The organism is Corallococcus sp. CA054B (assembly GCF_003611625.1).
GTDB lineage: Bacteria > Myxococcota > Myxococcia > Myxococcales > Myxococcaceae > Corallococcus > Corallococcus coralloides.
The window spans coordinates 1-44,575 of the sequence record NZ_RAVY01000061.1 but is presented as its reverse complement, the minus strand read 5'-3'; the positions used below and the strand labels follow the sequence as shown (position 1 = coordinate 44,575).

Annotated in this window: 43 protein-coding genes; 17 read left to right on the top strand and 26 right to left on the bottom strand. The window is 69.9% G+C overall.

Features of this window, described 5'->3' with window-relative positions; translation table 11 throughout:
• Positions 1–245 precede the first annotated feature (245 nt).
• The 3 genes from D7V80_RS17215 (at position 246) to dusA (ending at position 2,923) form a co-directional block, all read left to right on the top strand.
• Entirely contained in the window at positions 246–1,217 is a 972-nt protein-coding gene (locus D7V80_RS17215; RefSeq protein ID WP_158616655.1) for a squalene/phytoene synthase family protein, read from the top strand.
• Positions 1,218–1,301: 84 nt separating this feature from the next.
• Positions 1,302–1,832 carry a hypothetical protein gene (locus D7V80_RS17210; protein ID WP_120589194.1) on the top strand — a complete coding sequence of 177 codons (531 nt, stop codon included), beginning with the start codon at positions 1,302–1,304 and terminating at the stop codon, positions 1,830–1,832.
• Between the two features lie 89 nt (positions 1,833–1,921).
• Positions 1,922–2,923 carry a tRNA dihydrouridine(20/20a) synthase DusA gene (gene dusA / locus D7V80_RS17205; protein WP_043321925.1) on the top strand — a complete coding sequence of 334 codons (1,002 nt, stop codon included), beginning with the start codon at positions 1,922–1,924 and terminating at the stop codon, positions 2,921–2,923.
• 28 nt (positions 2,924–2,951) lie between these two features.
• Here dusA and D7V80_RS17200 read toward each other — a convergent pair whose 3' ends face one another.
• Positions 2,952–4,019: a hypothetical protein gene (locus D7V80_RS17200; RefSeq protein WP_120589193.1), complete on the bottom strand. Its 1,068-nt coding sequence runs from the start codon at positions 4,017–4,019 to the stop codon at positions 2,952–2,954.
• Between the two features lie 166 nt (positions 4,020–4,185).
• Here D7V80_RS17200 and D7V80_RS17195 point away from each other — a divergent pair, with 166 nt between their 5' ends.
• From D7V80_RS17195 to D7V80_RS17165, 7 genes are all read left to right on the top strand, one after another.
• On the top strand, positions 4,186–4,584 hold the full coding sequence (locus D7V80_RS17195; protein ID WP_120589192.1) for a cupin domain-containing protein: 399 nt from the start codon (positions 4,186–4,188) through the stop codon (positions 4,582–4,584).
• A 564-nt stretch (positions 4,585–5,148) separates the two neighbouring features.
• A complete protein-coding gene (locus tag D7V80_RS17190) occupies positions 5,149–6,867 on the top strand; it encodes a chemotaxis protein CheA (RefSeq protein ID WP_120589191.1) in 1,719 nt (572 codons plus the stop codon).
• Between the two features lie 27 nt (positions 6,868–6,894).
• Positions 6,895–8,583, top strand: coding sequence for a methyl-accepting chemotaxis protein (locus tag D7V80_RS17185; protein WP_120589190.1), 1,689 nt, complete (start codon positions 6,895–6,897; stop codon positions 8,581–8,583).
• Between the two features lie 15 nt (positions 8,584–8,598).
• Positions 8,599–9,165, top strand: a complete 567-nt coding sequence (locus tag D7V80_RS17180) for a chemotaxis protein CheW (RefSeq protein ID WP_120589189.1) — start codon at positions 8,599–8,601, stop codon at positions 9,163–9,165.
• A 4-nt stretch (positions 9,166–9,169) separates the two neighbouring features.
• Positions 9,170–10,066, top strand: a complete 897-nt coding sequence (locus D7V80_RS17175; RefSeq protein WP_120589188.1) for a protein-glutamate O-methyltransferase CheR — start codon at positions 9,170–9,172, stop codon at positions 10,064–10,066.
• 78 nt (positions 10,067–10,144) lie between these two features.
• Positions 10,145–10,933: an SDR family oxidoreductase gene (locus D7V80_RS17170; protein ID WP_120589187.1), complete on the top strand. Its 789-nt coding sequence runs from the start codon at positions 10,145–10,147 to the stop codon at positions 10,931–10,933.
• A gap of 14 nt (positions 10,934–10,947) precedes the next feature.
• Positions 10,948–11,889 carry a LysR family transcriptional regulator gene (locus D7V80_RS17165; protein WP_120589186.1) on the top strand — a complete coding sequence of 314 codons (942 nt, stop codon included), beginning with the start codon at positions 10,948–10,950 and terminating at the stop codon, positions 11,887–11,889.
• A gap of 127 nt (positions 11,890–12,016) precedes the next feature.
• Here D7V80_RS17165 and D7V80_RS17160 read toward each other — a convergent pair whose 3' ends face one another.
• On the bottom strand, positions 12,017–12,913 hold the full coding sequence (locus D7V80_RS17160) for a CPBP family intramembrane glutamic endopeptidase (RefSeq protein WP_120589185.1): 897 nt from the start codon (positions 12,911–12,913) through the stop codon (positions 12,017–12,019).
• Positions 12,914–13,015: 102 nt separating this feature from the next.
• Between D7V80_RS17160 and D7V80_RS17155 the strand changes: the two genes are divergently transcribed.
• Complete coding sequence (locus D7V80_RS17155) at positions 13,016–13,387, top strand: type II toxin-antitoxin system PemK/MazF family toxin (protein ID WP_120589184.1); 372 nt, start codon at positions 13,016–13,018, stop codon at positions 13,385–13,387.
• A gap of 317 nt (positions 13,388–13,704) precedes the next feature.
• Here D7V80_RS17155 and D7V80_RS17150 read toward each other — a convergent pair whose 3' ends face one another.
• On the bottom strand, positions 13,705–14,532 hold the full coding sequence (locus D7V80_RS17150; RefSeq protein ID WP_120589183.1) for a nuclear transport factor 2 family protein: 828 nt from the start codon (positions 14,530–14,532) through the stop codon (positions 13,705–13,707).
• Positions 14,533–14,604: 72 nt separating this feature from the next.
• On the opposite strand from D7V80_RS17150, the gene D7V80_RS17145 reads away from it, so the two are divergent.
• Positions 14,605–15,471 carry a LysR family transcriptional regulator gene (locus tag D7V80_RS17145; protein ID WP_120589182.1) on the top strand — a complete coding sequence of 289 codons (867 nt, stop codon included), beginning with the start codon at positions 14,605–14,607 and terminating at the stop codon, positions 15,469–15,471.
• Between the two features lie 3 nt (positions 15,472–15,474).
• Here D7V80_RS17145 and D7V80_RS17140 read toward each other — a convergent pair whose 3' ends face one another.
• Complete coding sequence (locus D7V80_RS17140) at positions 15,475–16,353, bottom strand: aldo/keto reductase family oxidoreductase (protein ID WP_120589181.1); 879 nt, start codon at positions 16,351–16,353, stop codon at positions 15,475–15,477.
• Positions 16,354–16,448: 95 nt separating this feature from the next.
• On the opposite strand from D7V80_RS17140, the gene D7V80_RS17135 reads away from it, so the two are divergent.
• Complete coding sequence (locus tag D7V80_RS17135) at positions 16,449–17,357, top strand: LysR family transcriptional regulator (protein WP_120589180.1); 909 nt, start codon at positions 16,449–16,451, stop codon at positions 17,355–17,357.
• A 12-nt stretch (positions 17,358–17,369) separates the two neighbouring features.
• On the opposite strand, the gene D7V80_RS17130 is transcribed toward D7V80_RS17135, so the two are convergent.
• From D7V80_RS17130 to D7V80_RS17115, 4 genes are all read right to left on the bottom strand, one after another.
• Positions 17,370–17,981, bottom strand: a complete 612-nt coding sequence (locus tag D7V80_RS17130) for a hypothetical protein (RefSeq protein ID WP_120589179.1) — start codon at positions 17,979–17,981, stop codon at positions 17,370–17,372.
• 152 nt (positions 17,982–18,133) lie between these two features.
• Complete coding sequence (locus D7V80_RS17125; protein ID WP_120589178.1) at positions 18,134–19,855, bottom strand: GMC oxidoreductase; 1,722 nt, start codon at positions 19,853–19,855, stop codon at positions 18,134–18,136.
• A gap of 133 nt (positions 19,856–19,988) precedes the next feature.
• Positions 19,989–20,600: a VOC family protein gene (locus tag D7V80_RS17120; RefSeq protein ID WP_120589177.1), complete on the bottom strand. Its 612-nt coding sequence runs from the start codon at positions 20,598–20,600 to the stop codon at positions 19,989–19,991.
• Positions 20,590–21,012 carry a MarR family winged helix-turn-helix transcriptional regulator gene (locus tag D7V80_RS17115; RefSeq protein WP_233585428.1) on the bottom strand — a complete coding sequence of 141 codons (423 nt, stop codon included), beginning with the start codon at positions 21,010–21,012 and terminating at the stop codon, positions 20,590–20,592. The genes D7V80_RS17120 and D7V80_RS17115 overlap by 11 nt, the downstream gene beginning before the upstream one ends.
• Before the next feature lie 157 nt (positions 21,013–21,169).
• Here D7V80_RS17115 and D7V80_RS17110 point away from each other — a divergent pair, with 157 nt between their 5' ends.
• Complete coding sequence (locus D7V80_RS17110; RefSeq protein WP_120589175.1) at positions 21,170–22,957, top strand: DUF885 domain-containing protein; 1,788 nt, start codon at positions 21,170–21,172, stop codon at positions 22,955–22,957.
• Between the two features lie 72 nt (positions 22,958–23,029).
• Here the strand turns inward: D7V80_RS17110 and D7V80_RS17105 are convergent, their stop codons facing one another.
• The 13 genes from D7V80_RS17105 to D7V80_RS17045 form a co-directional block, all read right to left on the bottom strand.
• A complete protein-coding gene (locus tag D7V80_RS17105) occupies positions 23,030–24,055 on the bottom strand; it encodes a hypothetical protein (RefSeq protein WP_147447126.1) in 1,026 nt (341 codons plus the stop codon).
• A gap of 104 nt (positions 24,056–24,159) precedes the next feature.
• Positions 24,160–24,894 carry a glycoside hydrolase family 16 protein gene (locus D7V80_RS17100; protein ID WP_120589173.1) on the bottom strand — a complete coding sequence of 245 codons (735 nt, stop codon included), beginning with the start codon at positions 24,892–24,894 and terminating at the stop codon, positions 24,160–24,162.
• Positions 24,895–25,048: 154 nt separating this feature from the next.
• The gene (locus D7V80_RS17095) at positions 25,049–26,242 is read right to left on the bottom strand and encodes a C39 family peptidase (protein WP_147447125.1); all 1,194 of its coding nucleotides are present in this window, start codon (positions 26,240–26,242) and stop codon (positions 25,049–25,051) included.
• Positions 26,243–26,402: 160 nt separating this feature from the next.
• The gene (locus D7V80_RS17090) at positions 26,403–26,765 is read right to left on the bottom strand and encodes a DUF3060 domain-containing protein (RefSeq protein WP_120589171.1); all 363 of its coding nucleotides are present in this window, start codon (positions 26,763–26,765) and stop codon (positions 26,403–26,405) included.
• Between the two features lie 81 nt (positions 26,766–26,846).
• A complete protein-coding gene (locus tag D7V80_RS43940; RefSeq protein ID WP_199738696.1) occupies positions 26,847–27,722 on the bottom strand; it encodes a hypothetical protein in 876 nt (291 codons plus the stop codon).
• A gap of 54 nt (positions 27,723–27,776) precedes the next feature.
• Complete coding sequence (locus D7V80_RS41820; protein WP_233585426.1) at positions 27,777–28,670, bottom strand: peptidoglycan-binding protein; 894 nt, start codon at positions 28,668–28,670, stop codon at positions 27,777–27,779.
• A gap of 81 nt (positions 28,671–28,751) precedes the next feature.
• On the bottom strand, positions 28,752–29,387 hold the full coding sequence (locus D7V80_RS17075) for a hypothetical protein (protein WP_014398272.1): 636 nt from the start codon (positions 29,385–29,387) through the stop codon (positions 28,752–28,754).
• The gene (locus D7V80_RS17070) at positions 29,384–30,262 is read right to left on the bottom strand and encodes a ribonuclease HII (RefSeq protein ID WP_014398271.1); all 879 of its coding nucleotides are present in this window, start codon (positions 30,260–30,262) and stop codon (positions 29,384–29,386) included. Before D7V80_RS17070 ends, D7V80_RS17075 begins: the two co-directional genes overlap by 4 nt.
• Before the next feature lie 279 nt (positions 30,263–30,541).
• Positions 30,542–30,931, bottom strand: coding sequence for a carboxypeptidase-like regulatory domain-containing protein (locus tag D7V80_RS17065; RefSeq protein WP_233585424.1), 390 nt, complete (start codon positions 30,929–30,931; stop codon positions 30,542–30,544).
• 67 nt (positions 30,932–30,998) lie between these two features.
• Positions 30,999–32,423, bottom strand: coding sequence for a tol-pal system YbgF family protein (locus D7V80_RS17060; RefSeq protein WP_147447124.1), 1,425 nt, complete (start codon positions 32,421–32,423; stop codon positions 30,999–31,001).
• Between the two features lie 13 nt (positions 32,424–32,436).
• Positions 32,437–34,209 (bottom strand): M61 family metallopeptidase, encoded by a 1,773-nt coding sequence (locus D7V80_RS17055; protein ID WP_120589168.1) that lies wholly within the window; start codon positions 34,207–34,209, stop codon positions 32,437–32,439.
• 36 nt (positions 34,210–34,245) lie between these two features.
• On the bottom strand, positions 34,246–35,610 hold the full coding sequence (locus D7V80_RS17050; protein ID WP_370452505.1) for an RsmB/NOP family class I SAM-dependent RNA methyltransferase: 1,365 nt from the start codon (positions 35,608–35,610) through the stop codon (positions 34,246–34,248).
• Between the two features lie 264 nt (positions 35,611–35,874).
• Positions 35,875–37,557 carry a metallophosphoesterase gene (locus tag D7V80_RS17045; protein ID WP_120589166.1) on the bottom strand — a complete coding sequence of 561 codons (1,683 nt, stop codon included), beginning with the start codon at positions 37,555–37,557 and terminating at the stop codon, positions 35,875–35,877.
• A gap of 207 nt (positions 37,558–37,764) precedes the next feature.
• Here D7V80_RS17045 and D7V80_RS17040 point away from each other — a divergent pair, with 207 nt between their 5' ends.
• From D7V80_RS17040 to D7V80_RS17030, 3 genes are all read left to right on the top strand, one after another.
• Entirely contained in the window at positions 37,765–37,962 is a 198-nt protein-coding gene (locus D7V80_RS17040) for a hypothetical protein (protein WP_120568406.1), read from the top strand.
• 29 nt (positions 37,963–37,991) lie between these two features.
• Positions 37,992–38,408 carry a toxin-antitoxin system YwqK family antitoxin gene (locus D7V80_RS17035; RefSeq protein WP_120589165.1) on the top strand — a complete coding sequence of 139 codons (417 nt, stop codon included), beginning with the start codon at positions 37,992–37,994 and terminating at the stop codon, positions 38,406–38,408.
• Between the two features lie 378 nt (positions 38,409–38,786).
• On the top strand, positions 38,787–39,215 hold the full coding sequence (locus D7V80_RS17030) for a hypothetical protein (protein ID WP_120589164.1): 429 nt from the start codon (positions 38,787–38,789) through the stop codon (positions 39,213–39,215).
• Positions 39,216–39,334: 119 nt separating this feature from the next.
• On the opposite strand, the gene D7V80_RS17025 is transcribed toward D7V80_RS17030, so the two are convergent.
• From D7V80_RS17025 to D7V80_RS17005, 5 genes are all read right to left on the bottom strand, one after another.
• Positions 39,335–40,144 (bottom strand): hypothetical protein, encoded by an 810-nt coding sequence (locus D7V80_RS17025; protein WP_120589163.1) that lies wholly within the window; start codon positions 40,142–40,144, stop codon positions 39,335–39,337.
• Positions 40,141–40,851, bottom strand: coding sequence for a DUF4956 domain-containing protein (locus D7V80_RS17020; protein ID WP_120589197.1), 711 nt, complete (start codon positions 40,849–40,851; stop codon positions 40,141–40,143). The genes D7V80_RS17025 and D7V80_RS17020 overlap by 4 nt, the downstream gene beginning before the upstream one ends.
• 5 nt (positions 40,852–40,856) lie before the next feature.
• Complete coding sequence (tmk, locus tag D7V80_RS17015) at positions 40,857–42,569, bottom strand: dTMP kinase (protein WP_120589162.1); 1,713 nt, start codon at positions 42,567–42,569, stop codon at positions 40,857–40,859.
• Between the two features lie 6 nt (positions 42,570–42,575).
• Complete coding sequence (locus D7V80_RS17010; protein WP_120589161.1) at positions 42,576–43,295, bottom strand: VTC domain-containing protein; 720 nt, start codon at positions 43,293–43,295, stop codon at positions 42,576–42,578.
• A 14-nt stretch (positions 43,296–43,309) separates the two neighbouring features.
• Positions 43,310–44,575: hypothetical protein (locus D7V80_RS17005; protein ID WP_233585430.1), on the bottom strand; the 1,266-nt coding region annotated here is incomplete at its 5' end.

Below are 44,575 nucleotides of genomic sequence, written 5' to 3'. Positions count from 1 at the left end.
GCCCCGAAGCCGACGGTCGCCCCGGCGCCCTGAGGCCTCCCGCCGTAAGCCCGTGCGCTGGCGTCCTCCAGCGCGCGGGCCTCCGGCGACGCCCGGGCTCGCGCCTCTAGCGCGGGAATCCGGGAACTCGGTGTCCGAGGGCGGGCCCCGCGCGCCGGGCCGCACGTTCTCGCGTGTGTCGGTGGATGGCTTGTGGCAGTGAGGGCGCGGGCGGCAGGCGCGCCCGTGCCCGGAGGACGGTTCCTTTGAGTGACGCCCCCACCGCGACGGCCCTTCCGTTCCGGGATGACGAGCTGGCGGACTTCCTCGTGCGGACCAGCCGCACGTTCGCGCTCGCCATCCCGCTGCTCGACGAGCCGCTTCGCCGCGAGGTGGGCCTGGGCTACCTGCTGTTGCGCGTCGCCGACACGCTGGAGGACGCCGCTCCCTGGTCGCGCGACGAGCGGCGGGAGGCACTGGCCGCCTTCGAGGCCCTGCTCCAGGAGAAGCCGGGCGTGGACGCCGGGGCGCTGTCGCGCGCGTGGCTTGCGCGCCGTCCCAGCGAGAACGCGGGCTACCTGGACCTGCTCGCGCGCACGCCCACGCTGCTGGCGAGCCTGGACGCGCTGCGCCCGGAGGCCGGCGCCATCCTGCGCCACTTCGTGCTGAAGACGGTGCAGGGCATGGGGCAGGTGCTGGCCGGCGCGTCCGAAGGCGGGCTGTTGAAGCTCGGGTCGCTCCAGTCCCTGCGTGACTATTGCTACATCGTGGCGGGACTGGTGGGCGAGCTGCTCACGGAGCTGTTCGTCCTGGAGCCGCGCCTCGCGCCGTACGCGCCGAACCTGCGCTCGCTGGCGCCGCTGTTCGGCGAGGGGCTCCAGCTGGTCAACATCCTCAAGGACGCGCGCCAGGACCGGAAGGAGGGCCGCGTGTGGCTGCCGGACGGCGTGCGGCTCCAGGACGTGGAGCAGCTCGCGGGGCAGGACCTGATCGCCGCGGCGCGCTACGTGCGCTCGCTGTTCCTGGCGGGAGCGCCCCGGGACATGCTCGCCTTCACCACGCTGCCGCTGCTGCTGGCCCAGGCCACCCTGGAGCTGCTGGTGCGCGACGGCGCGGGCGCCAAGGTGTCGCGCGCGGTGGTGACCGCCCAGCTGGACACCCTCCTGGCCGCGCTCGAACGGGGCACGCTCCCCGAGGCCGTGGAGGCCCTGGCCGGGCCCGTGCCGGGCGGCCCCTGAAAAGCGTTGACCGGGAAGCAACTCCTGGGCACCCGCGCGGGATAATTCCGGTGCAGGTGTTCCCCCTCTGGAGTCGTGTCTCCCATGAACTGCGCCCGCTCCGCACCGGCGGTCATCGTCTACTTCCCCGCGCGTTCGGAGAACTCGCCGCCGCGGGTGCACCGGCGGGCGGCCCAGGTGGAGCGGAAGGGTGGGGGGCTGCCGTTCGCCGCCGCGCGTCAACGCGGCCTGTGGACGTTCCAGACGCCGGCGGGGCCGGAGCGGTGGCTGCCCGGCCGGGTGCGGGGGAAGGACCGGATGCAGGCGTTCCTGGTGGACGTGCTGGGCTTCGGCGCGGTCATCCAGGCGTATGACGTGACGGCGGACACGCGCAGCGACTCGCTCCCCGGGCACCCGGACTTCGCGAAGAACTTCGACCTGTTCCTGCACCACTACGCGGGCGCGCTGCTCAAGCACGCGGCGCCGGAGGTGGCCTTCGCCCGCGCGCTGGGGCAGGTGGTGATGCTCAACGGCCAGCAGTGGGCCGGGCTGGGCTTCACGCTGACGGACGCCGGCCAGCGGCTGGTGGACGCGTGGCTCGCGGAGCAGGGCGTGGTGCTCAGCCCTCCCGCCTGAGCCTGCCTGGGCCCGGTCGTCCGTCTGCTTCCAGAGGGAGCCTCGGGAGACCCTGGGCGGACGGCGGGAGTCCGGATATGGGTAGGGCGATGACTGCCCTGGCCTACCCCATGCCGCTGTGTGTCGCGCCGATGATGGACTGGACGGACCGGCACTGCCGGTACTTCTTCCGGCTCATCTCCCGTCACACGCTGCTCTACACGGAGATGGTGACCACGGGCGCGGTGCTGCACGGCAAGCGCGACCGCCTGCTGGACTTCACGCCCGCCGAGCACCCCGTGGCCCTCCAGCTGGGCGGCTCGGAGCCCGCGGACCTGGCCGCCTCCGCGCGCATTGGCGAGGAGTGGGGCTACGACGAGATCAACCTCAACGTGGGCTGCCCCAGCGACCGCGTGCAGTCCGGCCGCTTCGGCGCGTGCCTGATGGCGGAGCCGGACCTCGTGGCGCGCGGGGTCGCCGCCATGCGCGAAGCGGTGCGCATCCCCGTGACGGTGAAGTCGCGCATCGCCATCGACGACATGGAGGAGTGGCCCACGCTGGAGGACTTCGTGCGGCGCGTCTCCGCGGCGGGCTGCACGCGCTTCATCGTGCACGCGCGCAAGGCGTGGCTGCAGGGCCTGTCCCCCAAGGAGAACCGGGACGTGCCGCCCCTGCGCTACGACCTGGTGCACCGGCTCAAGGCCGAGTACCCGCACCTGGACATCAGCCTCAACGGCGGCATCAAGACGCTGGACGCGGCGGCGGAGCACCTGGGCCGCGTGGACGGCGTGATGATGGGCCGCGCGCCCTACGAATCCCCGTACCTCCTGGCGGACGCGGACCGGCGCTTCTTCGGCGGCACGCAGGCGCCCCTCACGCGGCACGAGGTGGTGGACGCGATGCTGCCGTACATCGAAACGCAGATGAGCCAGGGGGCGCCGCTGGGTGCCATCACCCGGCACATGCTGGGCCTCTTCCAGGGCCTGCCCGGCGCGCGCGCCTGGCGCCGGCACCTGAGCGAGAACGCCCACAAGGACGGCGCGAGCCCGGAGGTGGTGCGCGCCGCCGCCGCGAAGGTGCCGCGCGACGCCGGCCTCCAGGCCGTGGCCTGATTCGCCGAGCCGCGCCCGGCCCGGGCCTTCAGCGCTTGGGCACGGTGGTGCAGCACCCGGAGCGCGCGCAGCGCACCCAGCCCTGGTTCTGGCAGAGCTGATCATTCGTGCACGCGGGGCCCTGGCCCGGCTGTCCGCAGGTGGAGGACGGGCCGCCTCCGCCCCCGCCGCTGTCGAAGGGCACCGCGGCCTGGATGTTCACCATGGGGCACCGGGGCTGCGAACCATTGCCCACGCAGCTGTTGGTGTTGCCGCTGGTGACGCTCTTCGGGCACGTCATGCGCCCGGCGGGGCGCCGCTGCTCGTCCACCGCGAAGCAGACGCCGACCTCCACCAGGTTGCATTTCGGGTCGCACGAGAAGGCGACGCTGTCGCTCTGGCCGAATGAAGCGCGCAGGTTGTCCAGCGCCACGCTCCCGCCGATGTTGTCGGTGATCGCGGCCGGCGTCCCCTCGTTGCCCGGCAAGGACAGCAGCGCGTCGATGTTGCTCTGGAAGTAGGTCCGGGCATCCATCCCCGTGCAGCTGCCGTGCTTGGGCCACTCGTGGTTCGCGAGGAAGAAGTTGTCCGTGACGAAGCCCGGCCCGTAGGTGCCCATGGCGGGTGGAATCGTGGCGGGGTCGGGGAAGCACCGCGAAGGGGCATCGCTGCCCTGGCATTCGCAGAGCCCGCCGCAGTACGCCGGATAGGTGCAGTTGAGCGCCTGCGCCTCCTCGTCGTTGAACTGGGGCCACAGCCCGTGGACCGTGAGGTGCGTGGCGCCGAAGTGGTCTTCCAGGTGCTCGCACTCCTCCTTGTCCGGATGCGTGCGGCAGAAGGTGGGGGCCCACGTGAGCGCGAGCAGGTACGAGCCAAAGCGTGGCGTGGCGCACGCCCCTCCCTCCTTCTCGCTGGCGTTCGCCTTGAAGCAATTGCAGGCGGTGGCCTGGGCGCGGCCGAACTCGAACTCGAGGGCCTCCGGCTTCGCCAGGTGGAGCGGCCGGGCGGTGGCCGTGGGCGGCGTGGGGGGAGGCGCGGCAGGCGGCTCGTGATGCGAGCGGCATCCCTGCGCGATGACCAGACATGCCCACAGGGCAAGGCGCGACGTGAGGCGCATGGCTTGATTCCCTCGGGACCGGTTTGCGGCACGAAGGTACGGAGGTGGGAACGGGCGCTACACCCCGTGCTCCGGTCCACCGCCCGAGTCCGCGCGCGAACCCTTTCCTCCAGCGCGCGGCGCCCCCAGCTTTCCCAAGGACCCATTCACCCGGAGGGATTGCACCATGGCACGCGCCATCATCAAGAAGGCCAGCGAGGCGGACGAGCGCCGGCCCTTCGTGTCGCACGGAGAGGCCACCGTCCTGAACATGGGAGCGCTCAGCCTTGGCAGGGGCTACTTCGAGCCCGGCTGGCAATGGTCGAAGCACGTGAAGCCCATCGCGGGCACGGAAACCTGCGAGGTGGTTCACACCGCCGTCGTCCTGTCCGGGCGGATGCACGTTCAGATGAAGGACGGCCAGGAGCTGGACCTGGAGCCGGGCGACGTCGCCTTCATCCCGTCAGGCCATGACGCCTGGGTCGTGGGCAACGAGCCCTGCCGCCTCGTCGACTTCACCGGCGCGGAGGACTACGCCGTGGCCAAGGCCGGCAAGGAGGAACCGGAGCAGCCCTCGCTCCAGTAGGCTGCCGCCGCTCAGTCGCTGCCTGGCCGCTCAAGCTGGATGAGAGGAATTGAGGTTTCTGGAGGCTGCTGCCGATCTGGTCGAGGTCCAGGTCGCGGCGGGAGGCGCGGGACCGCGGGCTCCTCCGCCTGGACCTCGAGTGCCCAAGGGAGCGTCGCGCGCGCCCCAGGGAGTCCCCATCGCCCCAGAGCACGAGTGCGGTGTCCTGTACGAACGGATGAGACGCACTGTGTTGGATGTGGATGGGATTGAAACATGTAACTCAAGACAGGTGGGAATCGGCTCGGGGGGGCGTGGTTGTCACACGACCTGGGACGTCTTGTCCCTCGGAAGAGCCTCGCTTCCCTGCTGATACAAACCCTGCGTGAAATCACCGCGGAGGTTGTTCATATTTGATTGTTTTGGTACTGTTGACTTCTCGAAAAATTCCTCATCGTGGAGGTCGGCCCACCTTCATGGCAATGCCTTGCATTTCGAGGAAGGGGGGCACCAGTCCGTGTTCTTGAGAATCCCTCCACCCATCCCTCTACGCGTGCCTGTCTCCCTTCGCCCCTGGGGCGCGAGGTGACGACAGACCTGGGGGACATCCCGTCGGAGACCGCCGCGGAGTGGCAGAAGGTGCTGGCCGTCTTCGCGGACGAGGCGGAGGGGTTGATCTCCTCCATGGAAGAGAACCTCATCGCGCTGGAGGTCTCTCCGGCGGACGGGTTGCTCCCGGGCATCCTGCGCGGAGCCCACACGCTCAAGGGCGCGGCGGCGTCGCTCGGCTTCCAGGCCGTGACGGACTACACGCACGGCGTCGAGGACCTCCTCCAGGCGCTGCTCGACGGACGCCTCGCGCCGGATGAGACGCGGGTGTCGCTGCTGCTCGGCGCGGTGGATCACCTTCGCGAGCTGTGCCAGGCGTCGCTCGCGGGCGTGGACTCGCTGGGCGCGGTGCACCAGGCCCACCTCTCCCGGCTGCGCGAGGGCATCGTCGCGGGCGCGCCCACGGAGGCGCTGCCCATTCCCGCCGCGCTGCCGCGCATGCCGGAGGCGCGGAGCACGGCGCGGAGCCGCGTGCGCATGGACATGGAGCGCCTGGACCGCATCGTCACGCTCACCGCGGAGCTGTCCGTGGCGCGCGGGCGGATGGCGCAGTTCCTGGCGCGCGCGGAGGACTCCGGCGCCAGCTGGGAGGACGCGCTCACCCAGCAGCGGGAGATGGATCCGCTCTTCGAGGCGCTCCAGGAAGAGGTGATGAAGGTGCGGATGGTCCCGGTGGGGCCGCTGTTCCGCCAGCACCTGCGCACCGTGCGCGACCTGGCCCGCTCCCAGCAGAAGCTGGCCCAGCTGGAGCTGGAGGGCGAGGACGCCACGCTGGACACCGCGGTGCTGGACGCGCTGCGCGACCCGCTGCTCCACCTGCTGCGCAACTCGCTGGACCACGGCATCGAGACGCCGGACGAGCGGCGCGCCGCGGGCAAGGACCCCCGGGGCCGCCTGCGGCTCAAGGCCTACCATGACGCCGGCAGCGTCGTGGTGGAGCTGTCCGACGACGGCCGGGGCATCCAGCGCGAACGGGTGCGCGAGCGCGCGCGGCAGAGGGGGCTGGTGGCGGCGCCCGAGCGGCTGCGCGACGACGAGCTGCTGCGCCTCATCTTCGAGCCCGGCTTCTCCACGGCCACGGAGGTGACGGAGCTGTCCGGCCGCGGCGTGGGCATGGACGTGGTGCGCCGGGACATCGAAGCCCTGCGCGGCTCCGTGTCCATCCAGAGCCAGGAGGGGCAGGGCACCACGCTGACGTTGCGGCTGCCGCTCACGCTCGCCGTCATCCAGGGCTTCGCCATGGGCGTGGGGGACCAGGTGTACGTGGTCCCCATCGAGGGTGTGCAGGAGTGCATGGAGGTCCCCCCCCAGGATCGCACGGCGGAGGCGTCCGGCGTGTTGTCGCTGCGTGGCCAGCCGCTGCCGTACCTGCGGCTGCGTCAGGTGTTCTCCCTGGGCGGGAGCACGCCGGCCCGGGAGAACGTGGTCGTCCTGAAGCATCCGGACGGCGTCATCGGCCTGGCGGTGGATGAGCTCCAGGGCGAGGGCCAGCGGGTCATCCGGCCCCTGGGGCGCCTCTTCCAGGGCATCCCCGGCATCTCCGGCTCCACCATCCTGGGCGACGGCCGGGTCGGGCTCCTGTTGGACACGCCCGCGCTGGTGCGCAGGGCCATCCTCCACGCCTCCGAGGCCGCGCTCAATCCTCCCTCCCCCCTTGCCACCCCTTCTCCCGCGAACGCCCCCCGGGCGCCGTAGCGGTCAGTCCCTGTTTCCGGAGTCATCATGTTCAACAACCTGAGCATCACGGCGAAGCTGACGCTCGCCTTCAGCGCGATGGTGGCCATCATCCTCGCGCTGGTCATGGTGGTGTACTCGACCATCGTCAAGGTCTCCGTCACCGCCGAGGGCGACACCGAAAGCCACAAGGTGCTGATCGCCGTGCGCACCCTGGAGGGTGACATGGCCGACCTGGAGACGGGGCAGCGCGGCTTCCTCATCACCGGCGACGACAAGTTCCTGGAGCCCTACAACCTGGCCCGGTTGAGCCTGTCGCAGAGCCTGGACAGCATCCGCCAGCACACCCAGAGCGACCGCCGCCAGCAGGAGCGCCAGCAGGAGATCCGCGACCTGTTGCAGCAGTGGATCTCCCAGCACCTGGAGCCGCTCATCGCCCAGCGCCGCGAGGTCACCGCGGGCCGCGGTGAACTGGCGCAGCTCATCGCGGTGGAGCAGTCCGCGCGCGGCAAGCAGACCGCGGACCGCATCCGGATGCAGCTCACCAAGCTGGCGGAGGACGAGACGGCCCTGCTCCAGGAGCGCACCGCCCGCACCGCGGGCATGGTGGTGGACCTCTACAACCTCATCATCATGGGGGGGGCCCTGGGCGTGGTGCTCGCGGCCCTGCTGTCCTACTTCCTCACCCGCAGCATCGTGCAGCCGCTGACGGAGGCCGTGCAGGTGACGGCGCAGGTGACGGCGGGCGACCTCACCGCGAACATCGTCACCCGGGGCACGGACGAGACGGGCCGGATGATGGGCAGCATGCGCGACATGATCCAGCGGCTGTCGGGCGTCATCAGCGAGGTGCGCGGCGCCGCGGGCTCGCTGTCGTCCGCGTCCCTCCAGGTGGCGTCCGCCGCGCAGGGCCTGTCGCAGGGCACCAGCTCCCAGGCGGCCTCCGTGGAGGAGACCACCGCCAGCCTGGAGCAGCTCAACGTGAGCATCCGCCAGAACTCGGAGAACAGCCGGGAGATGGAGCAGACGGCCGTGAAGGGCGCCCGCGACGCGGAGGAGAGCGGCCGCGCGGTGAAGGAGACCGTGGAGGCGATGAACGCCATCGCGGAGCGCATCTCCATCGTGGAGGAGATCGCCTACCAGACGAACCTGCTCGCGCTGAACGCCGCCGTGGAGGCCGCGCGCGCGGGTGAGCACGGCCGGGGCTTCTCCGTCGTGGCCACGGAGGTGCGCAAGCTGGCGGAGCGCAGCCAGAAGGCCGCGAAGGAGATTGGCGGTCTGGCCACCTCCAGCGTGAAGGTCGCCGAGCGCAGCGGCCAGCTCTTGACGGAGCTGGTGCCCGCCATCCGCCGCACGTCGGAGCTGGTGCAGCAGGTGGCCAACGCCTCGCGCGAGCAGTCCATCGGCGTGTCTCAGATGAACCGCGCCATGACGCAGGTGGATCAAGTCACCCAGCGCAATGCGTCCGCCGCGGAGGAGCTGTCCTCCACCGCCGAGGAGATGGCCACCCAGGCCGAGTCCCTCCTGCAGATGATGACCTTCTTCCGGCTGATGGAGGGCTTCAGCTACAACGCCCCCTCCGTGCCGCGCGCCCCGGCTCCCCGGCAGCAGCTTTCGCCCGCACGGGGGCTCCAGGCGGCGGCGCAGGGGACGCTGGCCACGCCCTCGAACGGGGCGCTGTCCCGGCTCCAGAACGGCGCGGAAGCGCCGGCTCCCCATGACTTCCAGCGGTTCTAGGGAGGCGCGCGCACCATGAATGAGTCCACCGAACCGGGCGGCGGCAGGTCCAGCTACCTGAGCTTCATGCTCGCGGGCGAGGAGTACGCCGTGGGCCTCCTGCGCGTGCGGGAGATCATCGAACACCGCCCCGTCACGCGCGTGCCGGGGATGCCCGCGGCCGTGCAGGGCGTCATCAACCTGCGCGGCAGCGTGGTGCCCGTCGTGGACCTGGCGGTGAAGTTCGGGCTGCCGCCCCGGCCCATCACCCGCTGGTCCTGCTTCGTCATCGTGGAGGTGGCGCTCGACGGCCAGCAGACGGTGCTGGGCCTGCTCACGGACACCGTGCGCGAGGTGCTGGAGCTGGGGCCCGCGGACATCGAGCCGCCCCCCGCCTTCGGCACGCGCGTGAGGCTGGAGTTCCTGCGCGGGATGGGCCGCCACAACGACACGTTCATCCTGCTGCTGGACCTGGACCGGCTCCTGTCGCTAGAGGAGCTGCTCAAGCTGACGGCCGCCACCGACGAGGCGGCGGCTCCGGCGGCCCCGGCCCCGGCGGCTCAGGCCGCGGCCCCGGCGCCGGAAGCACCGGGCAACGGGTGAGGCGATGAGCGGCGACGAGCCCTGGCCGCCGTCCGCGCTGCCTCCGGCGCTGTCGCGCTCGGAGCTGGAGATGTTCCAGCACCTGGTGGAGGCGGAGGCCGGCATCCACCTGTCGTCGGCCAAGAACGCGCTGGTGGCGAACCGGCTGTCGCGGCGGCTGCGGGAGCTGGGGCTGACGTCCTACGCCGCGTACCACGCGTACGTCACCACGCGCGGGAACGAGGCGGAGAAGGTGCGGATGCTCGACAGCCTCTGTACCCACGAGACGTCCTTCTTCCGCGAGCCCCGGCACTTCGAACTGCTGCGCGAGCACGTCTTCCCGGAGTGGGCGGCCCAGGCGGCGCAGGGCCGGCGGCCCCGGAGCATCCGCGTCTGGAGCGCCGGGTGCTCCACGGGCGAGGAGCCGTACTCGCTGGCGATGGAGCTCCTGGAGGCGTTCCCCAAGGGCTCCGGGTGGAGCCTGGAGATCGTCGCCACGGACCTGTCCACCTGGGCGGTGAAGCGCGCGGAGGAGGGCCTCTGGAGCCTGGAGCGGGCCCGGAGCATTCCGCAGCTGCTGCTGCGCAAGTACATGCTGAAGGGCGTGCGCACCCAGGAGGGCCTGATGACGGCGGGCCCGGAGCTGCGGACCTTCATGCGCTTTGCCCGCGCGAACCTGCACGCGCCGGCCACCTGGCCGGTGGGGCCGTTCGACATCATCTTCTGCCGCAACGTGCTCATCTACTTCGGCAAGGAGGCCCGGACGCGAGTCATCCAGGGGCTGCTGTCGCGGCTGCCGGAGACGGGCTACTTCTTCCTGGGGCACGCGGAGAGCCTGATTGGCATCACCGCGGCGGCGCGCTCCGTGAGCGCCAACGTGTACACGCCGCGCCCGGGACCGCCGTTCCCGTCGCGCGAGTAGCGCTGCTTTCCATTCCTGGAAAGCAGGTGCCCGCCGCTGTCCGTTGTTGAGGGGGCGGCCGGCGCCCATCCTTGTCCCATGAAACGATTTGATTTCGCGGGCAAGACGGTGCTGGTGACGGGAGCCTCCATGGGCATTGGCGCGGAGTTCGCCCGGCGACTGTCACGGCGGGGCGCCACGGTGGTGCTGGTGGCCCGGAGCGAGGCGAAGCTGGAGGCGCTCGCGGCGGCGCTGGGCAACGCGCAGGTGATTCCCGCGGACCTGACCGTTCCAGGCACGCCCCAGCGCCTCTTCGAGGCGGTGCGCGCGAAGGGGCTGGAGGTGGACGTCCTGGTGAGCAACGCGGGGTTCGGGCTCCACGGCGGCTTCGACGTGCTGCCCTTGAAGGACCAGTTGGAGCAGATCGACCTCAACGTCCATGCGCTCGTGGAGTTGACGCACGTCTTCCTGCCCATGCTGGAGCGGCGCCAGGGCGGCGTCATCCACGTGGCCTCGATGGCGGCGTACCAGCCAACGCCGTACATGGCCGTCTATGGGGCGACGAAGGCCTTCGTCCTGTCCTTCAGCGAGGCGCTCTGGGCGGAGTACCGCGAGCGCGGCGTGCGCGTGCTCGCCCTGTCTCCGGGGGCCACGGACACGCCGTTCTTCGAGCGTTCGGGGGAGGGTGCTTCGCCCGGCAGGAAGGCGCGTCCGGAGGACGTGGTGGAGGTGGGCCTGGAGGCGTTCATCGCCGGGCGCTCGTCGGCGGTGCATGGCCTTGGCAACCAGCTCGCGGCCTTCGCCAACAGGTTCTTCTCGCGGGAGTTCAGCGCGAAGGTCATCGCGCGGATGACCCGGCCGAAGACGCCCGCGCTCCCCGCGACCTAGAGTGCTTTCCATTCATGGAAAACAAGCTGCCTGCCTGGGATGACCTCCGCGTCCTGCTCGAAGTGCATCGGGGCGGAAGCTTCCTCGCGGCGGGGCTCACGCTGGGCCTGTCGACGTCCACGGTGGCGCGCCGCATCGGGGCGTTGGAGAAGGACCTGGGGCGTGCGCTGGTCCACCGCAGCTCACAGGGCGCCTGGCTGGAGAAGGAAGCCTTGGAGCTCATCGCGCTGGCGGAGCGCTTCGAGCAATCCTTGCGCGCGCACCGGCGCGATGGCGGTGGCGGCTCACCCTACGCGGGCAGGATTCGCATCTCCCTCCCGGACGGCTTCCTGACGGGAGCGGCGGAGGCGGCGACACGCTTCCGGCGGCAGCATCCGGAGACGCTGATTGAAGTGATTTCGGAGCTGCGCTTCGTGGACCTGTCCTCGCGCGAGGCGGACATGGGCGTACGGGGGGGCCGGTCCTCCTCGCCGGTGCTCGTCGACAAGCCATTGGGTGAGGTGGTGAGCGGCCTCTACGCGAGCGAGGACTATCTCTCGCGCTCCCTGCCCAAGCGCTTCCTGGGGGCTGACGACTACCGGGAGCAGGACTTCGTCGTGGAGGACGAGACGCCCCGTGGACAGGGGCCCGCGCAGTGGTTGATCCACCGGGGCGCTTCCCGTTTCCCCTTCCGCTCCAATTCGATGGAGGCGCGGCTGCACGCGGCGAAGGGCGGCATGGGGCTGGTCATGCTCGGGGTGGGCGCCGAGAAGCAGCACCCTGAGTTGAGGAGGGTGCGGCTGGAGACGGCGCTGCCGTCGCTCCGCTTCTACCTCACGATGCACAAGGACCTGCGCAAGGTCCCTCGCATCCGTGAGTTCGCGAAGACCTTCGAGGCCGTGTTCGCGGAGTACCTGGCCGCGCAGGCCGAAGCGGAAGCCTTCGCTCGCCGTCGGCCCGGTGGAGGGCGTCGATAAAGGCTGCTCACTGCTGGTGATGATTGGCGGATAGTCGGTGTGTGCTGGGCCCCGCCAGCACCCACAGGAAGTCGCCGGATGGAAGAGACATCGCTGTACGCGCAGGAGCGTGGCTTCGAGGAGATCGTCAGCGTGAAGGCGTGAGCGCCGGAGCCTCGCCGGGGTGTGGCAGTGCCTCCTGCTCCGGCGCGGCGGAACCCTTCCAGCGCGTCAGGGCAATGATTGCCACGCCCAGGACGACGACGCTGAAGATGGACGCCTCCAGGCCATAGGCGCCTCCCGTGAGCCACTCCGGGCGGCCCTGGAACACGGGCGTCCACCAACCGTGGGCCTCCTTGCCACTCACGCCGAAGCCCAGCGTGCCCAGGAACCCATTCCAGCCCATGTGCACGCCGACCGGCAGCGCCAGATGCCGCGTGCGCAGGTAGCACAGGCCCAGCATCCAGCCCGCCATGAAGGTGGTGATCATCGCCACCACGCGCGTGGGGACCTCCATCTCCGGGGTGAAGGGGTGGGCCAGGCAGAAGATGAGGGAGATGACCACCTGCGCCCAGCGTGTGCCCAGGCCCCGGATGGCGCGCTGGAAGAGATAGCCGTGGAACAGCGCCTCCTCGAAGAGGCCCACGCCCAGCATCACCCAGGCCAGCTTCACGACCGCGGTCACCTGGGCGTTCGCGGCGCGCTCCAGGTGGTAGCCACCGGCCACCCAGCCGCAGAGGGCCACGAGCCCCACCAGGACCACGCCAGCCACGGCCCCCACGCCGAACTCACGGCCCGCGCGCCGGTCCAGCGACATGCCGAGCGACGTCAGGGGCTGCTTTTCGAGATACAGGAAGTCGAGGCTCACGAGCAGCACGCCCAGGAAGCCGACGAAGGGGGGCGGCGCGAACGGCCTCACGGCGGCGGGCAGCAAGGTCTGGAGCCACATCAGGATGCCGGCCAGGACTGCGGACACCACGAGGAAGCCGGCGCCCTTCCAGCCATTGCGCAAGTGCCCTTCGCCATCCCGGAACACGGCCTTCATGATGAGGAACCTCGCAGCGTGGTTGCGCGCCCTGCCTACAGCCTACGCGCGACCCCCAGGAAGCATTGCCCCCGTTCGACACGGCGTGGCACAACCCGGCGCATGAGCACGGGGCCGAAGATGATCCGCCGGGGTGAGCTGTTCTGGTGCGAACCGGACGAGGCCCGGGGCTCCGTGCCGCCCATCGCCCACCCGTACCTCGTCATCCAGGACGACGTCTTCAACCGCTCCCGCATCCACACCGTCATCGTCTGCGCGCTCACCTCCAACCTGAAGAAGGCGAGCGAGCCCGGCAACGTGCTGCTCGAAGTGGGGGAGGGCGGCCTGGCGAAGCAGAGCGTCGTGGTCGTGTCGCAGGTGTCGTCGGTGGAGAAGTCGCGGCTCGGCGAGCGCATCGGGGCGCTCTCCGATGCACGGGTCGAGCAGGTCCTCGCGGGCCTGCGCTTCCAGCAGGCGTCCTTCTTCCGCGACTGAGCCCCAGGGCCCTGCGGTTCACCGCCCGCCCCGCCCCAGTCTGAACCTGTCCGACAGTCGGACAGGTTTCTCAGGCTCGGCTGGTGCGGGGGCTCCTTGCCGGAGGTGTCCAAACCTGTCGGACAGTTGAACCGGTTTGTCGGTTGCTCCGCCGACGGGGAGCCTCTGCAAGGTTCTCCTGTCTTCATCCGTCGGGGGCGGAATCCATGTCCGGACGCTTGTCGGGCGGTCTCCGCACCCCAGGCCAGGACGACCGCTCATTCACCCGCGCATTGGCTCAAGCCATCGCCGCGTTGGAGTCGGTGTCCTGAGCCGCCTCACGGAGGCGGAACGGGATTGCCCCAGGCCGCGGCGGAGATGCGCCACTGCCCGCCGGTGCGCACCAGGAGGAGATGGTCGATGAAGCGCACGCCTCCCACGCGGACCTCCAGCTTCGCGGCGGCCACGTTCCCCCGGACCTCCACCTTGAGGATGTTCCAGGGGCTCTCCCGGTCCTGGATGCCAGCCTCCGCGTTCGCCGCGTAGCGGGCCGCCGCCTCCGACAGCGTCCCCCACGCGAAGGGCACGCCTTCGACGTTCACGCGGTAGTAGAGGCAGTCCGGCGTATGGGATTGGTGCAGCAGCGCGTGACTGTAGAGCGCGTGCGCTTCGATCTTCGCGTCCAGCACCGCGCGAATCTCCTCCTGCGCGGATGCGGACCCGGTCGCGCGTTCTCCTGGCGCGAGCCGCTGGAACACCTTGCCCACGATGCGCCAGCCCACTGGCGTCTCCACCACGAGCAGCAGGTCGTCGAACGTGTGGTCCGGCCAGCGGGAGACCGCCTCCATCAACGCGAAGGGGCCCTCACGGTCGAGCACCGTCATCGCGCGTCCGGTCGCGGGCTGGGGCGCTTTCGCATCCAGCACCTGCCACCACTCCAGCTGCGTCCGCGTCCGCGGCGTTCCCTCCACCCCGTCCACCCAGTGCATGAGCACGTCCGGATGGAACGCGGACCGCAGCAGCCGGCTGGAGCCGGTGTCGGAGGCCTGGAAGTACGCCTGCACGGCCTCCTCGGGACTGGCGTGCAGGCGCGCAGCGGGAAGGGGGCCGGTCCGTGCACAGGCAGTGAGCAGCGCGAGCGTCACCAGCGGGAGGGTCTTCGCCATGCCCGGCAAGGTGCGCGTTCACGGGCAGGGACGCCAATTGATAGTGGCGCGGCGAATTCATAGAACGCTTCGATGGACTTCCCGGACCTCCCCTTCCTGCGCACGTTCGTGACCGTCTACGAATCCCGGGGCGTGACGGAGGCCGCGGCGCGCCTGCATCGCACCCAACCCACGGTGAGCTACCAGCTGCGCCGGCTGGAGGAGACGCTCGGGGCTCCGCTGTTCGAACGCCGGTCCGCGCGGCTCGTGCCCACGCCCGTGGCGGACCGGCTCTTCCGGTTCCTCGGAGGCTTCGCCCGGGACGTGCACGCGGTGTTGCAGGGCAGCGAGGAAGACCGCCCGCTGGAGATCGCCGCGGTGTCTGGCTTTGGCCGCTATGTGCTCTTCCCGCTGCTGCGGGAGTCCGAGTCCCTGCACCGGAGGCTGACGCTGCGCTACCCGCCAGCGGAGGAGGTCTTCCGTCAGGTGTTGGAGGGCCAGGTGGACGTGGGCTTCTCCTTCCGGAGCACGGTGCACCCCCGGCTCACGCTGACGCCTGTCTACGAGGAGCAGCTCGTGCTCGTCGCGGGGCGGACCTGGGCCCGGCGCCTGCGCGTGCAGGAGCACTTCCAGGACGTGCCGCTGGTGACCTACGACGAAGGGGACTACGTGGTGGGCCGGTGGCTGGGCCACCACTTCGGCCGGCGCCATCCCCACTGGTACAGCACCGCGCACTTCGAGGAGCTGGAGGAGGTGCTGGAGTGGGTGTCGCAAGGGCACGGCGTCGCCGTCGTGCCTGGCTTCTGCATCCCGAAGGGGCGGGGCCTGGGCGTGGTCAGCTGGGGCAAGCCCGCGCTGACCAACACGGTGCATGCCGTGCAACGCACCCAGGCCCCCGTGAGGCCGGTCGTCGCGGAGCTGCTGGAGCGGCTGCGCGACGGCCGTGGAGGCGCTTCCTGAAGCTCAGGCGGGCTGGGCGCTCGCCACGGAGTCCAGCTCCTTGAGCGCGTCATCCGGCAGCTTGAGCTCGGCCGCGGCCAGGTTCTCCTTCAGGTGCGCGACGGACGACGTGCCGGGGATGAGGAGGATGTTGGGCGAGCGGTGCAGCAGCCACGCCAGCGCGGTCTGCATGGGCGTCGCGTTCAGGCGTGTCGCCACGGCGGACAGCGTGGACGACTGAAGCGGGCTGAAGCCTCCCAGCGGGAAGAACGGCACGTAGGCGATGCGGTCGCGGGCGAGCGAATCGATGAGCGCGTCGTCCTGCCGGTGCGCCAGGTTGTAGTGGTTCTGCACGCAGACGATGTCCGCGATGCGCCGTCCTTCGGCGACCTGCCTGGGGGTGACGTTGCTCAGCCCGATGTGGCGCACCAGGCCCTGTCGCTGGAGGTCGGCGAGGACGGTGAGGGCCTCTTCGATGGGCCCCTCGGCGGGCCCGTGCGTGTCGAACATGAAGCGCAGGTTGACCACGTCCAGCACGTCCCGCCCCAGGTTGCGCAGGTTGTCGTGCACGGCCTGGGTCAGCTCCTCCTTCGAGAAGGCCGGGAGCCAGGAGCCGTCATTGCCGCGCCGGGCGCCAATCTTGGTGACGATGACGAGGCCGTCGGGGTAGGGCGTGAGCGCCTCGCGGATGAGCTGGTTGGTGACGTGCGGGCCGTAATAGTCGCTGGTGTCGATGTGGTTCACCCCGAGGGCCACGGCTTCGCGCAACACGGCCCGGGCGGCGTCCGGGTCCTTCGGCGGGCCGAAGACGCCGGGTCCCGCGAGCTGCATGGCCCCATAACCGAGGCGCTTCACGGGGCGGCCCCCGAGGGGGAAGGTGCTGGATGAATCGATACCGGGCATGCTCCATCTCCTTTTTGAGGTGCAGCATGCATAGCCACCGTGGACTTTCTGCATAACGGGGCACGACCCGTACAGGTTGTGCGGAGCGGCGAACAGTGAAGGTCGACCTGGGTGATTTGAACGCCTTCGTGGTGGTGGCGCGGGCCCGCAGCTTCCGCGAGGGGGCGCGCCTGAGTGGAAGCAGCGCGTCCTCGCTGAGCGACGCGGTCCGCCGGCTGGAGGAACGCCTGGGCGTCCGCCTGCTCAACCGCACGACGCGAAGTGTTGTCCCCACCGAAGCCGGAGAGGGGCTGCTGGAGCGCCTGGCGCCCGTGTTGACGGAGATGGAGGCCGCGCTCGACGTGGTGAACGGCTTCCGCAGCCGGCCCGCGGGCGTGTTGCGCCTCAACGTGCCCATCAGCGCGTCACGGCTGGTGCTGCCGCGCATCGTCCCGCCGTTCCTCGCCGCGTACCCCGACATCCACCTGGAGGTCATCACCGAGGACAGCTTCGTGGACGTCATCGCGGCCGGCTGTGACGCGGGCATCCGCTACGACGAGCGGCTGGAGCAGGACATGATCGCGGTGCCCATCGGGCCGCGCGTCCAGCGCCACGCCACCGCCGCGGCTCCGGCGTACCTGGAGCGGCATGGCCGGCCGGAACATCCCAAGGACCTGCTGCGGCATGCCTGCCTGCGCGGCCGTTTCGCGAGCGGCGCGATGACGCTCTGGGAGTTCGAGCGCGACGGCGAGGTGGTGACGGTCGAGCCCTCGGGACCGCTCATCGTGCGGGCGGGCGGAGGGACGGACCTCGCCGTTGACGCCGCGATCGCGGGCACCGGCATCGTGCACCTCTTCGAGGACTGGCTGCGTCCGCACCTGGACAGCGGCGCGCTGGTGCCCGTGCTCGAGCCCTGGTGGCAGCCCTTCCCGGGGCCGTTCCTCTACTACCCGGGGCGGCGCTTCGTGCCCGCGCCGCTCCGGGCGTTCATCGACTTCATCAAGGCCCCAGAGACCGGGACTTGAGGCCAGGGGGCATCAAGGCTCGGACAGGCTCACGGTGAAGCCCTTGGGGACGTTGGACTCGTCCAGCACGCGCATGAAGGCCTGGGCCGTCCACTCCACGTCGATCGTGCCGAGTTCCCCGACCGTGCCGGAGTCCGCGTCGGATTGGACGTCGACGTCGAAAACGGCCTGCACGGTCCACTCGCAGCCTTGACCCTCCGAGCATCGCTCGTCGAGGTACCTCACGCTCTCCACCGTCACGGCGACGTCGGGCTCCAGGACGCTTCTCCGGTCTTCCTGGAGGGCGTCTCCGTATAGGGAGCTGATCACCAGCGACGGCTGCGGCGTCGGGGTGGAGGCACCCGGCGTCCACTTCGCCTGGGCCTGGATACGCACCTCGCCTTCCACCGGATCCGACACCTTCTTCGCCGCGGAGGTCCGGACGACCAGGGTGCGCGTGACCCTGGGGGTGTCCGTCGTCAGGCGGAAGGACGCCCCGGTGTGGACCGGGGACGCCACGTCGTCCGACCGGGCCCGCGACGTGGCCACGACGCTGGCGCAGGCCATCAGCAGCACCACGCGGGATGCCCAGGTGCGGGTCGCGGTGGGGATTCGCTCGAAGACGGAGGGACGGACTCGACGCATGGCTTCCTCGGGCAGGCGTGAAGGGGCCGGGCGTACGGGGAACGCCGGGCGGCGCCAGACTGAGCAAGCTCAATGCCACACACCTCCAGAGGGAAGCGAGCCCCATGGCCCGCCTCTCGGTGTCTTCAACACGACATGCGTGTCATACCGCCTCAGCCGCGCAAGCGGTCCGCCAGGTCCTGCGCCAGGCCGCACATGGTGAGCGTGGGGTTCCACGAGCCCGAAGTGGGGAAGAGCGCGCCGCCCGTCACGTAGACGTTGTGGACGCCGTGCGGCCGGTAATCCAGATTGACCACCGACGTCGCCGGGTCCCTGCCCATCCACAGCGGCGAGGCCTCGTGCACGATGATGTTCAGGCGGATCTTCTTCCGGTCCGGCCGCTCCTGCTGCCAACGGCCGCCGTCGCCGCTCGCGTCGTCGACCCAGTACTCGACCTCCGGGCCCTCGCAGCCGGCTTGCCCGGCCATGACGTCGATGGCCTGATACGTCGCCTCGTCGAGCACGTCCCACAGGTGGCGGTCCTCCACGCCGGGCTGGAGCTGGAGGGTGATGTTGGTGGCGGGGTCGGTGCCGCCGTTCATGCGGATCCAGTTGTCGGGGTTCTTCTCGCTCACCTCACCCAGGGTCGCGCAGACGAACACGACGTAATCCTCGGAGCCCTTCAGCTGCGCCATCGACGCGACGGCCGCCGCGTCCGGGGCCTCGTGGGCGATGGTGCTCTGGTCGGCCTCCGGGTTCGCGGAGGCGAAGGCGCTGGTCTGCACGTGGTACTGCAAGCCATTGGGCGCCTTGCCGTCCAGGTAGGTGGCGCCAATCTCCAGCGCGGACAGGTCCTTGAACGCCGAGCGCTTCACGCGCGCCGTGATGTGAGACATGAAGTGGCCGGTGTAACGCTTGCCAATGTTCGGCAGGGCCTCCTTGAAGGAGTTCATCAGCAGCGTCGCGGGCGGGATGGTCCCCATCGCCAGCACGACCTTCGCCGAGCTCACCGCCAGCGGACCGCGGCTGGTCTCCAGCGCGGTGACCGTCCCATGGCCGTCATGCACCAGGCGGTCCACGACGCAGTGGTCGACGATGGTCAGGGCCTGTCCCTTGCCCTGGGCCGCCAGCGCCTTCTGCGATTGCTGCAGGTCCAGCAGCGTGCCGACGGTGGAGTACTTGTAGAACTTGACCCCCTTCCAGGGCGTATGGCCCACGGCGATGGGCGCCGGGAACGCGTTCTCCGCCGAGGGTACGGAGCGCTTGAAGTTCTCCCGGAGGTTCACATCGATTTGATGTTGGAGGCTGCCGTAGACGCCATCGTGGACCCGGTCCATCGGGGTGACGTGCAGGAACGCGCGGGCGCGGTCCCAGAAGCCCGGCTGGAGCGTGACGTCGATCAGCTCCTGCGGCCAGTCGCGCATCAGGTCGGGAGTCGGGGCGGGGCACCAGGCGCTCCAGTAGGTGGAGCGCCCGCCCAGCACGGGGATGTAGCCGGCCTGGAAGAACTCCAGCTCCGTGGTCGCCATCCGCGTCGTGCGCGTCCACGGGTAGGTGGTGGGCGGTGAGCCCGTCGCTGCCTGGAAGGCGAGCGGCAGCATCTGGTAGTGCGTGGGCAGCCAGAATCCGCCCCGCTCCAGCACCAGGATGCGTGCGTTGGGATTGTGCTTCAGCGTCTGCTCGATGAAGGCCACGCCGGTGGGCCCGGTGCCAATCACGATGAAGTCATACGCGGACGACTGGATGCTGCTCCAGTCGTTCGGCGTGGCGAAGAACGCCTGTCCGGCGATCTGATCCGCGCTGGCCTCCTGCGGACCCGGGACGGGATAGCCGAGCGAGATGCCCTTCGGGATGTTGCGGGAGCCAGCGAAGAACTTCTTGTAATTGGCGGCCATGGGGACCTCGACAAGCAATGGGGCTGGAGGTGCTTGCCATTGGATGTGCAGGGGCCGTGCCGCGACAGTTCCTGCGAGGAGGGCGCACGCGTGCGGGGGGAGGGCCCGCGTCGCTTCAGGAAGCGCTGGCGTCTTACGGGGACGCAGGGTCGGGCACTTCCCCCAGGGCCGCGGCCAGCTCCGCGCGGTCCGCGAGCGCCTGTTCCCGTTCCTTCTCCGTCCCCGCGTCCGGCTTCTTCAGCGCGGCATCCAGGACCTTCGCGGCGGCGGCGTCATCGCCCTTGAAGTCGCGCAGGCGGCGGGCCGTCTTGAGCGCCTTGCCGAGGATGGAGGTCGGTGTGTTCTCGTCATCGCCATAGCCGCTGGGTTCATCACGGCGGATGAACATCAGCGCATTGCCGGAGGGGTCGGTGAGGGTGAAGCGCGTCTGCCCCTTCCGCATGCGGGTCATTCGGGGAAGGCCCCGGACGGGAGCCCGGCCATAGGCCTTCTTCAGCGCGGCGAGGAAGCGCGCGTGCAGTTCCTCCACTTCGTTCACGATGATCAGACAACTGCTGAAGGCCTTCAGGGGATCCAATCCCTTCAGGCCGAAGAAGTGGAGCTGGGCCCCCTCCCGCTGGGTCGCCGCGTAGGGGTTGGGTGAGCGTTGTTGGTACGTCACCTCGAATCCGAGCAGCGCGTAGAACTCAAGTGTGGGCGCGAGCTCCACGCAGGGAAGCAGGGGGATGCTGGTGTCACTTTTCATGGGAGCCCTCCGCTTCGGTCAGGTCCTCTTCGAGCCGCAGGCGCGCTTCGCGGACGCCCTCGACCGCCGCGGCGAGGAGCGCCGGAGGCAGGCTCGCGCCCATCCGGTCCGCCCACGCGGCATGTGCCTGCTCGACCTTGCGCAAGGCTCGGCGCCCGGAGGCCGTGAGGGCGACGCACTTCGCCCGCTGGTGATGCGGGTTGTCGACGAACTCCACGAACCCGTCGCTCGCGAGCGCGTCCGCCGTCTGCTGCACGCTCTGCCGCGCGAGCCCCATCGTGCGCGCCACGGCCGCGACGGTGGCGGGGCCATGGTCGATGACGCCCAGCACCTGCCACCGGGCGCTCGTCAGTCCGGCAGGTGCACTCAGCCGGTCTCCGGCCTGGAGCAGCAACCCGTTCAACTGGAACACCTCCAGGACCAGGGCACTGAAAGTCTCTGCTTTCGGGGTCAACGGTGGCATTGGCAGGAACCTGTCAAGATGACAGGTTCATGTCAATTCTCAGGGTCGCTTGTCGTGCGGGGGGCCTTCGGCGACGCTGCCCGCGTCTCCTTCCCCCAGAGGCTTCATGAAGGCACTGCGAACCCCGAGCGTCCTCGCCGCGTTGCTGCTGCTGTCCCCTGGCTGCACCACGTCCCGCCCCGCGGAGCGGGCGGAAGCGCAGGCCGCCGCGCCCACGGAGTCATCCGCGCAGGTGGCGCTGCGCGGCTTCGTGGACGCGTACTTCGAGGAGCACTTCCGCCGCTCGCCGATGTCCGCGACGTCCGCGGGCATGCACACGTATGACGGTGAGTTGCGAGGCTTCCGGCCCGAGGAGCGGGCGTCGCACCTGGCGTTCCTGAAGGACCGGCTCGCGGCGCTGCCCCAGGCGGTGGACCGGGCTTCGCTGCCGCCCGGTGACCGGGCGGACTACGACATCCTGGAGAACCACTTCCGCGCGCGCATCCTGGACCTGGAGACGGTGCGCTCCTGGGAGCGCAACCCGAACGCCTACCTGGGGTTCGCGTCCAACGCCGTGTACCAGCTCATCAACCGCGACTTCGCGCCGCTGGAGGAGCGGATGCGCTCGGCGGTGAAGCGCATGGCGGTGGTGCCGGAGGTCTTCGCGGTGGCGCCGGCGAACCTGAAGAACCCGCCGAAGCTGTGGACGGAGATTGCCCTGGAGCAGGTGAAGGGCACGCGCTCGCTCTATGCCCAGACGCTGCCGCAGGCCTTCGCGCCGGTGCAGGACGCCGCGCTCCAGGAGGACTTCAAGCGGGCGCAGGCGCGGTGCCTGGAGGCCATTGATGGCTACATCCGCTTCCTGAAGGACGATCTGCTGGCCCGCTCGAATGGAGAGTTCGCCATTGGCGAGGAGACGTACCGCCAGAAGCTCCAGTACGAGGAAGGCGTCACGGAGAGCATCGACTCGCTGCTGGCCTGGGGACGCGAGGAGATGAAGCGCACGCAGGACCAGTTCCGCGAGGTGGCGGGGCGGATTGCCCCGGGCAAGGCGCCCATGGACGTGTACCGCGAGCTGGGCAAGGAGCACCCGGCTGGCGCGGAGCTGGTGTCCACCACGACGGCGACGCTGGAGGACATCCGCCAGTTCCTCATCGACCGCCGCATCATCACGGTGCCCAGCGAGGTGCGCGCGAAGGTGGCGGAGACGCCGGTGTTCAGCCGCGCGCTGTCGTTCGCGAGCATGAGCACGCCCGGCCCGTTCGAGACGAAGGCGACGGAGGCGTACTACTACGTGACGCCGCCGGACCCGGCGTGGAGCGCGGAGCAGGCGACGCAGCACATGAGCTTCTACAACCGCTACGCGCTGCCCATCGTCTCCATCCACGAGGCGTACCCGGGGCACTACGTGCAGTTCCTCTGGACCAATCGCATCCAGTCCAAGGTCCGCCGGCTGCTGGGCTCCGGCTCGTTCAGCGAAGGCTGGGGCCTCTACACGGAGCAGATGATGCTGGACGAGGGCTACGGCGGCACGGGCCCGCAGGCGGACAAGTTGCGGCTGAACCAGTTGGCGCTCTATCTCCAGCGGCTGGCGCGCTACGTGGCGGGTCTGTCATTGCACACGCGCGGGATGACGTACGACCAGGCCGTGAGCCTCTTCGAGAAGGAGGCCTACATGACGCGCATCAACGCGGAGCGCGAGGCCCGCCGAGGCACGTCCGACCCGACGTACCTGGTGTACGCGCTGGGCAAGAAGATGCTGATGGAGCTGCGCGAGGACGCGAAGGTGAAGTGGGGCAAGGACTTCACCCTCCAGCGCTTCCACGACGCCGTGGTCTCCCACGGCTACCCGCCCGTGCCCATCGCGCGCCAGTTGCTGCTTGGCGAGGACACGGCGCCTTCCGCGTCCCGGTAGGGTGTGGGAAATGTTTGATCCGGAGCCGCCCCACCCGTCACCGGGTGAGGCGGCCCGTTGTCTCAGACCGGACTACGGCACGTCCGGGAAGAACGGAGTGACGTAGTTGGGTGATGCGGACGACGCGCACACCTTGGCTCCAGCGGCGGGGGAGAAGGTGCAGATGCCCGTGAGGCATTGCGAGTTCTCGCGGCAGGTGAAGGTCGCCGGGATGTTCTGCGCCTGCTTGGGATACGCGGGGGTCGGCAGGCACCAGAGCCGGTCCCCGCTCCAGTTGCCGCCGCAGCGCTGCGTGGCGCACTCGTAGTCGATGCTGCAGTACTCCCAGTTCGCCTTCTTCGGCAGCGTCGCCGGGTTGGCCTGCACCGTGGTCGCGGCGGTCGCCGTGAAGTGCCGCGTCGTGTACGCGTCGTGGAAGGACATGATGGAGTCCGCCACGGTGTCGTGCGGGAGCGTGAAGGTGTGTCCCAGTTCGTGCGCCACCGTGCCGTGCCAGAACTCCTGGGTACACCACCAGTTGCCCGCGCACTTGGGCAGCTCCAGCAGCGACTCCAGGCCCACGATGGCCAGACCGCGTCCATCCGTGTAGCCATTGGCCCCGGCCCAGCCCAGCAGGTCCCGGCCCATCACCAGCGCGATCCGGTGCGCTCCGCCTGTGTATGCCCAGGGGTTCCAGCCGAACTGGCCTTGAATCTCTCCCGGGATGTCGTTCCAGACGTTGTTGTTGGTCAGGTAGTACGAAGCGGTCTGGGCCCCCTGCATGACCTGGATGGGAGCCCAGTTCACGTTGCGGTTCGGCAGCTCCCGCTCATACCAGCGCCGGACGTTGGAGAGCGCCTGCCGCACCGTGTTCAGCTCCACCGTGCTGAGGGCCTGGCTGCCGGCGGGAATGAGCACGATGGGGACGACCTGGGACGTCACGGCTTGCGCCGTCACCTGTCGCGCCGCCACGACCCGGTCCGTGCCCTCCGGTGGCGCCAGCTGACGGCAGTCCTCGAGCGTCGCCTCCTGTTCCATGCCGACGAGGTCCTGGCTCGCACCGCAGCCCAGCCAGCACGCCGCCAATCCCAGAATCCATCCGCGAAGGCTTCGTTTCATTTCGTTTCCCCCTTGTGAAAGGCGTCACCAAGCGAAAACTAATTAAGTCCGTTTTTCAAGTAAGACGGACCTGGATGCGTCACCTTTCTACCGGGAGCCGACGGCTACGGGGCGGGGATGAACTTGAACTCCGCGATGACGATCTCCGCCTCCTGCCCGTTCTTGGGTGCACGTCCCTGGAAGAGCCAGAAGTTCATGTGGACGGGCAGGGGGTTCTGGGGAATGCGCTGGACGTAATCCGGCGGATTGAAGAGCCAGCTGGCCATCTGATTGGCGTTGCCATCCTGGTGGCCATGCAACGCCTGGAAGAAGACCTGCGTCGACGACCACTGGAAGCGGTGGGTGGAGTAGGTCCCCCCCAGGCTGATGGAGTAGGCCTGATGGGAGTAGGGGACACCCGTCACCGCGGGGTACACGGCCCAGTTGCCCATCTGCGGCTGACTGCCGCCCCACTTCGCGAACTCGATATCGATTTCATTCGTGGCGTCCGGGCCCACGTCGGGACGCGTGTAGTTGAACAGGCCCAGGACCACGTTGTCGTCGAAGAGGTCCGGCCGGCCAATCACCTTGAACTGGTAGGTGCCATACCCCAGCCGCTGCTGCGGCATGTAGACCTCCGCCGTCGTCCAGCGTCCATCGCGCCACGCAATCTTCAGGTGGAGGTGGCCGTTCGCATCCACCCAGGCGTTGCGGTCATCCCACGTATTGGGCCCCGGCCCCCCCTGACCGCTGCGCACCTCCCATTGATAGCCTGAGAAGGAGACGCTCTTCGCCTCCGCGAGCGGAGCGAAGGCAATGCTGGAGACGAGAGCGATACCGAAGACCTGTGCGCCGCGCATGGATGCCCCCACTTCGAAAAGGGTTCCAACAAGAAACACTTTTCAGCATATCCTGGTATTCCAGGGAGTGAAAGTCCATGGAGCCTGTGAGGCTGCCGGGCTTCTGGGCGTGAAGGCGGCGGGAATCAAACCCAGCATCCCTGCGCAGCGCCGGCTATGCCCCCGAGCGCGGCCCGGGCGTCGGATCATAGATGCCGATGGCGCCCGCGTTGCCGCGCATGAAGGCATCCAGCTCGGCGGGCGTGACCTCGAGGGGCGTGCGGACCGCGGCCGCCGGATCGCACACGATGAAGTTGCCCTCCGGCGTCATGCCCACCACCGCGACCAGGTGCTCCTGGGCACCGCCACCTTGCGCCCACGTGTCGCTCTTGACCACCGGGTCGGTATTCTCGGAGCCCTGCGCGGGCGCCTCGACGAAGTTCCCGGAGATGACCACCGACATTCCTGACTCGATGGCCTCCTTGATGCTCTCCGAGTTCGCGTCCACCTTCGCCCAGCTTCCGCGCGCGGCCGTCACCGCGTTCTTCACGTCCTGGAAGCCGGTGTATTGAGAGTTCTCCGTCGTCAGCGAGTACTCCGTCCCTCCCTGGGGGTTGGTCGTCACGCCGTCGCTGTTGGTGTCGGTCAGGCGATTGCCCCAGTAGCGCACGGCCTGCACGTCCGCTCCGGCAGTGCCGTTGTGCGTAATGCCAGGGATGGAGGGGATTTCGAGCCCCTGCTTGAGAAACGCCATGAGCGTGGCGGTGGGGCCGCAGTTGGCGTTACGGCCATCGCCTCCCACCTGCGTCTCCGCGTCGAACTGATTGACGTAGATGCCCTGGTACGCGTCCGCGGCGTCCGACTGGTTGCGACTGGCCCGATACGTCTTGGTATCGGCCTCGGTCATCTCCGCGGTGTGGCTCATGCGGACCCAGCCCTGCTTCTGCCTGTTGGCATCCTGGACGTAGACGAAGTCGCCCCGGACCGCGGGGCCATTGTCCGGCGGCGTGGCGACTTGCAGCTTCGTTCCCTTGTAGAAGAGGACGCTCTGCCCGGATTCCGCGCTCGGCCCCGGACGCAGGTAGACGTTCTCCGGGGAGGAGACGATCAGCCACTCCCCCGGGGCCATGTTCTGATCTCCCTGCACGTTCGGCGTCGGCGTCAGGTCGACCGGCGGCCGCTGCACGACGACAGGAGGCGGATTCAGCACGACTTTGGGCGAGGTGCCGCGCTCGAACGAGGACACGGCGAAGTTCGCGACGGCCTTGGCGGCGGGTTGGAGCGGCGGTGCGACCCCCTTCTCCACGGCGGCGTTCGCGACGGTGCGCAGCACAGGTCCCAGGGCACGGCGGATTCCATCAGAAAACATGTGTCACTTCCCCCTCTACACGGCGCGACAGCGCCGTGCGGATGGGGAGATGAAAGCGCTGGGGGGCCCCGGCCGGCGAGTTAAATGGGATTAATTCGGGCCCCATCCCGGGGCATCCCCGCGCCCGCTTCCATGATGAAGCGGGCGCGGGGGCCGGCGGCTACTTCTCCTGCGTGACCTTGTTGTCCGTGCCGGTGCGGCTGACCTTCGGCTTCGACTTGCCGTGGCCGCGCTTCCAGGTGACGGAGTTGGAGGCCCCCGTCACGGAGATGGCACCGGTGGCCTCCACCTTCACCTTGTTGTCGGTGCCGTTCACCGTGACGCTCTTGCACTCACCGGTCAGCGTCACGGTGTTGGCGTTGCCGGTGATCTCCACCGTGCTGCCCGGCGCACAGGCGTGGGTCGCAGTCTCGTCATTGCCGGTGATGTCGATGTTGCCCGACGCCTCCTGCGCGACGGCCGTCATCGGCCCGAAGGCACATGCCGCCATCATGAACACTGCCGTGCCGAACTTCTTGTTCATCCGTTTGTCCCCCGACGAGTGGTGCCGGCCTGATGCCGCACGGCCCCCATCTACGTGACGGGCGACGAAAGATTCAACACGTCAGGGCGCGCAGCCCGGATCCGCGGGGCTCCAGGTGTACTGGGAGTCCAGCGTCAGCTTCTGTTCCACCACGGGGCCACTCATTCCGCGCGCGGTGAGGAGGAAGGTCTGCTCCGGCGCCGTGCCTGAGACCTCGGCGCGGTAGATGAAGCGGCAGCCTCCAATCCACGTGTCATCGGGCACCGGCGCCCGGGAGCCGTCGAGGCAGGGCTCCGGAAGGAAGCCCACCTGGGAGGCGCTCTCCGAGTAGCGGTCCTTCTCTCCGAAGTACGACTTCTGCGCCGTGAAGAGCGACTTCAGGTTGAAGACGCCCTCGCACAGCGGGGCGGGCAGGGGCGTTCCCTCCGGCCTGCGCACGCCATGGCAGTCCTCGAGGACGAGCTCCGAGGGCCACACGCGCACGAGCTTCCCGTCCGCGTACCCATGCGTCATGGAGTACGTGAGCCCTTCGGCGAGTCCGCCCACGCCCACCGCGCGCACGCTGAAGGTGCTGTCGTCGGGCATCGAGCCGGCCACCGAGACCGCATAGCGGAAGTGGCAACCCGCGAGCCAGGTGGCGTCCGGCGCGGGCACGCGGCTGCCATCCGCGCACGCCGCCGGGGTGGGGAGTCGGGTGACGTCCGGGGTCCAGGTGTCCTTCTCCCCGAAGTACTCCTGCTGGCCCACCAACAGCCCGCTGAGGCCCAGGAGCGCCTCGCACCGCAGCCGCTCGCGCAGCTCCTGCTCGGTGGTGCTCCGCGAGGGCGCGGGTGTGCTGACCTTGACCGGAGCAGGCTCGGCCCGCGTGGGCGCGGGGGGCTTCTCCTGACGCTCACAACCGCCCAGCACGACGAGCGCCGGGACGAGGCAGGTGATCCGGAATGAGAGGCTTCGCACGCAGGGCTCCTGGGTTCGCAACTCCAGGCGTCCATCATGGCGCTTTTCGCGCTTTCAGAAGAGCCCTTCCTCCGCGGGAGGGTCTCCGCGCGCCTTGTCCTCGCGGCTGAGCGTCCTCCGCGCTCCCGCCTTCGCTCGAAGGGGAGAGGTGAGCCAGATGAGGCGAGTCCCCGCCGGGTACCACTTCTTCTGGGCCGACGTCCGGATCTCATAGGGGCCTGCTTCCGAGCCGTGGGAGATGAGCAGGGGATCCGCGCCGCCCTGGATGACCAACGACACATGCTTGCCCTGCCAGAGGCAGAGGTCCCCGGGCTGGACCTGGGACAACGGAATGTGAAGCATGTGGGCTTCCAGCGTGCCGGTGTATCCCGCGCCGCTGTAACGGTTGCCATTGGGGTCGGGAGCGCCCGCCCACTTGTAGCAAAGCGTCACGAAGCCCGAGCAGTCGATGTCGAGCGGCAGCTTGTGGCGCAGCCGGATGCCATCAATCGGGCGGATCTGCGCGTAGTGGATCTGGTCCTGGTTGGCGGCACCCCACAGGCCCTCCGCGACGATCTTCTCGCGAAGCCCTGTTGGGGTCGGGGGCGTCTCCGCGTCATCCAGGGTCGCGCCCAAGGCCTTGAACGCCGCGCGCGTCTTCGGGCCATAGACGCCAATGGCATCCACGCCGTGCGCCTTCTGGAACTTCTTGAGCGAGCCTTCCGTCTGGGCACCGAAGGTGCCAGGGCCCGTGTCCACCTGCGCCTGGGTCATGTGGCCCAGCTTCACCAGCGCGGTCTGGAGTTGCCTCACGCCCGTACCACTCGAGCCGCGCTCCAGGTCCACCGCGGGCAGCGTGTAGCCCTTCAACGGGAGGCTCGGCGCCTCTGCCCGGCTGTAGCCGGCGGGGGCCTTCCGCTTGCGAGCCTTGCCTGTCCTTGCCCGGGACGTCTGTGTCTTCCTTCGCATGCGGCCTCCTGCCGGCAACATGCGAATCGGCTCGGGGAGGCGCCAGAAGCGGGAGCCTCCTTCCGAGGCGCGCCTTGCTTCCTAGCGCGCGCGCTGCAAATGAATCATCGCCTCGTCCAGCAGCGCGGCCACGCCCCGGCGCACCACGTGCACGACCTTGCGGTGATGCGAGGACGCCAGGTGCGTGTAGTGGGTGGACACCTTGTGGTGCAGCTCCGTGGCGCCCCACACCAGCACCAGGTCCGCCCACTCCAGGTCGCTCTTCGCGCGGTCCGCCGTGCGGCGCTCCGTGCCGTCCACCATGCGCAGGGAGATGGGGCCGCTCAGCTTCGCCTCCAGTTCCTCACGCACCGCGGGCGAGCCGCCCACCACCACCACGCGCTGGACACCGCGCTGATGGCACATCTCCAGGAACGCCACCTCCGCGCGCCGGTTGGCGGAACCGCCGCATCGAGCGCAGTGGCTCCGGGGCTCGACACGCAAAGGCTCCCGGCCGCTCGCCGACGCCACCTGGATGCAGCCGGGATCCGCGCACACCTGGAAGAAGCGCTCGGACAACACCTCGGCCGCTCGCAGGAGCTTGGGCTCGCTCATCCGCGCCTTGCCCGGCCGCGTGAGGCCTGCCTCCTCCAATACGCCCCTCGCCCGCGCACGCGCGTCCATCAGCGTGACGCCCCGCTCCGCCAACCACCCGTCGATGTCCCTGTCCGCGCTCATCGCTTCGCCATCGGGGCAGGAGTAGCGGCGAACAGCTCCGATTGCATCGGGACGGGCCCGGAGGGCTGCGCCAGTCCGAGCGCCTCGCGCACCGGACCGAAGCTCCGGCGGTGGATGGGCAGCACGCCCAAGGCCTGGATGGCCTGCACATGCTGCGCGGTGGGGTAGCCCTTGTGCGCCGCCAGGCCGTAGCCGGGATATTGCGCATCCAACTGGGCCATCAGCCGGTCGCGCGTCGTCTTCGCCAGCACGGACGCCGCCGCGATGCTCAGCGACAGCGAGTCCCCCTTGATGATGCCGCGCTGAGGAGCCGGGCACTGGGGAATCGTGCGCGCGTCCACCAGCACGTAGTCCGGCGTCAGCCCCAGCCCCTCCACCGCGCGCCGCATGGCCAGCAGGCCCGCGTGGTAGATGTTGAGCTGATCAATCTCCTCCACCTCCGCCCGGCCCACCGCCCACGCCACCACGTCGCGCTTGAGCGCTTCCGCCAGCGCCTCGCGCTTGTCCGGGTCCAGGATCTTCTTCGAGTCGTCCAGCCCCTTGAGCTTGTAACCCCGGGGCAGGATGGCCGCCGCCGCGACGACGGGGCCCGCGAGCGGCGCCATGCCCGCCTCGTCCACGCCCGCGACCTTCAGCAGGCCCTGCTCCCACAGCTCCGTCTCGAACTTCAGCAGGTGCCGCAGCCGCTGCCCCTCCGCCCGGTTCTTCTCCTGACGCGAGCGCAACTTGCGCGCGAGCGTCTGCGCGCCCTGACGGGGATCTGCTTCCAGCGCTTCCAGCAGCCCCTGTGGGATGGGCTGCGCCTGGGTGACGAACCGCCCGGTCAGCTCGGTGACCGAGCATTCGAGCAGCGCCTGCACACTCTCTGCGGACATGGGGGACCTTCGGGATTGCCTACCCGGCGGGTAGCGCGGTTGCACGGCTTACTGGAGTGGGGGAGCACCAGTGCCGCGACAACACGCCCGCTCGCACGCCGTCAGGCCAGACGGGCGTGCGGCAAGGCCGTGGGAGAGCCGGACCGACGCGGACGCGCGCATGCGGGTTTGACGCATGGCGTAAGTGGTACCGCGCACAGGTGGGTGTGCACAACCGCCCCACGGCCTGAAGCGGCGGATTTTCCGCGCCCGCCGGCCCTCACTGGCGGGTCTTCCGGCTCAATCCTGGAGCTTGAGCGTCACCGTGTCGGGAACAGGCGTGCAGTGACACGCGTCACAGGTCCACTCCACGCGCTCCGCGCGCGTCACGTGCGAGCCCGCCGTGGCCACCACGCGGATGGGGCTGGGCGCGAGCGTTTCGTTGATGGCCGTGGTGATGCCCCGGTCATCCGTCACGCCGGTGATGCTGACGTTGCTCTCCAGGTTGGTGGCCGTCACGGACGCGCCCTGGATGTACGCGCCGTCCGACGACATCACCTCCACGCGCAGCGACCTCGGCTCCGCGCAGGTGTCCTCGTGCCGGTTCGCGCTGGGGGCATCATCACAGCCCGTCACCAGCACGCTCGCGAGGAGCCCCAACCAACCATACCGCTTCCACTTCGTCCCCATCCCCACGCCCCCAACCCGTCCCATGCACGGAATCTGGTACCGGGGGACGGGGGCTGCAATGCGTGGCTCAAGCGGCGGGCGGCAGCCGCGCATGGGCAAAACGTGCGGCCTCCGTGTCCGGATAACGATGCACGATGTACCGGTAGATCTCCTCCGCGCGCACTGTGTTTCCCAACTTCTCCCCCTGCACGCGCGCCAGCAGCACCAGCGCGCGGGGCGCGGTGGGTTCATCCGGCGCCGTGTCCGCCGCGGCTTCCAACGCTTTGACCGACAATGGGAAATCTCCTTCCACTGCCGCGGCCTGGCCAATGAACAGATGGTGTGAAGGCAAAAGCTTCAGGCGGGGCAGAACGTGGAGCGCGCCATACAGCGCGAGCGCCTTCGCCACGTCGCGCGCCGCCACCGCCGCGCCCAGCTCGGCCACCCGCGCTTCGACTCCGGCGGCGTCGGGCACCGGAGCCTCGGGCACCGGGGACTCGCGCAGGGGCACGGGCGCGCGCTGGGGCGCGGTGTCACCCAGCGTGGGCTCCAGGAAGTCTCGCGCGGGCAGGTAGCCCATCGCGTCCCCGTGCACGTACAGCACGAGCCCCAGCAGGCTCGCGGTGGCGAAGGGCACCAGGCACGTGAGCGCCTCCGCGAGCCATCCGGAGACGAAGGGCACGGGCAGGTAGAAGACCCATGCCGCGGCCAGGTGCATCCCGGCGTGGACGAACGCCAGCAGCACGAACACGCCCGTCACCCACCCCGCGTCGCCCCCCACCGTCCGCAGACACCTGAGCGTGCGCAAGGGATTCAAGGCGGCGAACACCGACTGCGACGTGGCGGCCAGCAGCAGCGCCCAGGGCATCCACAGGAGCCCCAGTCCGGCGAGCCCCCAGAAGAGCAGGTCCCCGCGCACGACGGGCTCCCACAGGGTCTGCTGCAGGAGCATGACCCGCCCGATGTTGTCGAACGCGGAGGCGGAGGGCAGCAGGTGCCAGGCGCGAGCGAGCGCGGGCGCGAAGACGCCCACGGTGACGCCCAGGCCGCGCAGGCCCGGCACGATGTTGTCCTGGACGAGGCTGGTGAAGCCGGGGCTCTCCGGATCCGCGTCGCCCCGCGCAGTGCCGCGCACCAGCGCGAAGAACGCGGACCAGAAGATGCCCAGCCCGAGCGCCATGGGCAGCACCACGAGGATGCGCACGCCCATCCCGAACACGCGCAGCACGGTCAGCATCAGGCTGACGGCCAGGAGCGTCTGAAGGCCCGGGACGGTGAAGGGAAAGCGCAGCGCGCCCAGCAGGCGGGTCCGGAGGGCGCGCTGGGAGCGGTGGCGCAAGAGCACGTTCGCCGTGCCCCCGCACCGGCCGCACACGGTGTACTCCACCGTGCCCATGCGCCGGGTCTCCACGCACGCGGGGCACAGCAGGGCCTCGCAGTGCTCGCAGCGCCAGCCGGCGGCGGCGCCCGGGTGTCCGGCGCAGGAAGGAGGGGCAGGGAGGGAAGGGGCCATACGGCCCGTGAGCCTATGCCGGGCCGGGAGTCTCGTCCCAGGGGGCTCCGAGCCACGCCTGGAACGCGGCCTTCTGCGCGTCCGTGGGGCGCTCCACGCGCTGCAGCCACGCGGCGTCCGCGGGCTTCTGACCCAGGACGACCGGCACCTCCATCAGGCGGTCGCGGCGGAACAGCGTCACCCGCACGGTGTCGCCGGGGCGCTTGTCCTCGCAGCGGGCGATGAGCCCCGCGCCGTCCACGCGCCAGCCGTCCAGCGCCACCACGTCGTCCTCCGGATACAGGCCCGCGTCCAGCGCGGGCGTGCCCTCCGGGACGGTGGACAGCGTCGAGGAGCCGCGCACGGTGACGCCCAGCCAGCCCTTGGGCCTGGGCTCACCCTTGAGGCGTGGCGGCGTGCCGCCCTTGTCGTTGGGGGCCTCCCGCACGCGGAAGGACACCTCCAGCCCCACGTGCGCGAAGACGCCATAGTCCAGGTCCTCCGTGGAGCGCACCGCCCGGTCGAAGAAGGGCGTCAGGTCCACGCCCGCGACCTCGCTCGCGGCCCGCTCCACGCCATCCTCGGGGACGCCGGAGCCGTCGCCATGGCGTTGCCACAGCAACCGCATGACATCATCCAGACACTTCGCGTCGCGGGTGGCGCGGCGCACCTCCAGGTCCAGCAGCGCGCACACCACCTCCCCCTTCAGGTAGTAGGAGATGGCGCTGTTGGTGGAGTGCTCGTCCGGGCGGTAGTGCTTCACCCAGCTGACGAGCGACGCCTCCGTGAGCGTCTGCACGCGGCGGCCCGGCGTGGAGTGCAGCAGGGAGAAGGTCTCCCCCAGCCGGGCCAGGTAGCGCGTGGGGGACATCAGGCCCGCGCGGCGCACGAAGAGGTTGTCGTAGTAGGCGGTGCCGCCCTCGAAGGCCCACAGGAGCGTGGTGTAGTTCTCCTGCGAGTAGTCGAACGGCACCAGCGCGCGCGGCTTCACCCGCTTGATGTTCCACAGGTGGAAGTACTCGTGCGCCACCAGGGTGAGGAAGTCCTCCCAGCCCCGGTGCGAGGCCAGGCCCGTGCGCGGAAAGAGCAGCGCGGTGGAGGCCTGGTGCTCCAGGCCGCCGCGGCCCTTGTCGGTGAGGTAGACGAGGAACAGGTAGCGCTTGAGCGGCAGGCCTTCGTACATGCGCGCCTGGGCCTCGCAGACGCGCTGCATGTCCGCGCACAGCCGGTCCGCGTCCGGCACGCTGTCGCCCCACACCACCACTTCGTGCGGCACGCCCGCGACGGTGAAGGTGAGCGGCGTGTGCGGGCCCACCTCGAAGGGGCTGTCCACGAGCGTGTCGTAGTCCGGCGCGTGGAAGGTGGCCCCTTCCGAGTCCAGCGCGCAGAACGTGCGCCAGCCCTGCGGCGCGTCCACGGTGACGTGGTGGGGCAGGGTGCGCGTTTCTTCCGTGTAGAGGAACACGGTGGCGCCGTTGAAGTAGGCGTGGCTGCCGTCCAGGTGGCTGGTGCGCACGGACAGCTCGTTCGCGTAGACGCGGTAGCACAGGGTGACGGCCTGTCCCCTCGCGTCCACGCGCCAGGTGCGCTTGTCCACGCGGCGCACCGGCAGGGGCTGGCCGTCCGGGCCCCGCGCGGTGACGTCCTGCACCTGGCGGGCGTACTCGCGCACCAGGTAGCTGCCCGGCGTCCACACCGGCATCACCGCGTCGAGCAGGTCAGGCCCGGCGGGGAAGCTCGCCTCCACCTCGAACAGATGCGCATGCGGGCGGGGCATGGCGACGCGGTAGTGGACGGCGAGCGACATGGACGGAGGGCCTTTCTCTATGGGGGGACCGCGGGGTTACTTCGCCTTGACGAGCACGGCGCCGAAGAAGCCGTCGGTGCCGTGGGTGTGCGGGGCCAGACGCAGGTACGGGCCGGGGCCGAGCTTCGCGCCCAGCTCCGCGCCCAGCACCTCCGCCACGGGGCGCACGCTGAAGTCGGGGTGCTTGGAGAGGAAGTCCTCCACCACGTCCTCGTTCTCCTCGCGCAGCACGCTGCACGTGCCGTAGATGAGCCGGCCGCCGGGCTTCACCAGCATGGCGAAGCGCGCGAGCAGGGCCTTCTGCCGGCCCACGTGCATCTCCAGGTCCTCCGGCGAGAGGCGGTAGCGCGCGTCCGGCTTGCGGCGGAAGGTGCCGGTGCCGCTGCACGGCGCGTCCACCAGCACGCGGTCCGCCTGACCCTTCAGGGGCGTGAGCGCGGCGTCCGCGTCCGGGCCTTCATGCGGGATGAGCTGCGTGCGCACGTTGTGCACGCCGGCGCGGCGCGCGCGCTTGCGCAGGTCCTCCATGCGGCCTTCGTCCACGTCCAGCGCGTGCAGGTCGCCGCGGTTCTTCATCTGCGCGGCCAACTGCAGCGTCTTGCCGCCCGCGCCCGCGCACGCGTCCACCACGCGGGTGGGCGGCGCGTCCACGAGCATGCCCAGCAGCTGGCTGCCCTCGTCTTGAATCTCGAACCCTCCGTCCTTGAAGTCCTGGAGGGAGAAGAGGTTGAGCCGCGTCTCCATGACGAGGCCGAAGGGGGACAGCGCGGTGGGCTTCGTGGACTCCACGTCCTCCGCGGCCAGGCGCTCCTGGAGCTGGGCGCGGTCGCCCTTGAGCGTGTTGGCGCGGACGATGAGCGGGGCGCGCTCGTTCATGGCCTCGGCGGCTCTCGCGGCGTCCTTGCCGAAGACGGCCTTGAAGCGGTCCGCGAGGAAGTCCGGCAGCGACGCGGCGATGGGGAAGCGCTTCGCTTCCGGCAGGGCGTCCAGCTCCGCGGCGGCGTCCGGCAGGCGGTCGAGCACGGACACGTCCGGGCCGGTGAGCCCGCTGGAGCGCGCGACGTAGGTGGGGTCCTCGCCGTGGAGGATGCGGGACGCGGCGAGCCGCATGACGTCCTGGCGGGTGGCGTCCAGCGCGTCGAACTTCCGGTGCGACTTCTCCAGGAGGAAGTCCACGGTGCGCTGGCGGCGCAGGAGGGCATAGACGCGCTCGGCCACGGCGCGGCGCTCGGTGGAGTACAGGGCCGTCTTGCGGCGCAGCACGAACTCCAGGGCGCGGTCGGACAGGCGGTTCTCGCGGCGCACGCCGCCATAGGCCTCCAGACACGCCTGGAGGACCAGGTCCTCGCGCAGGGGCCGGTTGGGGTTGGGGCGCGCGCGTTCATGCTGGGCGCGGCTCATCTTCGGTTTGTCGGCGCGTCCACCGGCGTCCTTGCGCTTCTTCGGCGCGCCAGGGCGGGACGTGCGGGGCCCGCCGGACTTGGGGGCGCCACTGCGGGAAGGTCCAGGCTTACGAGTCGTGGCCATGTCGCATGGGGCCTTTGCATCCCCGGGTGACGTTGACAAGCAGGGAACGCAAAAGACGCCCCCGGAATGCCCTGGAAGGGCCGTCCGGAGGCGTCTGGGAGCCGCTTCAGGCCCTTCCGGGCCTTGGGCCTCCGGGGCTCAGCGGTCGCGGCGCCGGCGGCGCACGAGCCCGGCCACGAGGGCCGCGGCGGCGGGAATCAGGGCGGCGGACGGGCCGGCGGCGCAGCCACCGCCCCCGTTCGAGTCATCCCCATCACCTGGCGTGACGCCCGGCGTCGTGGGCGTGGCGGGGAGGTCGGGGCGAGGGTCGGGGTCGGACGGCGTGGTGCCGGGGTCCTCATCCGCGCCGGTGCCGGGGTCCTCGCCCGTGCCGGGGTCGGTGGTGCCGTTGGCCGTCACGGTGACCACGGAGGTAGCCGTCAGCGGGGCGGCGCCCTGGACAGAGGCCGTGGCCGTCACGGTGTAGGTGCCGGCCCGGGCGAAGACGTGCTGGACCTGGGTGCCTTCCGCGGTGCCGCCGTCACCGAAGTCCCAGGTGACGGTGGCGCCGGACTGGGAGGCCGTCGCGGTGAACGAGGCCGTGTGGGGCGCGGCGCCGCTGGCGCTGTTCACGGCGACGTTCAGCGTGCCCTGGGGCTGCTCGGGCTGCGCGGGCAGCGTCTTGGAGAGGGTGAACGAGTCCAGCGTGCCGCCGTCCGTCTTCACGAGCTTCGCGGTGAGGTTGCCCTCCACGACCTCGACGTCGAGGAAGCCGTGGGCCGCGTTGTCGCGGATGGCGCTCCAGGACGGGCGCGACGTGGCGAACTCGCGCAGGGTGGCGCCGCCGCCGCCGACGACGAGGTAGGGGATGCCCGTCTCGTTCTTGCCGGCCTCGGCGTCACCGCGCATGGGCTTGCTGCGCTCGTAGTCGTGGTCATGACCGGTGAGGACCAGGTCCACGCCGTACTTCTCGAACAGCGGGCCGAACTGGCGGCGCATGGTGAGCTGCGAGCCGTGCTCTCCGCTGGACCAGGACGGGTGGTGGAAGAAGACGACCTTCCACGGCTGCGTGGTGGCGGCCAGGTCCTTCTCCACGAACGCCTTCTGCGCGGCGAGCGTGCACTTGGACGCGGACGCCAGGCCCACGGCGCAGTTCGAGTCGATGGACACGAAGTGCACGTGCCCCCAGTCGAACGAGTAGTAGCGCTCCGAGCCCTCCGCGTTGTTGGTGGGCAGGTAGAGGTTGTCCAGGTAGGGCTGGGCCTCCTTGGTCACGTACTCGTGATTGCCGGGCGTGGCGAACATGGGCACCTGCGAGAGCAGGGCGGCCATGGGGGTGAAGAGGTTGGTCTGGAACTCGGTCTCGGTGCCGGACGCGTAGGCGTTGTCACCCAGGGCAACGAAGAGCTCCGGCTTGTTGGCGAGCATGGAGGCGGCGACCTTCTTCTGATCGCTGCCACCGGTGCCGAAGTCGCCCACCGCGGCGAAGTGCACGCGCCGCGTGCCGGGCACGGGGGCGGTGGTGAAGGTCTTTGCCTGGGTCGTCTCACCGCAGCCGTCCACGGAGTACGTATAGGAGGTGGCGGGAGACAGGCCGGTGAGGACCACGGCGTGGATCTTCGCGGTGGCGGTCGACTTCGCCGTCTGGCTGGTGTTGCCCGCGCCGTAGCGCACCTGGGCGCTGGAGCAGTTCGACGACAGCCGGAACGCCACGGTGGCGGTGTCGGGGCCCACCTTCTGGAGGTAGGGATCACGCGGCAGGGCGAGCGCGTCACACGAGGCAAAGCCCCCGACAAAAAGGGCAGCCAGGGCAGTGAGCGAAAGAAACTTCGTCCGGTCCATGAATCCTCCGGCCCGAGACATTCGGGACGGGGGCGCAACCGTTCATCGTTCAACGATCATCCGGGAATCAGACATCCGGGGGTAGGCAGGGGAGCGGGCGCCCGGTGAGGTGGAAAGGCAGACGAACGGGCCTGCGTCGCATGTTTCAGGGAAGGCGGAACAGGGCGGCGCCTTGCGGCGTCCGGAGGCTGCGTTACCCCTGAATCCATGACCGAAGTCCACTCCCAGACCCGAGAGTACACCCTGCCAGCCGGGTGCCCCGTGTGCGAGTCGGACCTGCCGGTGCGGGTCACCGCGACCGGTCCGAACGCGGTCTGTACGCACTGCGGCTGGATGGGGCGCCCGTTCATCACGGTGACGTACGACGGCCTGCGCGTGTCGTACGATGACGCCGCGCGGGCTTGAGGGCCGGCGCGTCGACACGCCCGCGCCCGATGCGACTCAAGACCTACGATGAGCTCACGTGGGAGGCCGAGCAGGTCTTCCTCCACGACGTGCCCTTCACAGGGTCCGTCTACGTAGAGTCCAGCTCAGGCATCCCCATCGAGGAAACCTTCTACGTCGATGGCTTGCGGCAAGGCCCCGAGCGCGGCTGGCACGAGTCCGGGCTGCTCGCGGAGGAGGTCTTCTACTGGCGCAACCGGTGGCACGGGACCTCCCGTGCCTGGCTCGTTGACGGCACGATGATTGAAGATTGTGTCTACGCCTACGGCGTCTGTGTGGTGGAGCGGCGCTGGAGCCACTCGGGGCAGCTGAAGAAGGACTGGCGCGCCTCACCGGATGACCCGGCCTTCGATTTGAACGCCAGGATTCGGGCGGCGTTTGGCGACGGGCCTCCTATCGACTGGTGAAGCGCGCACCCTGTGCTTGCGCAACCGGATTACCAGGGACGGAGCGGCACGGAGGATACCGGAGCTGTTCGTCGGATAGACTCAGGCCGAACCTTCCGGAGGACAGATGTCGGCGACGCGGGTGGAGCAGACCGTCTGTGGGGATTGTGGCCGAGCGGTCGATCTGAGATTGGGGCTCAAGGGTGGTCAGCCCGGAAAGCCATTCCCGTGACAGCACAGGTCCAAGACGTTCTCGTGTTCGAGCAGCGGCCCATGGCGCTGATGTCCGTCCAGGGAACAGGCTTGTTTGATCCCAGGCAGCAGGGGCTGGAGCCTCGCAGCATCTCGACCGCGTACTAGCGGGGATTCGATTGTCTGTATCGGGTCGACCAGCAGCAGTTGCTGCTCGACACGTTCTGCATCGGCCTGAATCCGCTGGATCGACTGAAGGTCAAATACGGGAAGGGGAAGGCTCTCCAGGGACATCGGCCCCACCTCAGCAAGGATGACTCGTTCCTGGCTGTATACGAGCAGTTCGGCTGGCACGTTCCATTTACCGGAGGACTGGTGGTGGCGCGTGGCTACATTCAAGGGCTGGCATCTCGAGCAAAGGCCTTCATGAGCTATGCCTATTCGCCCATCTGGATGTTCAGCGTGGTGCATGAGCTCCACTTCGTGGACGGCCAGCGGACCGAATCATTTGATTGCTCCAGTGCCATGGAGACCCTCCGGCACCGCATTGAAGCGGAACCTGATTTGGACAAGCACGGGGTTCATCTGGCCCTGGTGAATACCTTCCGCAAGCCCTATTCCGACCTCCAGTGGTGATCCGAGCCTTCGAGGAGAGCGTATTTCACTGAAGAAGTAATCGCGCTCGTTAAAGAGCCCGGGCCAGCGCGTTCCTCGCGCCAACCCGGGCTTCAATCCCATCCAGATGAAACAGCGGCCTACGGCTTCTTCACGTCGTAGGACACCAGCTCCTCCAGGCGTTGCCCGTCCTCGCGGACCTTGCCCACGCCGGGGACCAGCCAGTAGATGCGCTGCTTCTCCTCCTTCACCTCGCCGCTCTTGTTCAGCTTGTCGCGCTGGACCTTGATGGCGTTGGTGAACGTGCCCGCGGGCGTCGTCACCGTGACGTCCTTCTCCAGCACCTTCCAGACGTACTTCGGGTCCTTGCCCTCCGTCCCGCCCGCCGCGTAGGTGATCAGCTCACGCACCTGATCCTGGTGCTCCCAGGGCACGGAGGCCGGCGTCGCCGCCAGGGACTTCATCATCGCCGGAGACCAGGTCGTCGCCTTGGTGGCCAGACCGTCCGTGATGTCCTCCTCACGCAGGCGCACCACCAGGCCGTTCGTCAGCTCCAACTGCCAGGAGTTCTCCTCGTAGACCGTGCCGGACTTCGTGCGGTCCTGCCGGCTGTGCACCTTCACGGCGGTCATCGTCGTGCCCGGCACCGTCTCCGGGCCCTGCACCGTCACCACCTTGTCGAAGACGCCTTCCTCGTCATCCGTGATGCGGTAGGTCCACGTGGTGCCCGTGGTCAGCGGCCAGAGCGTCGTCAGCTCCTCCTGCTGATCCGGCTTCGTGCCGCCGCCCTTGTCCGGGTCCACCGCGTTGCCCGGCAGGTCCACCGTGCCGTCCGCGTTCGTCGTGGGCGCGCCCGGATCATTCCCCGTCGGCAGGCTGCTCCCACCGCCACCACAGGCGGCGAACGCTCCGCACGCCGCGAACAGCACCGCCAGTTTCCTGAACTTCATGACATCTCCTCCCGCGCGCCCTTCGCGCTCACCGCCGTCCACCGCAGGCCCCGCAGGGGCGCCCCTTCCGTCCGTCCCAACGCCGCCGCCAGGCTTCCCGGCTCCGGCTCCTCCACTTCCAGCTCCACGCGCCGCGCGGAGAAATCCATCGCGCAGCTCTTCACCATCACGTTGCGCTCACCCAGCGCCGCCCTCAGCGTGGCCTCCGCCCGCACCAGGTCATCCGCCTGCGCGGACACCACCAGCCGCTGCTTCGCTTCCTTCGCCGCCACGGCCTTCTTCTCGAACAGGTCCAGCACGAAGAGCAGCACCGCCACGAACCCCGTGCCCACGCACGCCAGCACCAGGTTCCCGTGGCCGCACGCCATGCCCAGGCCAATCACCAGGAACAGGATGGCCGCGTCGCGCGGGTCCTTCAGCCCGGAACGGAACCGCACGAACCCGCCCAGGCCCACCAGGCCAAACGCCTTCGCCACGCTGTTGCCAATCACCGCGGTAATCACCGCCGCCGCCGCGCAGAGGAGGATCTGCGCCTGCACCATCTCCACCTTCGGCAGCGGCTTGCCCAGCACCACCCGCCAGGGCCGCGACGACAGCACCGCGCCAATCAGCGCCGACGCCACCAGCCGGGGGAGGATGGCCCCCATCGACAGCGCCTGCAGCTCCTGCTCCACGTCCTGGAACAGCGCTCCGAACGGACCCTCCATGGGCGTCATGCCTCCTGCCGCCCGGCGTCCACTCCCGGCGTCTCCGCCAGGGCCCGCGCCGGCCGCTGCGCCTGCTCCAGCGCCCGGGCGTGCGCCACCACCGCGTACGCGTTGCGCAGCACCGGCAGCTTCCCGGCCTGCTCCACCAGGATGCGATCCAGCAGCGCCCGCGTCTCCGCCACCAGCGGCAGCCCGCGCATCGACGACACCACCGTCGCAGGCCACCGGCGCGCCGCGGAGGCCCTCAGCTTCCACGCGGCCGGCGAGTCCATCCCGTCCACGGAGTCCAGCGCCTCCTTGGTGGACTGCGCGCCCCGCTCACGCATCGCCCAGGCCCGCGGCGTGTCCACGCCGGTCAGCGAACGCAGCACCAGCTTCAGCGCTCCCTTCTCCAACTGCTCACGCAGGCCCACCGCCACCGGCGTCTCCAGCCCCGTGGTGCTCTTCAGCACCGCCAGCCGGTCGTGCGGAATCAGCGCCTCGCGCAGCGCCTCCGCGCGCTCCGTGCTCAGGCCGCCCAGGCTGCGCGCCACCTCCGAGTACAGCTTGCGCTGCATGCCCGCCTCGCGGACCACCCAGGACTCCTCGCCGTCCACGCCGGCCAGGCCCAGCAGCACCGCCGCCAGGTGCCCGTCCTTCAGGCCCCGCTCGCGCAGCGCCCACGCCTCCGGCGAGTCCTGGCGCTTGAGCCCCTCCAGCACCGCCGCCGGCGCCTGCGCGTACAGCCGCTGCCGCAGCGCGTGCGAGCGCGCCGACGTCACGAACCCCAGGCCCTCCGCCACGTCCACCGGCACGCTCGCCGACAGCACGTCGCGCAGCGTCCACGCCGTGTCGTCATCCAGTCCGTTCAGGCTGCGCGCCACCAGGCCCGGCAGCCGCTCCGCGTACGCCAGCCGGCGCTGGTGCGCGGGCAGGCCCGGGATGCCGTTGAGCAGCCACGCCGCCAGCTGCGGCTCGCGCGCCTCCAGGCTGTCCACCGCCTGGAAGAAGCGCTCCTCCACGTCGTCCACGGACACCGCGCCCGGCGTGGGCGGGGGAGGGGCGGGGACCAGCCGCTGCACCGGCTGCTCACGGCCCTCCAGCCGCGCGACCACGGCCTCCACCAGGCGCTGCTCCAGCACGCGCAGCGGCTGATCATTGTTCTCCAGGATGATCCACCGCGCCGGATCCTTCCGGGCCTGGGCCAGGAACGCCTCGCGCACGCGCACCGCCAGCCCCGCGCCGACCAGGCCCTTGCGGCTGTCCGCGTCGTTCACCTTGCCGCTCTGCACCTTGCCCAGCCGCTTGCGCAGCCGCGCCAGGTCCGGGTCCACGTCCACCAGGATGACCAGGTCCGGCCACAGCCCCTGCGACGCCAGCTCGCAGGAAGGCAGGAGCTGCTCCTCCTTCAGGCCCCGCCCGCCGCCCGTCAGCGCCAGCTGCGAGTAGAGGTAGCGGTCGGTGATGCACACCTCGCCCCGCTTCAGCGCGGGCGCGATGACCTCTTCCAGCTGCTGCGCGTCGCGGGCCAGGTTCAGGAAGAACTCGGCGCGCGAGCCCATCTCCAGGAGCCGCGCGTCGCGCGTCAGGTCGCGGATGCGCCGCGCGGTGGGCGACTGCAGCTCGCCCCCCTCGCGCGCGTGCGCGACCTTGTAGCCCAGCCGCTTCAGCCGGGACGCGAGCAGGTTGGACAGCGTCGTCTTGCCGCTGCCGTCAATGCCTTCGAAATCGATGAACACGGTGCCCTAACCCCCTACGACCCCAACGCCACCTGATGTGAAGGCATGCACCCGCGCCATGCCCTCCGCGAACTTGCTGTACGCCGTCGCGCCCCCCGGATTGAGGGCCGCCAGCCACTCGGGCAGCGCCGCCCCGAGGTGCTTCACCTCCACCACCACCCGCGAGTCCTCCCACACGGGCAGCCCCAGCCGCTCCACCGTCAGCGCCACGGGCGACAGGGCCAGCTCCGGCGAGACGGCGTGGAAGCCGATGTCCCGGTCCACCGTCACGCGCCACTCCTGCGACACCTGGTACACGTGCCGCCGGTACGTCACCGCCAGCACCGGCGACAGGCTGCCCCCCGCGATGAGCGGCAGCAGGCTCACGCCGCCCTTGAGGGCCCGGCCCAGCTCCGTGCGCGGCACCCACACGCGCCGCTTCTGCGTGAGCCCGCGGTGTTCGCGCTTCACCTCCAGCACCACGCGCTCGCGGCCCGCGGCGCCCACGTCCGGCGAGTACTCCTTCGTCCTCACCTTGAGGCAGTCGTCCGGCGTGAGCAGCGCGCGCCGCGCCAGCGGATGGCCCGGCTTGTCGAAGTACACCGACACGATGCGCGTGGGCGGCGGCAGGTAGCCCCCCAGCTCCTGCGACAGCCTCGCGCAGACCGCCTTGGCGTCCGGGGCCTCCAGCACGCGCTTGAACTCACGCCGCAGCTTCGTCACTTCGCCTTCAGCGAACGAGATCATCTCCAGGTGTCTCCTCAACGGAAGCGGGTGGCGAGCTGCACCGACAGCTCGAGCGCGGGCACCACGTCCCCCGGCCGGAGCGCACGCTCCGCCTGGACCTGCGCCTTGAACGAATCCGCCAACAACACGTTGAAGCCCCCCGTCACCGAATGCCCTTCCGCCTGGATGCCACCCTGCAATTGCAGCGCCTCCGCCCCCACCACCGGTTGCACAGCCCACCCCTCGCGGCCCACCGGCACCGTCCAGTAGGCCAGCACCGACTGCGACTGGAACGGCCCCAGCGCCAGCCGGCCCACCGCGGCCTCGCCCGTCACCGACAGACCCCAGAGGCTCAGCTCCGCATCCGCCGCCGTCGCGTACTGCTTCGTCCCGTCAATCACCTGCGTCAGGTACGTGCTCGTGCCCAGCGTGAGGAACTTGAATGGACGGATGCTCAGCCGCGCGGAGCCGTCCTCGCTCAGCCGCTTCCCGGTCGCGTCCTCGCCGCCCTCGAAGAGGCCCGCGGAGAACTTCAGGCCCCACGCCTCCTTGAGGCGCAGCTCGCCCATCACGCCCAGGCGACGGCCGCCCAGCGCGTTCGTGTCCGTGAGGTAGTCCTCCACCAGGCCGCGCTCCTGGATGGGCAGCCGCCACGCCGACTCCTGCGAGCGCTGGAGGAAGGGCGACTTGAAGCGGCCCGCGTACAGCCGCAGGCGCTTGCCGTCGTCCGCCAGCCGCACGAACGCGTCCTTGAGAATCGTCTTGGAGGCGAGATCCGCGCTCACCTCCGCCTCCAGGTTGGACAGCGACGCGGCCACGCCCACGCGCGCGGACTCGATGCCCAGGTCGCGCTCGTACTTCTGGCGCTCGTCCGCGGCGGCCCGCGCGAACACGCGGCCGAACACGCGGATCCGCTGCTGGGGCCCGCCCTTGTCGTCCACCTTGTCCGCTTCGTCCGGCGCCTCGCCCAGCGTGTCCGCCTTGGGGCCCGTGTCCTTCTTCTTCTTCTTGCCCGGCACCGCCGCGTCCGGCACCGGCGCGCCCGGCTCCGTCACCTGCTCCGGCGCACCCATGACGGGGCCCTGCGCGCCGCCAGGCATCGCCTGCGCCACCGCGCCTGCCAGCGCGTCACCCGTCCCGTCCCCCGGCTTCGCCGCGTCGTCGTCCCCGGACACCTCGAGCGGCCGGTCCACTCCCTCCGCCGCGTCCTCGTCCGGTTCCGGCGCCGCGCCCGCGACCGCCGGCAGGCCCAGGAGGACCGCGACGATCAGCCCGCGCCGCCACCCCTTCTCCTCCAGCCC

Coding starts and splice junctions, on each gene's coding strand:
- D7V80_RS17105 (WP_147447126.1), bottom strand. CDS start 24,055: ATGAAACGAAGCCTTCGCGGATGGATTCTGGGATTGGCGGCGTGCTGG.
- D7V80_RS17150 (WP_120589183.1), bottom strand. CDS start 14,532: ATGGCGAAGACCCTCCCGCTGGTGACGCTCGCGCTGCTCACTGCCTGT.
- D7V80_RS41820 (WP_233585426.1), bottom strand. CDS start 28,670: ATGCGAAGGAAGACACAGACGTCCCGGGCAAGGACAGGCAAGGCTCGC.
- D7V80_RS17155 (WP_120589184.1), top strand. CDS start 13,016: ATGAGCACGGGGCCGAAGATGATCCGCCGGGGTGAGCTGTTCTGGTGC.
- D7V80_RS17090 (WP_120589171.1), bottom strand. CDS start 26,765: ATGAACAAGAAGTTCGGCACGGCAGTGTTCATGATGGCGGCATGTGCC.
- D7V80_RS17060 (WP_147447124.1), bottom strand. CDS start 32,423: ATGGCCCCTTCCCTCCCTGCCCCTCCTTCCTGCGCCGGACACCCGGGC.
- D7V80_RS17040 (WP_120568406.1), top strand. CDS start 37,765: ATGACCGAAGTCCACTCCCAGACCCGAGAGTACACCCTGCCAGCCGGG.
- D7V80_RS17055 (WP_120589168.1), bottom strand. CDS start 34,209: ATGTCGCTCGCCGTCCACTACCGCGTCGCCATGCCCCGCCCGCATGCG.
- D7V80_RS17160 (WP_120589185.1), bottom strand. CDS start 12,913: ATGAAGGCCGTGTTCCGGGATGGCGAAGGGCACTTGCGCAATGGCTGG.
- D7V80_RS17095 (WP_147447125.1), bottom strand. CDS start 26,242: ATGTTTTCTGATGGAATCCGCCGTGCCCTGGGACCTGTGCTGCGCACC.
- D7V80_RS17170 (WP_120589187.1), top strand. CDS start 10,145: ATGAAACGATTTGATTTCGCGGGCAAGACGGTGCTGGTGACGGGAGCC.
- D7V80_RS17140 (WP_120589181.1), bottom strand. CDS start 16,353: ATGCCCGGTATCGATTCATCCAGCACCTTCCCCCTCGGGGGCCGCCCC.
- D7V80_RS17025 (WP_120589163.1), bottom strand. CDS start 40,144: ATGAAGTTCAGGAAACTGGCGGTGCTGTTCGCGGCGTGCGGAGCGTTC.
- D7V80_RS17050 (WP_370452505.1), bottom strand. CDS start 35,610: ATGAGCCGCGCCCAGCATGAACGCGCGCGCCCCAACCCCAACCGGCCC.
- D7V80_RS17120 (WP_120589177.1), bottom strand. CDS start 20,600: ATGAAAAGTGACACCAGCATCCCCCTGCTTCCCTGCGTGGAGCTCGCG.
- D7V80_RS17075 (WP_014398272.1), bottom strand. CDS start 29,387: ATGAGCGCGGACAGGGACATCGACGGGTGGTTGGCGGAGCGGGGCGTC.
- D7V80_RS17045 (WP_120589166.1), bottom strand. CDS start 37,557: ATGGACCGGACGAAGTTTCTTTCGCTCACTGCCCTGGCTGCCCTTTTT.
- D7V80_RS17010 (WP_120589161.1), bottom strand. CDS start 43,295: ATGATCTCGTTCGCTGAAGGCGAAGTGACGAAGCTGCGGCGTGAGTTC.
- D7V80_RS17100 (WP_120589173.1), bottom strand. CDS start 24,894: ATGCGCGGCGCACAGGTCTTCGGTATCGCTCTCGTCTCCAGCATTGCC.
- D7V80_RS17065 (WP_233585424.1), bottom strand. CDS start 30,931: ATGGGGACGAAGTGGAAGCGGTATGGTTGGTTGGGGCTCCTCGCGAGC.
- D7V80_RS17125 (WP_120589178.1), bottom strand. CDS start 19,855: ATGGCCGCCAATTACAAGAAGTTCTTCGCTGGCTCCCGCAACATCCCG.
- D7V80_RS17180 (WP_120589189.1), top strand. CDS start 8,599: ATGAATGAGTCCACCGAACCGGGCGGCGGCAGGTCCAGCTACCTGAGC.
- D7V80_RS17200 (WP_120589193.1), bottom strand. CDS start 4,019: ATGCGCCTCACGTCGCGCCTTGCCCTGTGGGCATGTCTGGTCATCGCG.
- D7V80_RS17130 (WP_120589179.1), bottom strand. CDS start 17,981: ATGCGTCGAGTCCGTCCCTCCGTCTTCGAGCGAATCCCCACCGCGACC.
- D7V80_RS17195 (WP_120589192.1), top strand. CDS start 4,186: ATGGCACGCGCCATCATCAAGAAGGCCAGCGAGGCGGACGAGCGCCGG.
- D7V80_RS17175 (WP_120589188.1), top strand. CDS start 9,170: ATGAGCGGCGACGAGCCCTGGCCGCCGTCCGCGCTGCCTCCGGCGCTG.
- dusA (WP_043321925.1), top strand. CDS start 1,922: ATGACTGCCCTGGCCTACCCCATGCCGCTGTGTGTCGCGCCGATGATG.
- D7V80_RS17070 (WP_014398271.1), bottom strand. CDS start 30,262: ATGTCCGCAGAGAGTGTGCAGGCGCTGCTCGAATGCTCGGTCACCGAG.
- D7V80_RS17210 (WP_120589194.1), top strand. CDS start 1,302: ATGAACTGCGCCCGCTCCGCACCGGCGGTCATCGTCTACTTCCCCGCG.
- D7V80_RS17110 (WP_120589175.1), top strand. CDS start 21,170: ATGAAGGCACTGCGAACCCCGAGCGTCCTCGCCGCGTTGCTGCTGCTG.
- D7V80_RS17145 (WP_120589182.1), top strand. CDS start 14,605: ATGGACTTCCCGGACCTCCCCTTCCTGCGCACGTTCGTGACCGTCTAC.
- D7V80_RS17035 (WP_120589165.1), top strand. CDS start 37,992: ATGCGACTCAAGACCTACGATGAGCTCACGTGGGAGGCCGAGCAGGTC.
- D7V80_RS17020 (WP_120589197.1), bottom strand. CDS start 40,851: ATGGAGGGTCCGTTCGGAGCGCTGTTCCAGGACGTGGAGCAGGAGCTG.
- D7V80_RS17185 (WP_120589190.1), top strand. CDS start 6,895: ATGTTCAACAACCTGAGCATCACGGCGAAGCTGACGCTCGCCTTCAGC.
- D7V80_RS17165 (WP_120589186.1), top strand. CDS start 10,948: ATGGAAAACAAGCTGCCTGCCTGGGATGACCTCCGCGTCCTGCTCGAA.